The sequence below is a fragment of the Streptococcus sp. FDAARGOS_192 genome (assembly GCF_002073815.2).
Classification (GTDB): domain Bacteria; phylum Bacillota; class Bacilli; order Lactobacillales; family Streptococcaceae; genus Streptococcus; species Streptococcus salivarius_H.
Window position 1 is genome coordinate 1843319 of the sequence record NZ_CP020431.2, and the last position, 54182, is coordinate 1897500.

The window sequence follows — 54182 nt, forward strand, 5'->3', positions numbered from 1 at the left end:
TTACGTTTTAGGAACTGAAAAAGCTGACTCCAAACTCGCTAGTTTTAAACCCATTAAGGTTAGCCAAGCAGCTCAGACGCATGCAGGGACCTACTATTTGGTAGACGGTGAGGGGTGGATCAACGCTTCTGATTTATCAACGACTGACAATCGCATCGAGGCTGTTCAAAAAGTCCTTAATGAGAAGTATAACAATCAAGAGCGCATCTCAGTTTATGTTAAACAGCTTGATACGGACCGAGTAGCTGCTATCAATGACGAAAAAAGCATGTATGCAGCAAGCGTAGCCAAGCTTGGAGTACTCTATTATGCACAGGAACGTCTGTCTCAAAAAAAATTATCATTATCAGATGAGTATCAATATACCGCAGCTGTGAATGGTTTTCCAGGTGCCTATGATCCAGATGGTTCTGGAAAGATTAGTAAGATACCTGATGATAAGAATTATAGCTTGGAAAATCTGTTAAAGGCTGTAGCCCAAAACTCAGATAATGTAGCGACAAATATATTAGGTTATTATGTAACCAATCAGTATGACAAGGCCTTCCAAAAATCAGTAGATAAAGCCGCAGCGACTTCGTGGAATATGGATAAAAAGGAGTTGACTGCTAGAGCCGCAGGTACTTTGATGGAGGCTGTTTATAGACAAAATGGAGATATTATCAATTATCTTTCAAGTACGGACTATGATGGCGAACGTATTTCCAAAAACATTGATGTGCCTGTCGCTCATAAAATTGGTGATGCCTACGACTTTAAACATGACGTCGCTATTGTTTATGCAGATTCTCCCTTTATTCTATCGATTTTTACGGATAAAGAGGGCTATGACAAAATCACCTCAATTGCAGATGATGTTTATGGAATTTTAAAATAATGACACAAAAATTGTTGCAAATGATGCAAGCCAAGGGTTATTTTAACCAGCACAAGAAAATTTTAGTAGCAGTATCAGGTGGAGCAGACTCTATGAGTTTGTTGCACTTTTTGTATAACCATCAAAAAGATTTGGATATTCAGTTGGGGATTGCTCACGTTAACCATAAACAACGACAAGAGTCGGAGCATGAAGAAGCGTATTTACGTCATTGGGCAGAGGAACATAAGGTCCCTTTTCACTATAGTGCCTTCTCAGGAAAGTTTTCAGAAAATGCTGCCCGTACCTTTCGCTATGAGTTTTTTAAGCGGGTCATGAAAGATTATGATTACTCTGCTCTTGTAACAGCCCATCATGCAGATGATCAAGCAGAGACGATTTTTATGAGACTGTTGAGAGGAAGTCGTTTAAGACACCTGACAGGAATTTCAGCTATCAGACCATTTGGCACTGGTCAGATTATTCGTCCCTTTTTGCATCTTACGAAAGATCAGCTTCCCGTAACTTTCCATTTTGAAGATAGGAGTAATACGTCATTAGCCTATCTTCGGAATCGCATCAGACTATCCTATCTTCCTACCTTATCTCAGGAAAATCCTAAATTTAAGGAGCACCTTTGTCTTTTAGCCGAGGAGATTGGTCTTATGAAGCAAGCTTTAGGGGAGTTAACAAAGGATATTACTATCACTGATTTATCTGTTTTTCAGCAACAGTCAGATCCTGTCCAGCTCTTTCTTTTTCAGAACTATTTAGATACCTTTCCTGATTTACAGCTTTCTAAAGGCCAATTTAATCAATTGATAAGTTATCTAAGAAAAAATGGTTCAGGGAAGATACCCCTAAAAAATGGTTACGAACTAATAAAAACACAGACTTCTTTCCTAATAAGGAAAGAAGAGGCTATCTCTTTATCCCCTCCTTGTCTCTTAGAATTTGGAAAATCTGTTGAGTTTGAGGATTACACCTTGACTTTTTCAGAATTCAATGACGTTTCTAACTCAGATACTATTAGTATTTGGTCAGATTCCCCAATACTGATTCGTCATAGAAAAGAAGGCGATAAGATTGACCTTGGTAGTCACCATAAAAAATTAAGACGACTGTTTATAGACAATAAGATTTTAGAGAAGGATCGTCAAAAAGCCATTATAGGAGAACAAGATGGTCAGATTATTTTTCTTTATGTTGCTGGGCGTCTCTATTTGAAAAAAAGACCTGAAAATGCTATACTTTATGGCACTGTAGTCATTTATAAGAATTTCTAATCAAATACCATGTTCAAATAACGATGATTGAAGTAAAAGTGGTATAATAACAGAATATTGACTTCGAGAAAGGGAACCCAAATGTTAGAAAAAGACATTAAAAAAGTCCTCTTTTCCCAAGAGGATATCGTAGCTAAAACTAAAGAACTAGGACAACAATTGACAGAGGATTATGCGGGGAAAAATCCTTTACTAGTCTGTGTTTTGAAAGGTGCTGTTCCATTTATGGCAGAACTTATCAAACATATCGATACCCATATTGAGATGGACTTTATGGTCGTTTCAAGTTATGGTGGTGGAACTGTCAGCAGTGGTGAAGTAAAGATTCTTAAAGATGTTGACACTAATGTTGAAGGACGAGACATCATCTTTATTGAAGATATCATTGACACAGGTCGTACGCTCCTTTATCTTCGAGATATGTTCAAGTACCGTAAAGCCAATTCAGTCAAAATCGCAACTCTTTTTGATAAACCAGAAGGTCGTGTTGTTGATATTGAGGCAGATTACGTATGTTACGATGTTCCTAATGAATTTATCGTTGGTTTCGGACTAGACTATGATGAAAAATACCGTAACCTCCCTTATGTCGGTGTCCTAAAAGAAGAAATTTATACAAAATAAGTAAAGGTCTAATTAATTTATGAATAATAAAAATAATAATGGCTTCTTACGGAACGCTTTTCTCTACATCATAGTTATTATTGCGGTTGTAACCGGAGTACAATACTTTGCAGGAGGAAGCCAAAGCCCAAGTCAACAATTGTCTTACACACAGTTGGTTAAGAAAATTGAAGATGGTAAGGTAAAATCTATCACTTATCAGCCAGACGGTAGTATCATTGAAGTTAAAGGTAGCTACAAAAAGGCCGAAAAGGTTGATACTGATCTTAGTCTACCATTTTTAGGTAGTGCATCATCAGAGACACGTAGCTTTACATCGACTGTGCTGCAGAATGAAACAACCATGCAGAAATTGCAGTCAGCATCAGAAGCAGCTGATGTTAATGTTAAAATGATACGTGAAAGTTCAAGTGGTGCTTGGATTTCATATCTTTTTAGTTACCTACCTTTGATTGGGATTGCTATTTTCTTCCTTTTCATGATGAACCAAGGTGGTAACCGCGGTGCAATGAATTTTGGCCGCAACCGTGCTAAGACTCAATCAAAAGAGAATATTAAAGTTCGTTTCACAGATGTGGCTGGTGCAGAAGAAGAAAAAGAAGAACTTGTAGAAGTCGTAGATTTCCTCAAAAATCCACGTAAATATAAAGCACTTGGTGCACGTATCCCTAAGGGTGTTCTCCTTGAAGGCCCTCCAGGGACAGGTAAAACTCTGCTTGCTAAAGCTGTTGCTGGTGAAGCAGATGTTCCTTTCTTTAGTATCTCAGGTTCTGATTTCGTAGAGATGTTTGTCGGTGTCGGAGCAAGTCGTGTTCGTAGTCTTTTTGAAGACGCTAAGAAGGCCGAACGTGCTATTATCTTTATTGATGAAATCGATGCGGTTGGCCGTCGTCGTGGTACTGGAATGGGTGGCGGTAACGACGAACGTGAACAAACCCTTAACCAACTGTTGATAGAAATGGATGGTTTTGATGGAAATGAGAATATCATTGTCATTGCTGCAACCAACCGCAGTGATGTTCTTGATCCAGCCCTCCTACGTCCAGGACGTTTTGACCGTAAAGTTCTTGTTGGTCGCCCAGATGTAAAAGGCCGAGAAGCTATCTTGAAAGTCCATGCCAAGAATAAACCATTGGCTGAAGATGTTGACCTTAAAGTTGTTGCTCAACAAACTCCAGGTTTTGTTGGAGCTGACTTAGAAAATGTCTTGAATGAAGCAGCCCTAGTTGCTGCACGACGTAGTAAGACTAGAATTGATGCTAGTGATATCGACGAAGCAGAGGATCGTGTTATTGCTGGACCATCTAAGAAAGACCGCCAAGTTTCAGAACACGAACGTAAAGTTGTGGCTTACCATGAAGCAGGTCATACAATTGTTGGTTTAACACTTTCTAGCGCTCGTGATGTTCACAAGGTTACTATTGTTCCACGAGGCCGCGCAGGTGGTTATATGATTTCTCTACCAAAAGAGGATCAGATGTTGTCATCTAAAGATGAGCTAAAAGAACAATTGGCAGGACTTATGGGTGGACGTGTTGCAGAAGAAATTATTTTCAACGTTCAAACCTCAGGCGCTTCAAATGACTTTGAGCAAGCAACACAGTTAGCACGTGCAATGGTTACTGAATATGGTATGAGCGAAAAACTTGGACCAGTCCAATATGAAGGTAATCATGCGATGAATCCAGGACAATTTACGACAGATAAGTCTTACTCAGCTCATACAGCTCAACTTATTGACGAAGAAATTCGATCACTTTTAGTTGAAGCACATGACAAAGCAGCTGAAATTATCAATGCAAACCGAGAAACACATGCACTCATTGCAGAAGCTTTGCTTAAGTATGAAACACTTGATGCTGCACAAATCAAGTCAATTTATGAGACTGGTAAGATGCCGGAGGATTCTCTTGGAGATTCAGAAGAAGATAATCATGCCCTATCTTACGATGAAGTCAAAGAAAGAATTGAAAATAAAAATAAAGATGAAGAAGAGTAAGGAGTTTTACTCTTCTTTTTTTAGATAAATCGAGAGAAGAAGTACTATTAGAAAGTATTATAAAAAAAAGAAAATTAAAATCAATGCAAATTATTGACAAGACAGGTCAGAGATGATATTATAAATAAGCTGTTTCGCGAGAGATAGCAGACACGAGAAGTAAAAAAACTTCAAAAAAGTGTTGACAAGGTATTCTAGATTTGCTAGAATATAGAAGTTGTCTTAAGAGAGACAAAGACCTTTGAGAACTGAATAAGAAACCAAGTGCAGGGTTATGATAGAAGAATTATAACCTGTCAATTTACAAGAATAAATCGTCAGACGACGGTAATGAGTTAACGCTCGAACAATTATTAAATTTTTTAATGAGAGTTTGATCCTGGCTCAGGACGAACGCTGGCGGCGTGCCTAATACATGCAAGTAGAACGCTGAAGAGAGGAGCTTGCTCTTCTTGGATGAGTTGCGAACGGGTGAGTAACGCGTAGGTAACCTGCCTTGTAGCGGGGGATAACTATTGGAAACGATAGCTAATACCGCATAACAATGGATGACACATGTCATTTATTTGAAAGGGGCAATTGCTCCACTACAAGATGGACCTGCGTTGTATTAGCTAGTAGGTGAGGTAACGGCTCACCTAGGCGACGATACATAGCCGACCTGAGAGGGTGATCGGCCACACTGGGACTGAGACACGGCCCAGACTCCTACGGGAGGCAGCAGTAGGGAATCTTCGGCAATGGGGGCAACCCTGACCGAGCAACGCCGCGTGAGTGAAGAAGGTTTTCGGATCGTAAAGCTCTGTTGTAAGTCAAGAACGAGTGTGAGAGTGGAAAGTTCACACTGTGACGGTAGCTTACCAGAAAGGGACGGCTAACTACGTGCCAGCAGCCGCGGTAATACGTAGGTCCCGAGCGTTGTCCGGATTTATTGGGCGTAAAGCGAGCGCAGGCGGTTTGATAAGTCTGAAGTTAAAGGCTGTGGCTCAACCATAGTTCGCTTTGGAAACTGTCAAACTTGAGTGCAGAAGGGGAGAGTGGAATTCCATGTGTAGCGGTGAAATGCGTAGATATATGGAGGAACACCGGTGGCGAAAGCGGCTCTCTGGTCTGTAACTGACGCTGAGGCTCGAAAGCGTGGGGAGCGAACAGGATTAGATACCCTGGTAGTCCACGCCGTAAACGATGAGTGCTAGGTGTTGGATCCTTTCCGGGATTCAGTGCCGCAGCTAACGCATTAAGCACTCCGCCTGGGGAGTACGACCGCAAGGTTGAAACTCAAAGGAATTGACGGGGGCCCGCACAAGCGGTGGAGCATGTGGTTTAATTCGAAGCAACGCGAAGAACCTTACCAGGTCTTGACATCCCGATGCTATTTCTAGAGATAGAAAGTTACTTCGGTACATCGGTGACAGGTGGTGCATGGTTGTCGTCAGCTCGTGTCGTGAGATGTTGGGTTAAGTCCCGCAACGAGCGCAACCCCTATTGTTAGTTGCCATCATTCAGTTGGGCACTCTAGCGAGACTGCCGGTAATAAACCGGAGGAAGGTGGGGATGACGTCAAATCATCATGCCCCTTATGACCTGGGCTACACACGTGCTACAATGGTTGGTACAACGAGTTGCGAGTCGGTGACGGCAAGCTAATCTCTTAAAGCCAATCTCAGTTCGGATTGTAGGCTGCAACTCGCCTACATGAAGTCGGAATCGCTAGTAATCGCGGATCAGCACGCCGCGGTGAATACGTTCCCGGGCCTTGTACACACCGCCCGTCACACCACGAGAGTTTGTAACACCCGAAGTCGGTGAGGTAACCTTTTGGAGCCAGCCGCCTAAGGTGGGATAGATGATTGGGGTGAAGTCGTAACAAGGTAGCCGTATCGGAAGGTGCGGCTGGATCACCTCCTTTCTAAGGAAAAACGGAATGTACTTGAGTTTCTTATTTAGTTTTGAGAGGTCTTGTGGGGCCTTAGCTCAGCTGGGAGAGCGCCTGCTTTGCACGCAGGAGGTCAGCGGTTCGATCCCGCTAGGCTCCATTGAATCGAAAGATTCAAGTATTGTCCATTGAAAATTGAATATCTATATCAAATTCCATATGTAATTAAATACATATAGATAGTAACAAGAAAATAAACCGAAACGCTGTGAATATTTAATGAGTTAGGTCGAAAGACCAAAATAAGGTTAAGTTAATAAGGGCGCACGGTGGATGCCTTGGCACTAGAAGCCGATGAAGGACGTGACTAACGACGAAATGCTTTGGGGAGCTGTAAGTGAGCAATGATCCAGAGATGTCCGAATGGGGGAACCCGGCAGGTAATGCCTGTCACTCATTACTGTTAAGGTAATGTAGAGGAAGACGCAGTGAACTGAAACATCTAAGTAGCTGCAGGAAGAGAAAGCAAAAGCGATTGCCTTAGTAGCGGCGAGCGAAACGGCAAGAGGGCAAACCGAAGAGTTTACTCTTCGGGGTTGTAGGACTGCAACGTGGACTTAAAGATTATAGAAGAACTACCTGGGAAGGTAGGCCAAAGAGAGTAATAGCCTCGTATTCGAAATAGTCTTTATACCTAGCAGTATCCTGAGTACGGCGAGACACGAGAAATCTCGTCGGAATCTGGGAGGACCATCTCCCAACCCTAAATACTCTCTAGTGACCGATAGTGAACCAGTACCGTGAGGGAAAGGTGAAAAGCACCCCGGGAGGGGAGTGAAATAGAACCTGAAACCGTGTGCCTACAACAAGTTCGAGCCCGTTAATGGGTGAGAGCGTGCCTTTTGTAGAATGAACCGGCGAGTTACGATATGATGCGAGGTTAAGTTGAAGAGACGGAGCCGTAGGGAAACCGAGTCTTAATAGGGCGCATTAGTATCATGTCGTAGACCCGAAACCATGTGACCTACCCATGAGCAGGTTGAAGGTGAGGTAAAACTCACTGGAGGACCGAACCAGGGCACGTTGAAAAGTGCTTGGATGACTTGTGGGTAGCGGAGAAATTCCAAACGAACTTGGAGATAGCTGGTTCTCTCCGAAATAGCTTTAGGGCTAGCGTCGATGTTAAGTCTCTTGGAGGTAGAGCACTGTTTGGGTGAGGGGTCCATCCCGGATTACCAATCTCAGATAAACTCCGAATGCCAACGAGATATAATCGGCAGTCAGACTGCGAGTGCTAAGATCCGTAGTCGAAAGGGAAACAGCCCAGACCACCAGCTAAGGTCCCAAAATATATGTTAAGTGGAAAAGGATGTGGGGTTGCACAGACAACTAGGATGTTAGCTTAGAAGCAGCTATTCATTCAAAGAGTGCGTAATAGCTCACTAGTCGAGTGACCCTGCGCCGAAAATGTACCGGGGCTAAAACATATTACCGAAGCTGTGGATACCTTTATAGGTATGGTAGGAGAGCGTTCTATGTGCGAAGAAGGTGTACCGTGAGGAGTGCTGGAGCGCATAGAAGTGAGAATGCCGGTATGAGTAGCGAAAGACAGGTGAGAATCCTGTCCACCGTAAGACTAAGGTTTCCAGGGGAAGGCTCGTCCGCCCTGGGTTAGTCGGGACCTAAGGAGAGACCGAAAGGTGTATCCGATGGACAACAGGTTGATATTCCTGTACTAGAGTATATAGTGATGGAGGGACGCAGTAGGCTAACTAAACCAGACGATTGGAAGTGTCTGGCCAAGCAGTGAGGTGTGATATGAGTCAAATGCTTATATCTATAACATTGAGCTGTGATGGGGAGCGAAGTTTAGTAGCGAAGTTAGTGATGTCACACTGCCGAGAAAAGCTTCTAGCGTTAATTATACTCTACCCGTACCGCAAACCGACACAGGTAGTCGAGGCGAGTAGCCTCAGGTGAGCGAGAGAACTCTCGTTAAGGAACTCGGCAAAATGGCCCCGTAACTTCGGGAGAAGGGGCGCTGACTTATGGTCAGCCGCAGTGAATAGGCCCAAGCAACTGTTTATCAAAAACACAGCTCTCTGCTAAATCGTAAGATGATGTATAGGGGGTGACGCCTGCCCGGTGCTGGAAGGTTAAGAGGAGTGCTTAGCAATAGCGAAGGTATGAATTGAAGCCCCAGTAAACGGCGGCCGTAACTATAACGGTCCTAAGGTAGCGAAATTCCTTGTCGGGTAAGTTCCGACCCGCACGAAAGGCGTAATGATTTGGGCACTGTCTCAACGAGAGACTCGGTGAAATTTTAGTACCTGTGAAGATGCAGGTTACCCGCGACAGGACGGAAAGACCCCATGGAGCTTTACTGCAGTTTGATATTGAGTATCTGTACCACATGTACAGGATAGGTAGGAGCCTATGACCTCGGGACGCCAGTTTCGAGTGAGGCGTTGTTGGGATACTACCCTTGTGTTATGGCTACTCTAACCCAGATAGGTTATCCCTATCGGAGACAGTGTCTGACGGGCAGTTTGACTGGGGCGGTCGCCTCCTAAAAGGTAACGGAGGCGCCCAAAGGTTCCCTCAGAATGGTTGGAAATCATTCGCAGAGTGTAAAGGTATAAGGGAGCTTGACTGCGAGAGCTACAACTCGAGCAGGGACGAAAGTCGGGCTTAGTGATCCGGTGGTTCCGCATGGAAGGGCCATCGCTCAACGGATAAAAGCTACCCTGGGGATAACAGGCTTATCTCCCCCAAGAGTTCACATCGACGGGGAGGTTTGGCACCTCGATGTCGGCTCGTCGCATCCTGGGGCTGTAGTCGGTCCCAAGGGTTGGGCTGTTCGCCCATTAAAGCGGCACGCGAGCTGGGTTCAGAACGTCGTGAGACAGTTCGGTCCCTATCCGTCGCGGGCGTAGGAAATTTGAGAGGATCTGCTCCTAGTACGAGAGGACCAGAGTGGACTTACCGCTGGTGTACCAGTTGTTCTGCCAAGAGCATCGCTGGGTAGCTATGTAGGGAAGGGATAAACGCTGAAAGCATCTAAGTGTGAAGCCCACCTCAAGATGAGATTTCCCATGATTTTATATCAGTAAGAGCCCTGAGAGATGATCAGGTTGATAGGTTAGAAGTGGAAGTGTGGTGACACATGTAGCGGACTAATACTAATAGCTCGAGGACTTATCCAAAGAAAGTAACTGAGACATATTGACAACGATTTGGTTTCTTGATACAGTATAGATATTCAATTTTGAGTTGAGAATACTCAGAGTTAAGTGACGATAGCCTAGGAGATACACCTGTTCCCATGCCGAACACAGAAGTTAAGCCCTAGTACGCCTGATGTAGTTGGGGGTTGCCCCCTGTTAGATACGGTAGTCGCTTAGCGCATAGGGAGTTTAGCTCAGCTGGGAGAGCATCTGCCTTACAAGCAGAGGGTCAGCGGTTCGATCCCGTTAACTCCCATAGGTCCCGTGGTGTAGCGGTTATCACGTCGCCCTGTCACGGCGAAGATCGCGGGTTCGATTCCCGTCGGGACCGTCAAGTAGAAATATTTGAGACTCGTTAGCTCAGTTGGTAGAGCAATTGACTTTTAATCAATGGGTCACTGGTTCGAGCCCAGTACGGGTCATATATGCGGGTGTGGCGGAATTGGCAGACGCACCAGATTTAGGATCTGGCGCTTAACGGCGTGGGGGTTCAAGTCCCTTCACCCGCATTAGAAAAGTTAGCCGGCTTAGCTCAGTTGGTAGAGCATCTGATTTGTAATCAGAGGGTCGCGTGTTCAAGTCATGTAGCCGGCATAAAATGCGAACGTAGTTCAGTGGTAGAACACCACCTTGCCAAGGTGGGGGTCGCGGGTTCGAATCCCGTCGTTCGCTTGAGGAGCCGGGGTGGCGGAACTGGCAGACGCACAGGACTTAAAATCCTGCGAAAGGAAACTTTCGTACCGGTTCGATCCCGGTCCTCGGCATAATATAATAATGAGCACCCTTAGCTCAACTGGATAGAGTACCTGACTACGAATCAGGCGGTTAGAGGTTCGACTCCTCTAGGGTGCATTTTATCGGGAAGTAGCTCAGCTTGGTAGAGCACTTGGTTTGGGACCAAGGGGTCGCAGGTTCGAATCCTGTCTTCCCGATTTATGGCGGTGTAGCTCAGCTGGCTAGAGCGTCCGGTTCATACCCGGGAGGTCGGGGGTTCGATCCCCTTCGCCGCTATATATATGGATTTCTTGGACCTTTAGCTCAACTGGTTAGAGCACTCGGCTCATAACCGAGCGGTCGTAGGTTCGAGTCCTACAAGGTCCATATATTAATTATAATATTTGGAGGATTACCCAAGTCCGGCTGAAGGGAACGGTCTTGAAAACCGTCAGGCGTGTAAAAGCGTGCGTGGGTTCGAATCCCACATCCTCCTTATAATTAACGCGGGATGGAGCAGCTAGGTAGCTCGTCGGGCTCATAACCCGAAGGTCGTAGGTTCAAATCCTGCTCCCGCAATATGGCTCGGTAGCTCAGTTGGTAGAGCAATGGATTGAAGCTCCATGTGTCGGCGGTTCGATTCCGTCTCGCGCCATTTTTGTTAAGCGGGTGTAGTTTAGTGGTAAAACTACAGCCTTCCAAGCTGTTGTCGCGAGTTCGATTCTCGTCACCCGCTTTATTTGGATATTTTAGCCAAGCATTTGCTTGGGCGCGTAGCTCAGATGGTTAGAGCGCACGCCTGATAAGCGTGAGGTCGGTGGTTCGATTCCACTCGTGCCCATATTGGAGAATTACTCAAGAGGCTGAAGAGGACGGTTTGCTAAATCGTTAGGTCGGGTAACCGGCGCGGGGGTTCGAATCCCCCATTCTCCGTAGTATTATGACGAATTATCTTTAAGATAATTCGTTTTCTTTTTTTTGAGGTGACAAAATGAAAAATAGTTTTTATCGATTTCTTCTTTATGGGTTTATTATTTTTCTATTTTTTGTAATGCTTTTTTCTTTTGTCTTTACTAATAAAAAATTAACCAAGGATATCTCGTCTAATGTTTCGGGTTTCGTTACCAAAGTAGACTCAGTGGTTTCAGTTCCATTTACTGCTTTATCAAAATCTCATAATGTTATTTCTGATCTCTTATCAACCTATAATGAGAATCAAGATTTAAAAAAATCTTTATCGAATTTAGAAAATCAATCATCTATTATTTCTAACTTGCAAGAAGAGAATGATTCTTTAAGAGCTTCGCTTAATCTTTCGGACAAGCTAAGTCGTGATACTGTTCTCACTGCTGAAGTTTCTATGCGACCTTCTGTGACTTGGTTAAAAGAGTTAACGATTAATGTCGGTAAGTCTAAGAATGTTAGTAAATCTATGCTAGCAACTTCTAATGGTGGAGTAATTGGTTTTGTAACTAAGGTATATGATGATACTACTACTATTTCTTTACTTTCTAGTAGTTCTAGTGATAGTTACCTTGCTTCTAGCGTCAAATCAGAGGATGATAACCAGATTTTCGGGATTATATCTCGTTATGATAATAAAAAGAAGCTGTTAGAGATGACACAACTCAATTCATCTTCTAACGTTAAGGTTGGGACTGAAGTAGTTACAAGTGGTCTTGATGATGTATCAGTAAAGGATGTTCCAATTGGTACTGTAGACTCTGTGAGTGATTATGAAGGAAATCGTACGATTTTGGTAAAACCTTATGCTGATTTTGATAAAATTTCTTATGTTACTTTAGTTGGAGATGGTAAATAATATGAAATTGTCCAAGTATTCTATTATTCCTTTCTTGCTTAGTATTGTTCCTTTTCTATGGGATGGTCATATTTCGATGATACTTAATCATTATTTATCTCCTGAATTTTTTTTATCATCTCATCTTTTTATTATTTATATTTTCATCTTAACTCTTGATTTTTCAAATAAGTATTCGTTTCTATACCTTGTTTGTTTTGGATTTCTTTATGATACCTATTATTTCAAAACAGTTGGTATAGTAATTCTAACGTTGCCACTATTATGTTATCTGTTAACTCAGCTAGGTCGAATTGTTAAGAGAAATAACTATGTTGATTTTTTGTTAATGTTTTTATTCTTATTTCTCTTTGATACCATAAATTTTGGCTTTGCCTTATTTTATGGTTTCTCCAATGAGTCTGTGACGGATTTTATTATTTATCAACTAAGTCCTAGTATAGTGTTTAATCTTTTGATCTTTATCTTTATTAAACCTATTCTTGAAAAATTATTTTTGTATCTGTCAGTTGATAGATTTAAATAGAACTGTAATATTGGCGTAACAAAGTTTGCGCCATTTTTTGATACAATTAAAAGGTCTTATCGAAAAGGAGTAGTATTTTATATTATGAAAAAACGTATTCTTTCAGCAGTGTTGGTAAGTGGTGTAACCTTATCAGCAGCTGCATCAGTACATGCAGAGGATTATGATTCGCAAATCGCTGCTGCAGATAACGCAATTAGTAACCTTGCTTCTCAACAAGAGACTGCACAAGCGCAAGTTGCTACAATCCAATCTCAAGTATCTACACTTAGAACACAAAAATCAGAATTGGAAACTAAAAATGCTGAACTTGAAAAAGTATCAGCAGATTTGGAATCTGAAATTCAAGAATTATCAAGTAAAATTGTAGCTCGTCAAGATTCTTTGGCGAAACAAGCTCGTAGTGCTCAACAAAATAATACTGCGACTAGCTACATTAACTCTATCTTGAACTCTAAGTCAATCTCTGAAGCTATTACTCGTATCACAGCTATTTCAAAAGTTGTTACAGCTAATAATGACATGTTGACAAAACAAGAGTCTGATCAAAAAGAGCTTGCTGCAAAACAAGAACAAAACCAAGCTGCTATCAATGAGATTGCAACTAATAAAGCAGAACTTGAAACAACAGAAGCTGGTTTGACAACTCAACAAGCAGAACTAGAAGCAGCACAAGTTACTTTGGCTGCAGAATTGGCTACAGCTCAAGATGAAAAAACATCACTTGTTTCTGCTAAATCAACTGCAGAAGCAGTGGCAGCTTCAACTGCAGCATCAGTTGCTCAGTCTCAAGCAATTGCAGAATCAGAGGCAGCAGCACAAGCAGTAGCATCTTCAGAAGCGGCAGCATTTGTAGCTCAATCAGAGGCGGCAGCAACTTCAGAAGCAGTAGCTCAACCTTCAGAAGCTACTGTTTCAGAAACAGCAACAGCCTCAGAAGTAGCACAAGAACCTGTTTCATCAGAAACTTCAGAAACAACTCAAGAGCCAACTGTTGCAACTTCAGAAGCAACACAAGAGCCTGAAGCACAGCCAGAATCAGCTGCCTCAGAGGCACAACAAGAGCCTGCTGCTCTAGCAACATCTGAAGCACAACCAGAATCAGCTGCTCCTGCAGCTTCAGAAGCACCAGCTCCTGCTAGCGAAGCACCTGCAGCAACTTCAGAAGCACCAGCAAGTCAAGCACCTGCAGCTTCAGAAGCACCAGCTCCAGCAGCTGAAACACCTAAAGTATCAGCTGCCTCAACTCCTAATACATATCCTGTTGGTCAATGTACTTGGGGTGCTAAATCATTAGCTTCATGGGTTGGTAATTACTGGGGTAATGCTAAAAACTGGATTGCTAGCGCACAAGCAGCTGGCCACTCAGTTGGTACAACTCCTGTAGCCGGAGCAATTGCGGTTTGGCCAAATGATGGTGGTGGTTATGGTCACGTAGCTTACGTAACATCAGCATCAGGTGCAAATTCAATTCAAGTTATGGAATCAAACTATGCTGGTAACATGTCAATCGGTAACTACCGTGGTACATTTGATCCAACATCTTCAGCTCATGGTGGTTCTGTATACTATATTTACCCATAATGACTACAAAAAGGCGATTCGAATTTTCTCGAATCGTTTTTATTTTATAGCAAAATGTCTTTACTTTCTGGAACTGCTTTTAGATGGGAAAATGTCGAGGTTAAGGTTAAATCTTTTTAGTCTTGTTAAGTTACTGTGACACCATTTATTTTGCATTGAAAATCAATCTAAAAAAAGGTAGAATGGTTTAGTAGATATTTTGGAGGAAATCATGTCTTATACGAATTTGAAGTTGTTTGCTTTATCGTCTAACCAGGAATTAGCAGCAAAAGTTGCTGATAAAATGGGTATTGAACTCGGAAAATCAAGTGTTCGTGAATTTTCAGATGGTGAGATTCAAGTTAATATTGAAGAATCTATCCGTGGTCATCACGTTTTTATTCTTCAATCTACAAGCTCTCCTGTAAATGATAACTTGATGGAAATCTTGATTACGGTTGATGCGCTAAAACGTGCAAGTGCAGAAACGATCAGTGTTGTTATGCCTTATTATGGTTATGCACGTCAAGACCGTAAGGCACGTTCACGTGAGCCAATCACATCTAAATTGGTTGCTAATATGCTTGAGGTTGCAGGTGTTGATCGACTTTTGACAGTTGACCTCCATGCTTCTCAAATTCAAGGATTCTTTGATATTCCTGTAGACCATTTGATGGGTGCTCCACTTATCGCAGATTACTTTGATCGTGCTGGTCTTACTGGAGATGATGTTGTTGTTGTTTCTCCAGACCATGGTGGTGTGACTCGTGCACGAAAACTTGCTCAATGTTTGAAAACACCAATCGCAATCATTGATAAACGTCGTAGTGTTGATAAAATGAACACTTCTGAGGTTATGAATATCATTGGTAACGTTGAAGGTAAAACATGTATCTTGATTGATGATATGATTGATACTGCGGGTACCATCTGTCATGCGGCGGATGCGCTTGCTGAAGCTGGTGCAACTCATGTCTATGCCTCATGTACTCACCCTGTATTGTCAGGTCCAGCACTTGATAATATTCAAAAATCTGCTATTGAGAAGCTTGTTGTATTGGACACGATTTATCTTCCAGAAGAACGTTTGATTGATAAGATTGAACAAATTTCAATTGCTGATTTGATTTCAGAGGCAATTATTCGTATTCATGAAAAACGTCCATTGTCACCTTTGTTTGAAATGGGCCATAAATAGACTAAAGCTAGCTTGGGCTAGCTTTTTTTGGTGTTTAAATGCGTTTGAGTTTTTGATATAATGTAAGGCATAATTGCAAAGAGGTGACAGTGATGGATTTAACACAACGTTTTAATAAAAATTTAGATAAGATTGAAGTTTCGATGATTCGTCAGTTTGACCAATCAATTTCAGATGTACCAGGTATCAAAAAGTTGACACTTGGTGAACCTGATTTTACGACTCCAGATCATGTGAAAGAAGCAGCTAAAGCTGCTATCGATGCTAACCAGTCTCACTATACAGGTATGGCAGGACTTCCTGCTTTGCGTCAAGCTGCGGCAGATTTTGTTAAGGAAAAATATAATCTTACTTATAACCCAGATAATGAAATCTTGGTGACTATTGGAGCTACAGAAGCCCTTTCTGCAACATTGACTGCTATTTTGGAGCCAGGAGATACGATTCTTTTACCTGCACCAGCCTATCCTGGATATGAGCCGATTGCAAATCTAGTTGGTGCTGAAATTGTTGAAATTGATACAACAGCTAATGATTTTGTTTTGACTCCGGAGATGTTAGAAAAGGCAATTTTGGAGCAGGGAGATAAGCTTAAAGCTGTTTTGCTTAACTACCCAACTAATCCAACAGGTGTGACTTACTCACGTCAACAGATTAAAGATTTGGCTGAAGTTCTGAAAAAATACGATATTTTTGTTGTTAGCGATGAAGTTTACTCTGAGCTAACTTATGTGGACCAACATGTATCTATTGCTGAGTATTTGCCAGAACAAACGATTTTGATTAATGGTTTGTCTAAGTCTCATGCGATGACGGGCTGGCGTATTGGTTTGATTTTTGCACCTGCAGTCTTGACGGCTCAGTTGATTAAGAGTCACCAGTATTTGGTAACAGCTGCAGCTACTATGGCACAATTTGCAGCTATTGAAGCCTTATCTGCTGGTAAAGATGATGCCCAACCAATGAAAGTTGAGTATTTGAAGCGTCGTGATTATATTCTTGAAAAAATGACTGAACTTGGTTTCAAAATTATTAAACCTGATGGTGCTTTCTACATCTTTGCTAAGATTCCAGAAGGCTATACTCAAGATTCCTTTAAGTTCTGTCAAGACTTTGCTCGTGAAAAAGCTATTGCGATTATCCCAGGGGTTGCTTTTGGGAAGTATGGCGAAGGCTATGTTCGCTTGTCGTATGCAGCTAGCATGGATACTATTGAAACAGCTATGGCTCGTTTGAAAGAGTTTATGGAAGAACATGCAGAAGCTTGAGAGTAGAGGGCTTGTCCTCTTCAATCGTAATTATCGTGAGAACGATAAGCTAGTTAAGATTTTTACCGAGCAAGCTGGGAAACGGATGTTTTTTGTTAGAGGTGGTGGGTCAGGTAAATTAAGTGCGGTGATTCAACCTTTAACCATCGCTGAATTCATGATGACTGTAAATGATGAGGGCTTATCTTTCATAGAGGATTATAGCCAGGCAGAGTCCTTCAAGGAAATTACAAGCGATATTTTCAAGCTGTCTTATGCGACTTATTTAGCTGCTCTGACGGATGCTGCTATTGCTGACGGTGTGATAGATGCGCAATTATTTGCATTCTTGGAGAAGACGCTTGAATTAATGGAAGAAGGCTTGGATTATGAAATCTTGACTAATATCTTTGAGATTCAGGTTTTAGACCGTTTCGGTGTACGCTTGAATTTTCACGAGTGTGTCTTTTGCCATCGTGTGAGGCTTCCTTTTGATTTTTCGTATAAGTTCTCGGGGCTACTTTGTCCAAATCACTATGCAGAGGATGAAAGGCGTAGTCACTTGGATCCTAATGTACCTTATCTTTTAGATCGTTTTCAGGGGCTTTCTTTTGAGGAATTGAGAAGCATATCTGTTAAGGATGACATGAAACGAAAGCTACGACATTTTATTGATGACCTCTATGATAATTATGTTGGAATACATCTTAAAAGTAAGAAGTTTATTGATAATCTAAATTCTTGGGGTCATATTATGAATAAAGAAGATAGTGCTGACTAGACATTATCTTCTTTTTGTTTCACGTGAAACAGGAAAGTAATGGTTTTCAGTCTCAGGGGTTAAAATGCAAGTCAGTTCGTGCTATAATAAGAAGATAATAAGCTGAAAGACTCTGCTAGAAACAGTGAACTAGTCTATTTTAGTTACATAATATTTTATTGATAGAAATCTGAGTTTATGTTTTATGGCAGAGGACAAGAGGGAGAATGCTATGCATGTAATTGCAGTAGATGCTATGGGTGGCGATAATGCGCCACAAGCAATTGTAGAGGGAGTCAACCAAGCTATAGCAGATTTCAAAGATATTGAAATCCAGCTTTATGGTGATGAAGATAAAATTAAGACCTATTTGACAGCGAATGAACGTGTGAGCATTGTCCATACTGATGAAAAGATAAATTCGGATGATGAGCCAGCTAAAGCCATTCGTAAGAAGAAAAAAGCTTCAATGGTCTTAGGTGCACAGGCTGTTAAGGAGAAAAAAGCAGGTGCCGTGATTTCTGCGGGAAATACAGGTGCCCTTCTGGCTGCAGGTCTCTTCGTGGTAGGACGTATTAAGGGAGTTGAGCGTCCAGGTCTTATGTCAACAATGCCAAGTTTTACTGGTCAACCCTTTGATATGCTTGATTTAGGCGCTAATGCGGAAAATACAGCTAGTCATTTGCATCAATATGCTATTTTAGGATCTTTCTATGCTAAAAATGTGCGTGGAATTGCTAATCCTCGTGTAGGTCTCCTTAATAATGGGACTGAGGAAACAAAGGGGGATAGTCTTCGTAAGGAGGCTTTTGAGCTCTTATCTAAGGAGCCAAGTATTAACTTTGTTGGTAATGTTGAGGCGCGCGAAATCATGTCTGGAGCTGCTGATGTGGTAGTTGCTGATGGTTTCACAGGAAATGCAGTTCTCAAGGCAATCGAAGGAACGGGACTTGGTGCCATGAAGACCCTTAAGTCAGCTATCATGAATGGTGGTCTTAAAGCTAAGTTAGGTGCCTTACTATTGAAAGACAGCCTAAAAGGTATGAAAGAGACTATGGATTACTCTAGCGCTGGAGGTGCAGTTCTCTTTGGTCTTAAAGCTCCCGTAGTAAAATGTCATGGATCTAGTGATGCTAAGGCGGTTTACTACACTATTAAGCAGGTTCGTACGATGCTTGATACTAAGGTTGTTGAGCAGCTAGTTGAAGCCTTTAGTCCGAAAGAGGAGGCTAACTGATGAGTAGAGTAGAAATTCTTCAGAAAATGCAGCTCGTAATTCAAGAGCAGATGGGTAAAGAGGACATTGTTTTAACCGAAGCTACCAAATTAGATGACTTGGGTGTGGATTCAATAGAGCTTATGGAATTCATTATTAATTTGGAGGATGAGTTCGATCTTGAGATTTCCGATGATACTATTGACCATATGGTTAAGGTAGCTGATTTGTTGGACTATTTGTCTGAGGAATTGAATAAAAAATAAGAAAGCTAGACGTAATAATATAATAGTTGTGTACTATACGATTGTTATTTTGTTGGAGTGAGGCAAGAAACTAAATGTTATATGGATTTAGTTCTGTCACACTCCTTTTTTCTATACATTATTTATTAAGAAACTCTAAAAAAGGACTAAAACACGAACATTACTTTTTTACTCAAGCAATAAAGTTTGCTATATGTTGGTTTTTGGATTCTGGTGTGGTATAATTAAGACGAATAAACTTGAAAGGCGAACAATTCCATGTCAAACCAACTGATTTATACTGGGAAAGCTAAAGATATTTATAGTACAGAAGACGAAAATGTGATTAAGTCGGTCTATAAGGACCAGGCAACCATGCTTAATGGTGCTCGTAAGGAGACTATTAAAGGAAAAGGTGTGCTAAATAATCAGATTTCGTCTCTTATTTTTGAAAAATTGAATGCTGCGGGTGTAGCTACTCACTTTATCGAACGTATTTCTGATACCGAACAACTTAACAAGAAAGTTACTATCATTCCTTTGGAGGTTGTTCTTCGTAATGTGACTGCGGGTTCTTTCTCTAAACGTTTTGGCGTTGAAGAAGGTTTGGACTTGAAAACTCCAATCGTTGAATTTTACTACAAGAACGATGATTTGGATGACCCATTCATCAATGATGAGCATGTGAAGTTCTTGGATATTGCCAATGATGAACAAATTGCTTATATCAAGGAAGAAACGCGTCGTATCAATGAATTACTAAAAGATTGGTTTGCACAAATTGGTCTTCGCTTGATTGACTTCAAATTGGAATTTGGTTTTGATAAGGATGGCAAGATTATCTTGGCAGATGAATTCTCACCAGATAACTGCCGCCTTTGGGATGCTGAAGGGCACCATATGGACAAGGATGTCTTCCGTCGTGATCTTGGTAGCTTGACAGATGTTTATGAAGTTGTATTGGAAAAATTGCAAGGATTGAAGTAGCCTTTTACAAATAGAATACTTGGTCTTCACTACAATCTTTAAGTAGAAATAGATAAAGGAAATAAAATGGATAAACGTATTTTCGTTGAGAAAAAAGCTGATTTTCGTGTGAAATCTCAGTCTTTAGTAAAAGAATTAAAGCATAATCTTCAGTTGAAAACTTTGAATGATCTTCGTATTGTTCAGGTTTACGATGTCTTTAATTTGGCAGAGGACTTGTTTGCGCGTGCGGAAAAACACATCTTCTCTGAGCAAGTGACTGATACTGTTTTGGACGAGGCTGCGGTTAAGGCTGATCTTGAGAAGTATGCTTTCTTTGCTATCGAAAGTTTGCCTGGTCAATTTGACCAACGTGCAGCATCTTCACAAGAAGCTTTGCTTTTGCTTGGTAGTTCAAATGACGTAACAGTGAACACAGCGCAATTGTACTTGGTTAACAAGGATATCGATGCGAATGAGTTGGAAGCTGTCAAAAACTACCTTTTGAACCCAGTGGATTCTCGTTTCAAAGATATCACTGTTGGTATTGCTAAACAGGATTTCTCTGAGTCTGACAAGACCATTCCAAGCTTGGATTTCTTTGAAACTTATACGGCAGAAGATTTTGCTAAGTATAAGGCAGAGCAAGGATTGGCCATGGAAGTGGATGACCTTCTCTTCATTCAAGATTACTTCAAGTCTATTGGACGTGTGCCAACTGAGACTGAGCTTAAGGTTTTGGATACTTACTGGTCTGACCACTGCCGTCACACAACTTTTGAGACTGAGTTGAAGAATATCGACTTCTCAGCATCTAAATTTGAAAAACAATTGCAAGCGACTTATGACAAATATATTGCCATGCGTGATGAGTTGGGACGTACAGAAAAACCTCAAACCTTGATGGATATGGCGACTATTTTTGGTCGCTATGAGCGTGCTAATGGTCGTTTGGATGACATGGAAGTGTCTGATGAAATCAATGCTTGCTCAGTTGAAATTGAAGTGGATGTCAATGGTGTGAAAGAACCATGGCTTCTCATGTTCAAGAACGAAACTCACAACCACCCAACTGAGATTGAACCATTTGGTGGAGCGGCTACTTGTATCGGTGGTGCCATTCGTGACCCATTGTCAGGGCGTTCATACGTTTACCAAGCCATGCGTATCTCAGGTGCTGGTGATATTACAACACCAATTGCTGAAACTCGTGCTGGTAAATTGCCACAACAAGTGATTTCTAAAACAGCGGCTCACGGTTATTCTTCATACGGTAACCAAATTGGTCTTGCAACAACTTACGTTCGTGAATACTTCCACCCAGGTTTCGTTGCTAAGCGTATGGAGCTAGGTGCAGTTGTCGGTGCGGCTCCTAAGGAAAATGTTGTCCGTGAGAAACCTGAAGCAGGTGATGTGATTATCTTGCTCGGTGGTAAGACTGGACGTGATGGTGTCGGTGGTGCGACAGGCTCTTCTAAAGTTCAAACGGTTGAATCTGTTGAAACAGCTGGTGCTGAGGTTCAAAAAGGGAATGCCATCGAAGAACGTAAGATTCAACGTCTTTTCCGTAATGGGGATGTGACACGTCTGATCAAGAAATCAAATGACTTTGGTGCTGGTGGTGTCTGTGTGGCTATCGGTGAATTGGCAGATGGTCTTGAGATTGATCTAGACAAAGTGCCATTGAAATACCAAGGTTTGAACGGTACAGAAATTGCCATCTCTGAATCTCAAGAACGTATGGCTGTAGTGGTTCGTCCAGAAGATGTAGATGCTTTCGTTGCTGAATGTAACAAAGAAAATATTGATGCTGTTGTCGTTGCGACAGTAACTGAAAAACCAAATCTTGTCATGCACTGGAATGGTGAAACCATCGTTGATTTGGAACGTCGTTTCCTTGATACAAACGGTGTACGTGTGGTTGTAGATGCTAAGGTGGTTGACAAGGATGTCAAGCTTCCAGAAGAACGTCAAACATCTGCTGAAACCCTTGAAGCTGATACTCTTGAAGTCTTGGCTGACCTTAACCATGCCAGTCAAAAAGGTTTACAAACCATCTTTGATAGTTCAGTTGGTCGTTCAACAGTCAATCACCCACTCGGTGGTCGCTACCAAATCACACCAACGGAAGCTTCTGTACAGAAATTGCCAGTCCAACATGGCGTGACAACAACTGCTTCTGTTATGGCGCAAGGATTCAACCCTTATGTAGCAGAATGGTCTCCATATCATGGCGCTGCCTATGCAGTAATCGAAGCAACAGCTCGTTTGGTTGCTGCTGGTGCAAACTGGTCTAAGGCTCGCTTCTCTTATCAGGAATACTTCGAGCGTATGGATAAACAAGCGGAGCGCTTTGGTCAACCAGTATCAGCTCTCCTTGGATCAATCGAAGCTCAGATTCAACTTGGTTTGCCATCTATCGGTGGTAAAGACTCTATGTCTGGTACCTTTGAAGAATTGACAGTACCACCAACCTTGGTTGCTTTTGGGGTAACAACTGCGGATAGCTGTAAGGTTCTTTCTCCAGAATTCAAAGCTGCGGGTGAAAATATTTACTACATTTCTGGTCAAGCTTTGGCACAAGAAATTGACTTTGATCTCATCAAGTCTAACTTTGCTAAGTTTGAAGCCATCCAAGCTGATTATAAAGTCACATCTGCATCAGCTGTCAAATATGGTGGTGTGGTTGAAGCGCTTGCCCTTGCAACATTTGGTAACCATATTGGTGCCACTGTAACCCTTGAAAATCTTGAGACTGCCTTGACAGCTCAATTGGGTGGATTCATCTTCACATCTCCGGAAGAGATTTCAGGTGTTGCCAAGATTGGACAAACAGCAGCTGACTTTACACTTACTGTCAATGGTGTAACGCTTGATGGACACAAGCTTGACAGTGCCTTCCAAGGTAAATTGGAAGAGGTTTACCCAACGGAATTTGCACAGGCAACTGAGTTGGAAGAAGTACCTGCTGTAGCATCAGATGCTGTGATCAAAGCAAAAGAAACAGTTGAAACACCAGTGGTTTACATCCCAGTATTCCCAGGTACTAACTCAGAATATGACTCCGCTAAGGCCTTTGAAAAAGAAGGTGCAAAAGTCAACTTGGTACCATTTGTCACACTAAATGAAGAAGCTATTGTCAAGTCTGTTGACACCATGGTTGACAATATCGAAAAAGCTAACATTATCTTCTTTGCAGGTGGTTTCTCAGCAGCGGATGAACCAGATGGATCAGCTAAATTTATCGTTAACATCTTGCTTAATGAAAAAGTACGTGCAGCCATTGATAGCTTCATCGAACGTGGTGGTTTGATTATTGGTATCTGTAACGGATTCCAAGCCCTTGTTAAATCAGGTCTTCTTCCATACGGTAACTTTGAAGATGCAAGCAGCACGAGTCCAACCCTCTTCTACAATGATGCCAACCAACACGTGGCTAAGATGGTGGAAACACGTATTGCCAACACTAACTCACCATGGCTTGCCGGAGTAGAAGTTGGTGACATCCATGCCATCCCAGTATCACACGGTGAAGGTAAATTTGTCGTGACAGCTGAGGAATTTGCAGAGCTTCGTGACAATGGTCAAATCTTTACCCAATATGTTGACTTCAAAGGTAAACCAAGCATGGATTCAAAATACAATCCTAACGGATCTGTAAATGCTATCGAAGGTATCACAAGTAAGAACGGTCAAATTATTGGTAAGATGGGTCACTCAGAACGTTTCGAAGATGGTCTCTTCCAAAATATTCCAGGAAATAAAGACCAACATCTCTTTGCATCAGCGGTTAAATACTTTACTGGAAAATAATAGAGTGCCAAGTGCACTCAGTAATGATATTTTTCAATGTAGCAGTAGTTCTAAAGAGCTTGAAAACTTGAGTTCACATTAGTGAAATGAGAGGCTAGGAACAGTTTTTCGTTTGCATAACATTAGGAAAATATCAAAAATAAAAGGTATAAAAAATGACATACGAAGTTAAATCTCTTAATGAAGAATGTGGTGTTTTTGGTATCTGGGGTCACCCGGATGCTGCCAAATTAACTTATTTCGGACTTCACAGTCTCCAACACCGTGGTCAAGAGGGAGCAGGAATTCTCTCAAATGATGCGGGTCAATTGAAGCGTCATCGTGATATGGGGCTTCTCTCAGAAGTTTTCCGTGATCCAGCCAACTTGGACAAGCTAACTGGAACGGCTGCTATCGGTCATGTTCGTTATGCGACTGCTGGTGAAGCTTCTGTAGATAATATTCAACCTTTCTTGTTTAAGTTTTATGACAATCAGTTTGGACTTGCCCACAACGGGAACTTGACCAATGCAGAGTCACTTAGACGTGAGTTGGAAAAAAATGGGGCAATCTTTAACTCAACATCTGACTCAGAAATTTTGGCTCACTTGATTCGTCGTAGCCACAACCCATCCTTTATGGGCAAGGTGAAAGAAGCCTTGAACACTGTTAAAGGTGGATTTGCTTACCTCCTCATGCTTGAGGACAAGCTAATTGCGGCCTTGGATCCAAATGGTTTCCGTCCCCTTTCTATTGGTAAGATGGCCAATGGAGCTATTGTGGTTTCATCTGAAACCTGTGCCTTTGAAGTGGTTGGAGCAGAGTGGATTCGCGATGTAAATCCAGGTGAGGTTGTTATCATCGATGATAATGGCATCACTTACGATACCTATACAACGGATACGCAATTGGCTGTTTGTTCGATGGAGTATATCTACTTTGCCCGTCCTGATTCAAATATCCAAGGGGTCAATGTCCATACAGCTCGTAAACGTATGGGTGCTCAATTGGCACGTGAGTTCAAACATGAAGCAGATATTGTCGTTGGTGTGCCTAATTCATCACTTAGCGCAGCCATGGGATTTGCGGAAGAATCAGGCTTGCCAAATGAAATGGGCTTGATTAAAAACCAATACACCCAACGTACCTTTATCCAACCAACACAAGAATTGCGTGAGCAAGGGGTTCGTATGAAGCTCTCTGCCGTATCAGGTGTTGTTAAAGGAAAACGTGTGGTTATGATTGACGACTCTATTGTACGTGGGACAACATCACGTCGTATCGTTAATTTGCTAAAAGAAGCAGGAGCAACAGAGGTCCACGTAGCAATCGGTAGCCCAGCCCTTGCCTACCCATGTTTCTACGGTATCGATATTCAAACACGTAAGGAATTGATTGCGGCCAATCATACAGTTGAGGAAACACGCGAAATCATTGGAGCGGATAGCTTGACTTACTTGTCTATTGATGGATTGATTGATTCTATTGGAATTGACACAGATGCACCAAACGGTGGCCTTTGTGTGGCTTACTTTGATGGTAAATATCCAACACCATTGTATGACTACGAAGAACGCTATTTGGAAAGTTTGAAAGAACACACTTCTTTCTATTAAGAGCAGTGCAGAAGAAAAAAGAGGAAAAAATTATGTCTAAAAATGCTTACGCTCCACGTCTCACTACTGACTAAAAGCTAAAGCATTTGTCAGTAGACACTTTGCCCTATGGGGTCAAAGCTAGAGACCTGACTAGTATTTTTAGATAAAAAGATGGTTCATCTAAAAATACGTCGCACTCTTTCTCGAAAAAAGAAAAGGAATAAATAAAATGACAAATAAAAATGCTTACGCTCAATCGGGTGTGGATGTTGAAGCAGGTTATGAAGTTGTTGAACGTATCAAAAAACACGTTGCTCGTACAGAGCGTGCAGGTGTCATGGGAGCTCTCGGTGGCTTCGGTGGTATGTTCGACCTTTCAAAAACAGGTGTCAAAGAGCCCGTTTTGATTTCAGGTACAGATGGTGTCGGTACTAAACTCATGCTTGCTATTAAGTACGACAAACACGATACTATCGGTCAAGACTGTGTCGCTATGTGTGTTAACGATATCATCGCCGCAGGTGCTGAGCCCCTTTACTTCCTTGACTACGTAGCAACTGGTAAAAATGAACCAGCTAAATTGGAGCAGGTCGTTGCTGGTGTTGCTGAAGGTTGTGTGCAAGCAGGTGCAGCCCTTATTGGTGGTGAAACTGCTGAAATGCCTGGTATGTATGGTGAAGACGACTATGATTTGGCAGGTTTCGCGGTAGGTATCGCAGAAAAATCTCAAATCATCGACGGCTCAAAAGTAGCTGAAGGTGATGTGCTTCTTGGACTTGCTTCAAGTGGTATCCACTCCAACGGTTACTCACTCGTGCGTCGTGTCTTTGCTGATTACACAGGTGAAGAAGTTCTTCCAGAACTTGAAGGCAAAAAACTTAAAGACGTTCTTCTTGAACCAACTCGTATCTACGTCAAAGCAGCTTTGCCACTCATAAAAGAAGAATTGGTTAACGGTATTGCCCACATCACAGGTGGTGGTTTCATCGAAAATGTACCACGTATGTTCTCAGATGACTTGGCTGCTGAAATTGACGAAAGTAAAGTCCCAGTTCTTCCAATTTTTAAAGCCCTTGAAAAATATGGTGAAATCAAACATGAAGAAATGTTTGAAATCTTCAACATGGGTATTGGTCTCATGCTTGCGGTTAAACCAGAAAATGTTGAACGTGTCAAAGAACTTCTTGACGAACCTGTTTATGAAATTGGTCGTATTGTGAAGAAAGATGGCGCAAGTGTGGTGATAAAATAATGGCTAAAAGGATTGCTGTTTTTGCCTCTGGCAACGGCTCAAACTTCCAAGTGATTGCGGAACAATTTCCAGTAGAATTTGTTTTTTCAGATCACCGTGATGCCTATGTCTTAGAACGTGCCAAGACCCTTGGTGTGGCTAGCCATGCTTTTGAACTCAAGGAATTTGACAATAAAGCAGCTTATGAAGAAGCTATCGTCAAACTCTTGAATGAACACCAGATAGATTTGGTTTGCTTGGCCGGTTATATGAAAATCGTCGGTCCAACCTTGCTGGCAGCTTATGAGGGCCGTATCATCAATATTCACCCGGCTTATCTTCCTGAATTCCCAGGTGCTCATGGTATTGAGGATGCTTGGAATGCAGGTGTTGACCAGTCTGGTGTGACTATTCACTGGGTGGATTCTGGCGTTGATACCGGTAAGGTCATCAAACAAGTCCGTGTGCCACGCCTTGAAGGTGATACCCTTGATACTTTCGAAACTCGCATCCACGAAACAGAGTACAAGCTCTATCCAGAAGTGTTGGATAGTTTGGGAGTTGCACGAAAATAAGAAAGCCCTAGAGCTGAAAGATAATTTTCGACTGTAGCAGATAAAGAACTTTTTTAAAAAAAGGAAAAGAAAGAAAATGACTAAACGAGCACTTATTTCAGTCTCAGACAAAGCGGGCATTGTTGAATTTGCCCAAGAACTCAAAAAACTCGGTTGGGACATCATCTCAACAGGTGGTACTAAAGTTGTCCTTGACAATGCTGGGGTAGACACTATCGCCATCGACGATGTGACTGGTTTCCCAGAAATGATGGACGGTCGTGTGAAGACTCTCCACCCAAATATCCACGGTGGTCTCCTCGCTCGTCGTGACCTCGATAGCCACCTTCAAGCGGCCAAGGACAATAATATCGAACTTATCGACCTTGTTGTGGTAAACCTTTACCCATTCAAGGAAACTATCCTCAAACCAGACGTGACTTACGCTGATGCGGTTGAAAACATCGATATCGGTGGGCCATCAATGCTTCGTTCAGCAGCTAAAAACCACGCTAGCGTAACAGTTGTGGTAGACCCTGCTGACTATGCTGTTGTTCTTGACGAATTGTCAGCGAACGGCGAAACAAGCTACGAAACTCGCCAACGTTTGGCAGCGAAAGTATACCGTCACACAGCTTCATACGACGCTTTGATTGCGGAATACTTCACAGCTCAAGTGGGTGAAACAAAACCTGAAAAACTCACTTTGACCTATGACCTCAAGCAACCAATGCGTTATGGTGAAAACCCTCAACAAGACGCAGACTTCTACCAAAAAGGTTTGCCAACGGCTTACTCAATTGCTTCAGCTAAACAGCTTAACGGTAAAGAATTGTCATTCAACAATATCCGTGACGCTGATGCCGCTATCCGTATCATCCGTGATTTCAAAGACCGTCCAACAGTTGTGGCTCTCAAACACATGAACCCATGTGGTATCGGTCAAGCTGACGACATCGAAACAGCTTGGGACTACGCTTATGAAGCTGACCCAGTATCAATCTTCGGTGGTATTGTAGTCCTCAACCGAGAAGTTGACGCTGCGACAGCTAAGAAAATGCACGGTGTCTTCCTTGAAATCATCATTGCACCAAGCTACACAGATGAAGCGCTTGAAATCTTGACAACTAAGAAGAAAAACTTGCGTATCCTTGAGTTGCCATTTGACGCTCAAGACGATAGTGAAGTGGAAGCAGAATACACTGGTGTTGTAGGTGGTCTCCTCGTTCAAAACCAAGACGTTGTTAAAGAAAGTCCAGCTGACTGGCAAGTGGTTACTAAACGCCAACCAACTGAGACAGAAGCGACAGCTCTTGAGTTTGCTTGGAAAGCAATCAAGTACGTCAAATCAAATGGCATCATCGTGACTAACGACCACATGACACTTGGTGTTGGCCCAGGTCAAACTAACCGTGTGGCTTCAGTCCGTATCGCCATTGACCAAGCTAAAGACCGTCTTGATGGTGCTGTTCTTGCTTCAGATGCCTTCTTCCCATTTGCAGATAACGTGGAAGAAATCGCTAAAGCAGGTATTAAAGCAATCATCCAACCGGGTGGATCAGTCCGTGACCAAGAGTCAATCGAAGCTGCTGATAAACATGGTTTGACAATGATCTTTACAGGCGTTCGTCACTTCCGTCACTAAGAATTTACAAAGCATCCAAGAATTTGGATGTTTTTTAGATTCCTTAAGTTTCCTTTAAGCTCTCCAAGTTATACTAATACTATCCTAAAAAACTTTTCTTTTTCATAAATCTCCTAAGAGCTCAGCACCCACTGGGCTTTTTTATTTCAGTGCATCAAAAAAACAACCGTTCTCACGATTGTTCAATAGATTTAAACCTTTTCAAGGACAGACTGGGTTACCCAAGTCTTGCGATTTCCGATTTGGACGAGGATGCCATCGCTAGGTGGGTCAATGGCTAGCACTTTGAAGTTACCTGGAATAGTAAAGGTCTCACCAGGATTGAGGTACTGGTCTGAAGTTGGATTGCCTTGTCCATCAACTTCAAGAACGGGTCCAGGGTCAACGATATTGTGTTTGGTTGGTGTGCCTCCAGCTAAATCTTGGCTGGTGATGGTATTTCCTGACACAGACGTGACACGGAATGTTCCTGTGAAGCGCACTGTATCACCAACTTTGATAGAAGAGTTAGTAGAATTTCCATTTTGAGCTCCTGGTTCGAGGTCCTTAAAATGGATATAGCCAGACACTTGACTCTTATGGAAGCTACGTTTGTGGTATTTCTCAGGACCTTGACCCGCATCGTAGTTGTACTCCTCAATAGTGACCTGATCACCATGAACTTCCGCAACCCAAGCGACATGTCCCATGTGACCAGCTCCCTTGACCCCAGCTGAGAACCAGGCGATGCTCCCTACGGCAGGATTCATGTCTACACGGTGACCATTGGCACGTGCGATGCTGCCCCAAGTGATGGCATTTCCATACCCTACAGGCAGAGTGAAACCATTGGTGTTACTGAGACGATAGGCTGCGAAGGACGTACATTGACGCCAGTACATGGTCCATGGATCAACACCGAAGCCCCCATATTTCCAAGAGGAAGGGTAGTCATCACCGAGGACAGCCGCCTGAGCAGAGCTGCCACACGAAACCGAAACAGTCGCTAGACAAGCTAGCGGTAAGAGACAATATAGTAATTTTTTCTTCATTTTAACCTCCACCTACCTATTCGCAGTTTTTCAGGAAAATGAAGATATTTTTGCGTTTAAGCCTCACTTAAGCTGCTCAGGATATACTATCATCAATCCTAAATAACTTTTTTCATTTTCATAATCTCCCAAGAGGTGGTCCAAGTGGCCGCCTTTTTTATGTCCAAATTTGGATACATACCCATATCTCCGAACAAATATGTTATAATGGTTATGTATAATTCGTGAAAATTGCTAATTTTTCCGAATGATTGTCGTTAACGGGCATTTGCCCCTAGTCTTATTTGATATTGAGGTATCTTTCAAATGAAACTTTTGGTTGTTGGTTCTGGTGGTCGTGAACATGCGATTGCCAAGAAATTATTGGAGTCTAAGGATGTTGAGCAAGTTTTCGTGGCTCCTGGTAATGACGGGATGACATTGGACGGTCTTGATTTGATCAATATCGGAATTTCCGAACATTCTAATCTAATTGACTTTGCAAAGGCGAACGATATTGCTTGGACCTTTATCGGTCCAGATGATGCCCTTGCGGCTGGTATCGTGGATGATTTCAATGCAGCTGGTCTTAAGGCTTTTGGTCCGACCAAGGCTGCGGCTGAGCTAGAGTGGTCTAAGGATTTCGCTAAGGAAATCATGGTCAAATACGACGTTCCGACAGCAGCCTATGGCACATTTTCAGATTTCGAGGAAGCCAAGGCCTACATCGAGGAAAAAGGTGCTCCAATCGTCGTCAAGGCAGACGGCTTGGCCCTAGGTAAAGGTGTCGTCGTTGCTGAAACGGTTGAGCAAGCCGTCGAAGCTGCTCACGAGATGCTTTTGGACAATAAATTCGGTGATTCAGGTGCGCGTGTGGTCATCGAGGAATTTCTTGACGGGGAAGAGTTTTCTCTCTTTGCCTTTGTTAATGGTGACAAGTTCTACATCATGCCAACGGCTCAGGACCACAAACGTGCTTATGATGGGGACAAGGGCCCTAACACTGGTGGGATGGGTGCCTATGCGCCGGTTCCTCACTTGCCACAGAGCGTAGTTGACACAGCGGTTGACACTATTGTCAAGCCAGTCCTTGAAGGTATGATTAAAGAAGGTCGTCCTTACACTGGTGTTCTTTACGCTGGTCTTATCTTGACAGCTGACGGCCCTAAAGTCATCGAGTTCAACTCACGTTTTGGCGATCCTGAAACGCAAATAATCTTGCCTCGTTTGACTTCTGATTTTGCGCAAAATATCACTGACATTTTGGATGGTAAAGAGCCAACTATCACTTGGACGGATAAGGGTGTGACACTGGGTGTGGTTGTAGCCTCAAACGGCTACCCACTCGCTTATGAGAAGGGTGTCAAACTTCCAGCCAAGACAGATGGTGACATCATCACTTACTATGCTGGTGCTAAATTCGCTGAAAATGGCCAAGACCTCCTCTCAAACGGAGGACGTGTCTACATGCTTGTCACAACAGCAGACACCGTCAAAGACGGCCAAAACATCATCTACAACGAACTCGACAAACAAAACACAGAAGGCCTCTTCTATCGTACGGATATTGGTAGCAAGGCTAACAAATAAAACTCTTTGAAAATCTTCGATTGACTGTGTTAAAGCTCCTTGATGAACTTTAGTTCTATCTTCGTCGCTTTGCCTTGTCACTCTATGATTTTCTTTGAGTTTTCGAATATCAATGCTATATTAGGCGACGAAGTCGCCAATCCGATAATGGTCGTTTGATTTGCGAGCGTTAGCGAGCTAGTATAGGATAATCGTCGCAGTAGTGGAACTCCTAGTAGCAGAGCTACTAGGAGCGGAAAACTGGAGACTCAGGCTCCAGTTTTAGTAATGGAACGCTACAGGCGGTCGCTTACGTCCGCACTACATTAGACGATTATCAAAAAAGGAGAAAAAATGAAACCAGTAATTTCCATTATCATGGGCTCAAAATCCGACTGGGCAACCATGCAAAAAGCCGCTGAAGTCCTCGACAACTTCGGCGTTGCTTACGAAAAGAAAGTTGTTTCCGCACACCGTACACCAGACCTCATGTTCAAACATGCCGAAGAAGCACGTAGCCGTGGCATTAAGGTCATCATCGCTGGTGCGGGTGGCGCAGCTCACTTGCCAGGGATGGTTGCTGCCAAAACAACCCTTCCAGTCATCGGTGTACCAGTCAAATCGCGTGCCCTTAGCGGTGTGGATTCACTCTATTCTATCGTTCAGATGCCAGGTGGTGTACCTGTTGCAACTATGGCTATCGGTGAAGCTGGTGCGACTAACGCTGCCCTCTTTGCCCTCCGTCTCCTCTCAGTAGAAGACAAGGCCATTGCGGACGCACTTGCTAACTTTGCTGAAGAACAAGGAAAAATCGCAGAGGAGTCTACAAATGAGCTCAACTAAAACCATTGGTATCATCGGTGGTGGCCAGCTCGGTCAGATGATGGCTATCTCAGCTATCTACATGGGCCACAAGGTTATCACCCTTGATCCAGCAGCAGATTGTCCATCTTCTCGTGTGTCTGAGGTTATCGTGGCACCCTATGATGATGTAGATGCCCTTCGTCAGTTGGCAGACCGCTGTGATGTTCTCACTTATGAGTTTGAAAATGTTGACGCTGACGGCCTTGACGCTGTTATCAAAGATGGTCAACTTCCACAAGGAACAGACCTGCTTCGCATTTCACAAAACCGTATTTTTGAGAAGGACTTTCTCTCAAACAAGGCTAAAGTAACCGTTGCTCCTTACAAAGTCGTGACATCTAGCCTTGATTTGGAAGATATTGACCTTTCTAAAAAATACGTCCTCAAGACTGCGACAGGTGGTTACGATGGCCACGGTCAAAAAGTCATCACGTCAGCTGACGATTTGGAAGAGGCAAATGCCCTTGCTAATTCAGCTGAGTGTGTCTTGGAAGAGTTCGTCAACTTCGACCTTGAAATTTCAGTCATCGTGTCTGGTAATGGCAAGGATGTGACGGTTTTCCCAGTTCAGGAAAATATCCACCGCAATAACATCCTTTCTAAAACCATCGTGCCTGCTCGCATTTCTGATAGTCTAGCTGAGAAAGCTAAAGCTATGGCTATGAAGATTGCTGAGCAGCTTAATCTCTCTGGTACTCTCTGTGTGGAAATGTTTGCGACAGCTGATGACATCATCGTCAACGAAATCGCACCACGCCCACACAATTCAGGTCACTACTCAATCGAAGCTTGCGATTTTTCACAGTTTGATACGCATATCCTGGGCGTTCTCGGAGCGCCACTTCCAGCAATCCACCTCCATGCGCCAGCTGTCATGCTCAATGTCCTCGGGCAACACGTCGAAGCAGCTGAGCGTTATGTCACAGAAAATCCAAGCGCCCACCTCCACATGTATGGTAAACTAGAAGCGAAGCACAACCGCAAAATGGGACATGTGACTTTGTTTAGTGATGAACTAGATAGTGTGGTTGAGTTTGGGGAGTAAGTTAGAACTCTATAGAATCCGTTGTCCTATTCTTATAGTGATAAAGATAATAGGTTGATTGTAAATGATGGAATTGATAAGAAAAGTCAGCCAACAATAACTAAGGGGGATTTATCGTCAAGATGTACCAAAAATATATCATAAAAGTTAAAAACAAGTCGGTCATTGCAAATCAAGATGTTGTTATTAATAATTTGTCACAAAATCCTGATTTATTAAAAATTGAAAGAAGTGATTCAAAACTATTTGCGGAATTAGGTATGTGTAAGTTACCCATCGAGATTATTTATATGGGGAATGACGAGAAATTTCCTACTATTACAATAAAAGTTTCATCGAATTCTGTAGATGAATTAGAATCTTTTGAGAAAGTATTTAACAATATTGTAAGAACAGATAATAGATTTAGCCGAGTCAATTGTACGTTTGATGGGATAAGTGAATATTATTCATCGTCTATATATGCGAAATTACATAGAATTGAACGGAAAGGTCGAGAACTATTAAAAGAGATGTTTTATGTTTCGGATGATAGTGAAGATTTAAAAAAATATGGAAATTCTGTTGATGAGATAGATAAAGATTTCACTTTTGGAAATTTAATTGATGCTATTTTCAAAAAGGAAGATAAAAAAAATATTGAACTAATTGAATATATACACGAGTGTGTTCTGAAAAAGAAAGTACCAGAAGATAAAATTCTTCCTAAAACAATTTGGGAACAGTTAATTTTTAAGCTTACAAAAGATAGAGATCTTACTTCAAAAGATACAGAAATTGAATTGCTATTATCCAAAATAAAAAAAGCAAGAAATTCAGTAGCTCACTGTAACAAATTTTCAAAAACTCAATATGATTCAACTATAGAAGATATTGAGCAATTAGAATCTCAATTTGATAATATCATTGAAGCTATTAAGTTAGGTAGTATTTCAGTAAAAGATTTTTCTGCTGAGTTACGTGGTGCAAATAATGAGATTTTATCGACTCAAAGTGATGTAGTAAAACAATATCTTGATGCGTACGGAGTTTTTGAACAAGATTTATTAGGTCAAGTTCAAGGTTCAGAAATTAAATGGGACAAGGTCCCAGAGGAATATAGATTGCATCATAATTTTTATGAAACCATTAGAGAGAAAACAGATTCTGAAATAATAGCAGAAACAGAAGAACTAGAAAAAATCAATATAGATCTTGAAAGTCCTAATACTCAAGATGATTTGACTATTATTGTGCCAGCTCAAGAAGAAGGTTTTCAACGGGTGTTCCTTCGTGATCACGAATGGTATGATATACGAATTGGTAAAGCTCGAAGGAATAAAATTAAATATATCGCAGGGTACGAAGTTGCGCCACGAAGTGGAATACAATATACGGCTAAAGTGAAAAAGATTGTTCCATCTGATAATTATTTAGGATATTGGAAAGTAGTTTTTGAGGGAGAGCCAGAAAAATATGATCATTTGATTCCATTAGGAAACACCTATCCACCGCAGAATATCAGATATACAACAAAACGTGAATTAGATGAAGTAGCTAATAATAATGAAACGTTGGAAAAAATTTTTAATAATCCATATTAAATCGAAACTCAAATAAATTTATACATATACTAAAAATATTTAAGCGTAAAATATAGATGTTTGAATTTCTTAAAAAGGTAACAAGGGTACTCGTATTCACAAAAACTGAATACGGGTTACAGATTTCCTTTGACTGAGACTAGAAACAAAAGAAAGGAGAAGAGGGCAAGTTCAAGTATTTGAACCCGAGATAAAAATGTCTCTCTCCTGTAAAAAAATAAACAAAAAAGAAAGGAACAAGGGTACCCGTATTCACAAAAACTGAATACGGGCTACGGACTTGGTCAAAAAGATAGTTTTTCCTAGAAGCTGACGCTTCTTCGTCTAAACTCCTATTTTGACTGTGTCCGCTTAACGCCCTTAATATCTTAATCATGATCGAACGTTATTCTCGCCCAGAAATGGCGAACATTTGGAGTGAAGAAAATAAATACCGTGCTTGGCTTGAGGTGGAAATCTTGGCTGATGAAGCATGGGCTGAGTTGGGAGAAATCCCTAAGGAAGATGTGGCTTTGATTCGTGAAAAAGCGGACTTTGACATCGACCGTATTTTGGAAATCGAGCAGCAAACTCGTCACGATGTGGTTGCCTTCACACGTGCGGTTTCTGAAACGCTTGGTGAAGAGCGTAAGTGGGTTCACTATGGTTTGACTTCTACTGACGTGGTAGATACTGCCTATGGTTACCTCTACAAACAGGCCAACGACATCATCCGTCGTGACCTTGAAAACTTCCTTAACATCATTGCTGACAAAGCGAAAGAACACAAGTTTACTATCATGATGGGGCGTACCCACGGTGTACACGCTGAGCCTACAACTTTTGGTCTTAAATTGGCCACTTGGTACAGCGAAATGAAACGTAACATCGAGCGTTTCGAGCATGCGGCTGCTGGTGTGGAAGCTGGTAAGATTTCTGGTGCGGTTGGTAACTTTGCCAATATCCCACCATTCGTTGAAAAATACGTCTGCGATAAACTTGGTATTCGTGCTCAAGAAATCTCTACACAGGTACTTCCTCGTGACCTTCATGCTGAGTACTTTGCAGTTCTTGCTAGTATCGCAACTTCTATCGAGCGTATGGCAACTGAAATCCGTGGTCTTCAAAAATCTGAACAACGTGAAGTGGAAGAGTTCTTTGCTAAAGGCCAAAAAGGGTCTTCAGCAATGCCTCACAAACGTAACCCTATCGGTTCTGAAAACATGACAGGTCTTGCACGTGTCATCCGTGGTCACATGGTAACAGCTTATGAAAACGTAGCCCTTTGGCATGAACGTGATATCTCTCACTCATCAGCTGAGCGTATCATCGCACCAGACACAACCATCTTGATTGACTACATGCTTAACCGTTTTGGAAATATCGTTAAGAACTTGACAGTCTTCCCAGAAAACATGATCCGCAACATGAACTCTACATTTGGTCTTATCTTCAGCCAACGTGCCATGCTTACTTTGATTGAAAAAGGTATGACACGTGAGCAAGCTTACGACCTTGTTCAACCTAAGACTGCCCAATCATGGGATAACCAAGTAGACTTTAAACCACTTCTTGAATCAGATCCAGAGGTAACATCTCGTCTCACTCAAGAAGAGATCGACGAAATCTTCAACCCAGTTTACTACACTAAACGTGTTGATGAAATCTTCGAACGCATTGGTTTGGGTGACTAATCTAAACAAAATAACAGAAAGCAGGTTTGCCCTGCTTTTTTTGATGGTGACATTTATGTCACTAGTTTTGTTTCTTTTTCAGCCTTATAATAGGGTCATCGTAAGAAAACTATCAGAAAGGAGAAGTTAGCAATCTTAAAAGGACGACTTAACTATTTACCGGAACTTAGCCTCTTAATAGTAAGCATTGCCTATAATATCATCCGCATCATGAATGATCTTGGAAGTATCAAAGCCCCTCTTGGTTTTTAGATATGGATATCCCTAGTGGGTCCTTACTATTACTTATTTTGCTTATTATTTTAAAAAGTGAAGCAAGAGAATAAAACTTTAAGCAAGTTTTAAGTTTATTAGTTTATATTATAACCATCCTAATAAAACAACTAGCTTTGGTGAGCTAGTAGTAAAAAAAACTTTTTCATAACTAATCTCCCCGAAGAAAGTCTAGAAATCTAGGCTTTTTTCTTGTTTTTTGAGCTTTTATTAGGGAATTTTAAGAAAATACTTGAAAACCCTTCCAAAACAAGGTAATATAGTTATATAAAGATTCTATTGGACAAGCGGTCACCTTGGAGGATTAGGAAGAAGAGGTTGGGAAGCCTGTACAATCGTATCTTTTCAGTGGTCTTTGAACTGCTGTGAAAATCCCTTAGGGGATTTTTTTCTGCGATTTAAGGTTTCTTTAAGGAAGGCAAGTTATACTCTAAGTCTCCTAAATAACTTTTACTGAACGTAGTTCAGTGAATCTCGTTGGCTTACACTTTTTGTAGAACAACGAACTTTTCTTTTTCATAATCTCCAAAAGAGCTCAACACCATGTGTTGGGTTCTTTTTTTGGCAATTAAAAAAACGCCCTTAGGCGTTTTAAGTATAGATTACATCTCGTCTGGAGCTTCAACACCGAGAAGGCGAAGAGCTTCTTTGAGGACTGTTGCTGTTGCGTAGCAAAGAGCCAAACGGCTGTCACGTTCTGGGCTTTCGTCCAAGATACGTGTGTGTGCATAGTATTTGTTAAAGGCTTGAGCTAAGCTGATAGCAAATTTAGCAACGATAGATGGCTCAAAGTTGTCTGATGCACGGTTGATGATACGTGGGAAGTCTTGGATGAGTTTGATGATTTCCCAGCTTTCAACGTCGTTTAGGCTGTATGTAGCATCTGCAGATGGCGTGAAGTTAGCCTTGCGCAAGATAGATTGGATACGAGCGTGTGCATATTGAACGTAAGGTCCAGTTTCTCCCTCGAAGGATACCATGGCATCAAGGTCGAAGTCGTAACCATTCATACGGTCTGTTTTAAGATCGTAGAATTTGATAGCTCCGACACCTACAGCATGAGCAACAGCTTCCTTGTTAGGCAAGTTTGGATTCTTAGCTTCGATTTGAGCCTGGGCACGGTTAACAGCTTCGGCAATAGTTGGCTCAAGCAAGATAACGTTCCCCTTACGAGTTGACAATTTCTTACCGTTCTTAGTTACAAGACCAAAGGCAACGTGAGTCATGTCGTCAGACCAGTCGTAGCCCATTTCTTTAAGAACAGCTTTCAACTGTTTGAAGTGAGCAGATTGTTCATTACCAACCACATAGATGGCTTTGGCAAAGTCGTAAGTACGTTTACGGTAGAGGGCAGCAGCCAAGTCACGTGTGATGTAAAGTGTCGCACCATCTGATTTTTTGATGAGGGCTGGGTGTTCGATACCGTATTTTTCAAGGTTAACCACTTGGGCACCTTGAGATTCTTGGAGAAGTCCTTTTTCTGTCAAGATGTCAACGACTTCATCCATCTTATCATTGTAGAAGGCTTCACCGTTGTAGCTATCAAAAGAAACACCGAGTTCATCGTAAAGACGGTTGAATTCCACCAAGCTTTCGTCACGGAACCATTGCCAAAGGGCAGTTGCTTCCTCGTCACCAGCTTCCAATTTGCGGAACCATTCACGAGCTTCTTTGTCTACAGATGGGTCTTCTTCAGCTTCGGCATTGATACGCACATAAAGTTGAAGGAGTTCGTTGATAGGGTTAGCTTTGACAGCTTCCTCGCTACCCCATTTCTTATAGGCAACAATCAGCATACCAAACTGTTTACCCCAGTCACCCAAGTGGTTGATGCGGACTGGTTTGTAGCCTTGTTTAGCTACGATGTTGGCAAGAGCATCAGCGATAACTGTTGAACGCAAGTGACCGATAGAGAAAGGTTTAGCGATGTTAGGACTAGACATATCAAAGGCGATGTTACGTCCGTGACCGATGTTTTGGTCAGCGTAGTGGCTGCCTTGAGCGATAACTTGTCCAAGAACGTCCGCTGAGATTTTTGATTTATCAAGGAAGAAGTTGATATAAGGACCAACAGCTTCAACTTTTTCAAAGTTTGAGGCATCGATTTTTTCAGCGATGTCTGCTGCAATCATCTGAGGAGCCTTGCGCAAGACTTTAGCCAATGAGAAGGCAGGAAAGGCGAGGTCCCCCATGTCAGCATTTTTAGGGGTTTCAAGCAGATTTTGAATGTTTTCTTGTTCCAATTCGGGAACAACTTTGGCAATTTCTGCTGCAATGAGTTCTTTAGTATTCATAGGTACTCCATTTCAAATCTTGTCATTCATACCTATTTTACCATTATTTTAGTTAATAGGGTAGGGACAAGAAAGCATCTATTAGGAAGTATTTCATGAAAAAATACAAAAATTCTGTTATAATATGCAAGGAATATACATAAAAAGAGGAAAGATAATGAAGAGAGATCGTCAAGCTGTTATTAAACAGATGATTTCAAGAGATAAGATTGGGACACAAGAGGAAATTAAGCAACGCCTAGAGGCGGAAGGTATCACAGTTACACAAGCGACCTTGTCACGTGATTTGCGTGAGATTGGACTTTTGAAGCTTCGTGATGAAGAAGGCAGACTTTACTACAGTTTGTCTGAACATGTGCTTCCAAGTTTGGATCCTACGGTTAAGGACTATGTCAAATCAGTTTCCCGTGCCCAGTTTATGCTGGTCCTTCACACGGAGTTGGGTGAAGCTGATGTTTTGGCCAATCTAATTGACAGTGATGGCAACCCTGAAATTTTAGGAACCGTTGCTGGCGCAGATACCCTCTTGGTAATCTGTAAGGATGCTGTGGTTGCTGAAAAACTGGAAAGCGAGTTTCACTGATGAATACTCCTCATCAGGATCTCCAAAAAGCCAAAGAAGAGTTAATTGACCTCCTCAAACACCATGAGGCGGTTCTTGCTTTTCAAGAGGCTGAGAAAGCTATTGGACAGGTCCCTCAAATCAGTCATCTAGCTGGACATATGAAGGCTTATCAACAAGAAGCAGTGCTTTTTCAAAAAATTGAGAAACAACGTGCCTATGAGGAGGCAGGTGAACAAGCAGATTTGATTCAGCATGAGTTGGAAAATTTGCCTATTGTTCAGGACTACCGTCAAAAAATGCAAGATGCCAGTGACTTGATCCAATATGTGACCAAGTCTATCGAAGAAAGGATTAACGAGGAGTTAAGACATGGCTAAGGAAAAAATATCTCCAGGAATGCAGCAGTATTTGGATATCAAGGAAAATTATCCAGATGCTTTTTTGCTCTTCCGTATGGGGGATTTTTATGAACTTTTTTACGAGGATGCCGTTAAGGCTGCCCAGATTTTGGAAATTAGCCTAACCAGTCGTAATAAAAACGCCGATAATCCCATTCCTATGGCGGGTGTACCTTATCACTCAGCTCAAGCCTATATTGATGTCTTGGTTGAGATGGGCTACAAGGTAGCCATTGCTGAGCAGATGGAGGATCCTAAACAGGCTGTTGGTGTGGTTAAGCGTGAGGTGGTTCAGGTTATCACGCCAGGGACAGTGGTTGACAGTTCTAAACCTGATAATGCCAACAATTTCTTGGTAGCTATTGACAAGGCTGGAAGTCGATTCGGTCTGGCCTATATGGATGTGTCAACGGGTGAATTTTTTGCGACAGAGTTGGACGATTTCAGTTCAGTTTGTAGTGAAATTCAGAACCTTAAGGCACGTGAAGTAGTGGTTGGTTATGATTTACCCGAAGCTGATGAACAAATTTTGGTGAAGCAACTCAACCTTCTACTTTCCAAGGAAACAGAGGTTTACGATGATGTCCACTTGATTGACACTAGCTTGACAGATTTGGAAAGCAGTGTAGCGGGTAAACTTCTCCAGTATGTGCACCGTACTCAGATGCGTGAGCTCAGCCATTTACAAAAAGCTCAGCACTATGAGATTAAGGATTACTTGCAGATGTCCTATGCGACCAAGTCGAGTTTGGATTTACTGGAAAATGCTAGAACAGGTAAGAAACATGGTTCTCTTTTCTGGCTCTTGGATGAAACCAAGACAGCTATGGGAATGCGTCTCTTACGTACTTGGATTGATAGACCTTTAGTGAATCAGGCTGCAATCGTGGAGCGTCAGAATATTATCCAAGTTTTCTTGGACAATTTCTTCGAGCGTAGTGATCTGACTGAGAGTCTTAAAGGGGTTTACGATATTGAGCGCCTGGCCAGCCGTGTTTCCTTTGGAAAGGCTAATCCTAAAGATTTGATTCAGCTAGGTCATACCCTAGCTCAGGTTCCAGTTATTAAGGCGATTTTGGAGTCTTTTGATGACGAGGCCTTGTCACGTCTTTTACAAGAGTTAGATGCTCTGCCAGAATTAGAGAGTCTGATTCGGTCGGCTATTGATCCCGATGCTCCTGCAACCATTACAGAAGGTGGCATTATCCGTGCTGGTTTTGATGAGACCTTGGACAAGTATCGCAAGGTGATGAGTGAGGGGACATCATGGATTGCGGATATCGAAGCCAAGGAACGTGAAGCGTCTGGTATTACAACACTAAAAATTGATTATAACCGTAAAGATGGTTATTACTTCCATGTGACCAACTCTAACCTTAGCTTGGTTCCTGACCATTTCTTCCGCAAGGCAACCCTGAAAAATTCAGAGCGTTTTGGAACTGCTGAGTTGGCTAAGATTGAAGGTGAAATGCTAGAGGCACGTGAAAAGTCATCAACGCTAGAGTATGATATTTTCATGCGTGTCCGTGAGCAGGTGGAACGCTATATTGATCGTTTGCAATCTTTGGCTAAGGCTATTGCGACAGTCGATGTGCTTCAGAGTTTGGCAGTTACAGCAGAGACTAATCATTATGTTCGTCCTGTGTTCAATGATGAGCATCGTATCGTTATTGATCAAGGCCGTCATGCGGTGGTTGAGAAGGTTATGGGCGTTCAGGAATACATTCCAAACACGATTACCTTTGACAGTCAGACCAATGTTCAGCTCATCACAGGACCAAATATGAGTGGTAAATCTACTTATATGCGTCAGTTGGCCTTGTCAGTCGTTATGGCTCAGATGGGCTCTTACGTGCCAGCAGATAGTATTGATTTGCCAGTTTTTGACGCCATCTATACACGTATTGGTGCTGCAGATGACCTGATTTCAGGTCAGTCGACCTTCATGGTTGAGATGATGGAGGCTAATCAGGCCATTAAGCGGGCAACACCTAATTCCTTGATTATTTTTGATGAGTTGGGACGTGGGACAGCCACCTATGATGGTATGGCTTTGGCCCAGTCTATTATTGAGTTTATTCATGACAAGGTGGGGGCTAAAACCATGTTTGCTACCCATTATCATGAGTTGACAGCCCTGTCAAATACTTTGACACACCTTGTCAACGTTCATGTGGCGACACTTGAAAAGGACGGAGAGGTGACTTTCCTTCACAAGATTGTCGATGGCCCAGCTGACAAATCTTATGGTATTCATGTAGCTAAGATTGCAGGTTTACCAGTAGATTTACTGGAACGTGCTGACACTATCTTGACACAATTAGAGGGCGAGACAGTTACCATCCAACCTCAGGAAAAGGTATCGCCTCAAGAGAAGCCAGCCACTGAAACACATGTCAACGAGCAAATCTCTCTCTTTGATGATTTTACTGAAAATCCAGTTCTTCAAGAGTTACGTGATTTGGACATTTACAATATGACACCGATGCAAGTCATGATGGCTGTAGCAGATTTGAAACAGAAATTATAAAAGAAGCTTGTCGATTGACAGGCTTCTTGTCTTTTATAGGTGTTTCAATTCTTGGTTGAGTTGTTCAATATCCTTTTTCATTTTCCAATAAGAGAAGACCCAAACGAGCAGATAGATAAGGCTGAATTCAATGACTAGCTCCAAGTAGAAAGTCAAACGTAGAGGGAACCATCCGCTGAGGGTAGCTAGTGGAATGAAACCTAGACAGGTCAAAGCGTAGTGAGTGAGGGTTGCACGAAGCAAACTCCACTCAGCCTTACGGAAAATATAACTAGCGATTTCAAAAAGGATACCGATAGCAAACCAAGTGATGAGGCAGTAGGCTAATACCATAGATCCGTGAACCTGATGTGACGTCATCCATTGTCCAATGGCTGAGTGAGGATTTAGAGGCATGTAGCTTGGTGCCCAGATAAGAGACATAATCATGGATACGGCAAGTCCGATAAGGATGCCCTTTGTGCCTGATTTAAAAAGTTGCTTTTTCATTGTAATTTCTCCTTTATTGCTTTGAGGTAACGGCGTGATGAGTAGGTGGTTTCCTTGTTTTTAAGGTGAATTTCAACGAGGCCGTTAGGGGTAATGTTGAAGCGTTCAATTTCTTTGAGGTTGACAATCTCTGATTGTGAGATTTTGATAAAGTAAGATGGCAGTTTTTCTAAAACTTGATAGAGACGTAAGCCTAAGTGGTACTCTCCTAGAATAGTTTCAGCTAAAACTTGGCGATTTTCGATGTAAATTCTGGAAATAGCATTAGGCTCGATGAGATAAGTTTCGCCATCTTTTTTTCCTTTGAGTCGTTGGTTATCATCCAAAGATTCGACAAACTCGACCACTTGCTGAATCTTGGGCGTCCGACTAGGTGCCTGAATCTGCAACATTTCTTCTTGGAATACCGAGTCAATCTGAACTTTTATTTTCATAACTATCCTTTCTTATTGGTAATTGAGGAGGCCTCCTCCCTTTCACACCTTTATTAAACACTATTTACTAGTCCACAGCAATAGCGTTTGTCTATGTGGTCCTGTATGGTGTCTAAGTGGTTGAAAATATTTTCGAAAACCCCTATACTTAATGAAAACGTACTGACGAGGTAATCACATGAAATCTATAATGAAATGGCTAGCAGGAATTTTTCTTGTCTGCAGTCTGATTTTGAGCTTTTATACACCTTTTGAAAAGGCACTAACACTGAACTTGCTTTTGCTTTATTTCTTTGTGAAGCAGTTTATGGATTCGACAAGCTCCCCCAAAACCTACCAATGGATTTTCCAAGTCATCTACCTCTTGATTTTTTCTGGGCTCATTTGGTTCAATCTTCGTCATGGGGATATGATTGTTATAGCCACAGCCTTATCTTGGCTAACAGTTGTGTGTGAGTTATGGCTTTATAGGAAGCATCAGTAACATTTAGAAACATTGTTCTCTCAACCTTTTAGAAGGGAAAATAATAATTATGCCAAAAATCATCGAATTACCTGAGGTGTTAGCCAACCAGATTGCTGCTGGTGAGGTCGTAGAGCGCCCAGCCAGTGTTGTCAAAGAGTTGGTGGAAAATGCTATTGATGCAGGCAGCACCCAGATTACCATTGAAGTTGAAGAATCAGGCCTCTCAAAAATTCAAATCACAGACAATGGTGAAGGAATGGCTCAAGCTGATGTGGCCATGAGTTTGCGCCGTCATGCAACAAGTAAAATCAAAAATCAAGGAGATCTCTTTCGTATTCGAACCCTTGGTTTTCGAGGTGAGGCCCTACCATCAATAGCTTCTATCAGCCACCTAACTATTGTGACAGCAGCGGATGGAGAAGCCTATGGGACTAAACTGGTTGCTAAAGGTGGAGAAATTGAGAGTCAGGACCCTATTTCAACACCAGTTGGAACAAAGATTACCGTTGAAAACCTATTTTATAATACCCCAGCTCGTCTCAAGTATATGAAGAGTTTACAGGCTGAGTTGGCTCATATTGTCGATGTTGTCAATCGTCTAAGTCTAGCTCATCCCGAGGTTGCCTTTACCTTGCTTAATGATGGTCGTCAGTTGACACAGACATCAGGTACTGGAGACCTCCGTCAAGCTATTGCTGGTATTTATGGTTTGACAACGGCTAAAAAAATGGTGGAGATTTCAAATTCTGACCTTGATTTTGAAGTTTCTGGATATGTTAGTCTCCCTGAGTTGACCCGTGCAAATCGTAACTACATCACGATTCTCATTAACGGACGTTATATTAAAAACTTCCTGCTTAACCGTGCTATTTTTGATGGATATGGCTCTAAACTCATGGTAGGACGCTTCCCTATTGCAGTTATTGATATTCAGATTGATCCTTACTTGGCCGATGTCAATGTTCACCCAACAAAGCAGGAAGTACGTATCTCTAAAGAAAAAGAGCTCATGGCCCTTATCAGCTCAGCCATTGCTCAAAGCCTTAGAGAGCAGGATTTGATTCCTGATGCCCTTGAAAATCTAGCCAAGTCTAGTACTAGAGGTGCAGCTAAGCCAGTTCAAACCAGTCTTCCACTCAAACAAACCAATCTTTACTATGATAGCAGTCGTAATGATTTCTTTGTCAAACCAGAGACAGTCCAAGAAGATATCAAACCTCTTATATCGGAGTCAGAGTCTCCAGTTTCATTGGTAGAAAACAAACCGCAACCTTCTGTTAAACAGGCACAGCGTTCAGCAGATGAAGGTGATAGCGAACACGAAAAACTTGATTATAAAAACAAGTCGAAAATGAAGCGCATGCTTGAAACTCTGGACAATGAGGAAACATCAACCTTCCCTGAGTTGGAGTTTTTTGGTCAAATGCATGGAACCTATCTCTTTGCTCAAGGACAAGGTGGACTTTACATCATTGACCAGCATGCTGCCCAAGAACGTGTCAAGTATGAGTACTATCGCGAAAAGATCGGTGAGGTTGACAGCAGTCTACAACAGCTTTTGGTTCCTTATCTCTTTGAATTTTCAGGTTCAGATTACATTAGTTTACAAGAAAAAATGTCCCTTCTGAACCAGGTTGGTATCTATTTAGAGCCTTATGGGAATAATACCTTCATTCTTCGTGAACATCCTATCTGGATGAAGGAAGAAGAGATTGAATCAGCGGTCTATGAAATGTGTGACATGCTTCTTTTGACGAATGAAGTGTCTGTCAAGACCTACCGTGCTGAGCTAGCCATCATGATGAGTTGTAAACGTTCAATCAAGGCCAATCATGCACTTGATGATTACTCTGCGCGTGACCTCCTAGTACAGCTTGCACAGTGTAAAAATCCCTACAATTGCCCTCACGGACGTCCAGTACTTGTCAACTTTACCAAGTCTGATATGGAAAAAATGTTCCGTCGAATTCAAGAAAATCATACCAGTCTACGTGACCTAGGGAAGTATTAAAACTTTTTTTGATCTTGCTTTACGAATAGGAATGTTAGATTTATAATAGTGGTGAAGATGAGAAATCTTCTAATGTTTTAGCATGTCATTGTAGGATGATTGCCTGATTTTTAAGTTAGGAGGTAGAGTGATGAGACACCTAACAAAAACTAATAAACACTTTGTATTTGTTGGTTTAACATTTTTAGCGACTAGCTTGATTTTCTATATTTTGGCCTGGTTAGGTCAACCAAGTTTGGAGAATACTCTAGTAAATGTTTCTAGCATTGCCTTTACTTTAGGCGTTGTAACATATATTCTATTAGGCCTGAAGATGATTACAGATACTTTAAAGACGAGTAGTCATCCTTAAAATAGAGCAAACAGAATCCACTTTCGAGTGGATTTTTTGTTACAATAGTACAGCAGTGCTTGAGATGACAAAATAAACACTCAAGACAATTATCTTACGAGTATAAAATGATAAAGCAAACCATTGAAGAAACGAACGAGAAAGGAAATCACACGCTATGTATGATTACATCAAGGGAACTCTAGTGAAAATTACCGCCAAGTATATTGTTATAGAAGCAAACGGCTTAGGTTATATTGTCACTGTAGCGAATCCATATAGTTTTTCTGACCAAATGAATCAGACTATCCAAGTCTATCTTCATCAGGTTATTAGAGATGATGCCCACCTTCTGTTTGGTTTTCATACTGAAGATGAAAAAGAGGTCTTCCTTAAGCTTATTTCAGTTTCTGGAATAGGTCCGACGACTGCTCTAGCCATTGTTGCTGTAGATGATAATCAAGGCTTGGTTGCTGCCGTTGATAATAGTGACATCAAGTACTTGATGAAGTTTCCAAAGATTGGTAAAAAGACAGCTCAGCAAATGGTTCTGGACTTGGCAGGGAAATTTGCAGAGTTACCAACAGAAACGACCAAGACAACACCAAGTCAACCTGAAGGGAATCATCAGTTGGACGAGGCTATGGAAGCCTTGCTTGCTCTTGGTTATAAAGCTGCAGAACTTAAGAAAATCAAAGCCTTCTTCGAAGGTACTAATGAAACGGCAGAGCAATACATTAAATCAGCTCTTAAGATGTTGATGAAATGAGGTAAGCAATGGTCAATCGTTGTCGTTGGGTTCCAACAAACAATAAATTATATTGTGATTATCATGACAAGGAGTGGGGAAAACCTATTGGTGATGACCAAAAACTTTTTGAGCTGCTATGCTTAGAAAGTTATCAGTCAGGGCTTTCTTGGTTAACCGTTTTAAATAAAAGACAGGCCTTTAATCGTGTTTTTCATGACTATGATATTGAGCGTGTTGCCCAGTTTAGCCTAAGTGAACTTGAAGATGCGCTTCAAAATCCAGACATCATTAGGCACAAACTTAAGCTAGAAGCAACCGTAAATAATGCCAAACAAGTACTAAAACTCCAAGATGAATTTGGCTCACTGTCCCATTATTTTTGGCATTTCTTTGACGGAAAGCCCTTGATAAATAATGTACCCACATATAAGGATGTCCCATCATCAACTGACTTATCCCAACAGATTGCCAAAAATTTAAAAAAGAGAGGGTTCAAATTTTTAGGACCGACTACTATATATTCATTTTTACAAGCCGCAGGATTTGTGAATGATCATGAAAACAACTGTGACTTCAAATAAATGAGTAGATTTGATTGACAAGACGAGAAAAACATGTTAGTTTATAAACGAACATGTTTTTGAGATTATTTTACGAATAGTAATATAGGTGAACCAATGAAAGCTGAATTGATTGCAGTAGGAACTGAAATCCTAACCGGGCAAATCACCAATACCAATGCCCAATTTTTATCTGAGAAACTAGCTGAACTAGGAATTGACGTGTATTTTCACACAGCAGTAGGAGACAATGAAAATCGCCTACTTTCAGTTCTTGATCAGGCTAGTCAACGTAGTGATTTAGTCATACTTTGTGGTGGACTTGGCCCTACTGAGGACGACCTAACCAAGCAAACACTGGCTAAATTTTTAGGAAAAGAACTCGTTTTTGATGAGGAGGCTAGTAAAAAACTGGATAGTTTCTTTGCTACTCGTCCTAAACACACACGAACGCCTAATAATGAACGTCAAGCACAAATTGTTGAGGGAGCTATTCCCTTGCAAAACCCGACAGGTCTTGCAGTTGGAGGGATTATTACTGCTCAAGGGGTGACCTATGTAGTCTTACCTGGTCCACCAAGTGAACTCAAACCTATGGTGAATCAAGAACTTATTCCAGCTCTTACTGAGAATCACTCAAGTCTTTATTCGAGAGTCCTAAGATTCTTCGGCGTTGGAGAAAGTCAATTAGTGACTATTCTGAAGGATTTTATTGTTAACCAAACAGATCCAACCATAGCTCCATATGCTAAAGTGGGGGAAGTAACACTTCGCTTGTCAACGAAGGCTTCTTCGCAAGAAGAAGCAGATCAAAAACTAGATGTTTTAGAAAAACAAATTCGTTCGACTAAAACTCTAGATGGCAAATCCTTATCTGATTTCATTTATGGATATGGAGAGTCTAATAGTTTAGCCTTTGAAGCTTTTCGTTTGCTTAAGCACTATGGCAAGACCATCACTGCAGCTGAAAGCCTAACAGCAGGTTTATTTCAGGCTAGTATTGCTGATTTTTCAGGGGCCTCACAAGTATTTAAAGGTGGATTTGTTACTTATAGCATTGAAGAAAAAGCTAAAATGTTGGATATTCCCTTGTCGCAACTAGAAGAACATGGTGTTGTCAGTCATTTTACTGCAGAAAAAATGGCTGAAGGTGCTCGAGATAAAACAGATAGCGATTATGGAATTGCACTTACCGGTGTAGCTGGACCAGATTCATTAGAAGGACACCCAGCAGGTACGGTATTTATTGGTATTGCTGATAGGAATCAAGTAAGGTCAATCAAGGTTGTTATAGGTGGAAGAAGTCGTTCTGATGTTAGATATATTAGTACCCTCTATGCCTTTAACCTAGTTCGCCAAGCTTTATTACAAGAAGACATGATTTAAGTTTGTCTTTAACTATAGAAAGAAGAGGAAAATAAGTGGCTAAGAAAACAAAGAAAACAGAAGAAATTACAAAGAAATTTGGAGATGAGCGTCGTAAAGCACTTGACGATGCTTTGAAGAATATTGAAAAAGATTTTGGTAAGGGTGCGGTTATGCGTCTTGGTGAGCGTGCAGAGCAGAAAGTTCAAGTTATGAGTTCAGGCTCGCTGGCTTTGGATATTGCTCTTGGTGCAGGTGGTTATCCTAAAGGTCGTATTATCGAAATTTACGGACCAGAATCATCAGGTAAAACAACTGTAGCCCTCCATGCTGTTGCTCAGACACAAAAAGAAGGCGGAATTGCTGCCTTTATCGATGCAGAGCATGCCCTTGACCCTGCTTATGCGGCAGCCCTAGGTGTAAATATCGATGAACTTCTTTTGTCACAACCTGATTCAGGTGAACAAGGTCTAGAAATTGCTGGTAAGCTGATTGACTCAGGTGCAGTTGATTTGGTTGTTGTTGACTCAGTTGCAGCCTTGGTACCTCGTGCAGAAATTGATGGAGATATTGGTGATAGCCATGTCGGACTTCAAGCGCGTATGATGAGTCAAGCCATGCGTAAGCTTTCTGCTTCTATCAATAAAACAAAAACAATTGCTATCTTCATTAACCAATTGCGTGAAAAAGTTGGTATTATGTTTGGTAATCCAGAAACAACCCCTGGTGGACGTGCTCTAAAATTCTATGCATCAGTACGTCTTGATGTACGTGGAAATACGCAAATCAAAGGGACTGGTGATAAAAAAGACCAAAATGTTGGTAAGGAAACTAAAATTAAGGTTGTCAAAAACAAGGTTGCTCCACCATTTAAAGAAGCCTTTGTTGAAATTATGTATGGTGAAGGGATTTCACAAACAGGTGAGCTTGTAAAAATCGCTAGTGACTTAGGTATTATTCAAAAAGCTGGAGCCTGGTTCTCATACAATGGAGAGAAGATTGGTCAAGGATCTGAAAATGCGAAAAAATATTTGGCAGATCATCCAGATATTTTTGAAGAAATTGATCATAAAGTACGTGTACACTATGGTTTGATTGAACCAGATGAAGAGGATATTGTTGAAGAAGCACAAGTTGAAGAAACATCTGATGAACTTGTTTTAGACCTAGATTCAACCATTGAAATTGAAGAATAAGTGTAAAAGAGCCGACGAGCTCTTTTTTCTTTGTTTTAATCTAAATAAAAAGGGTCTATGATCATTGAAAAAGTCCCCAAGATTCAAAATAGGTCGCTAGACCGATTTCTAAAATCAAGGACAGTGATAAGATAATAGTATCATGTGACAGAAAGAGAGAATTAACATGATTAAGATTTATACAATCTCAAGTTGTACAAGTTGTAAAAAAGCAAAGACATGGTTGAACAACCATCAACTTCCTTATAAAGAACAAAACCTTGGTAAAGAACCACTTACAAAAGAAGAAATCTTAAACATCCTATCAAAAACAGAGAATGGTGTTGAGAGTATTGTTTCATCAAAAAATCGCTATGCTAAAGCTCTAAATTGTGATATCGACGAGCTCAGTGTCAGTGAGGTGATTGATTTGATTCAAGAAAACCCAAGAATCTTGAAGAGCCCAATCTTAATTGATGATAAGAGATTGCAAGTGGGTTATAAGGAAGATGACATCCGTGCTTTCTTACCACGTTCAATAAGAAATGTCGAAAATTCGCAAGCACGCATGCGCGCAGCTCTATAAAAAAGTAAAAAAGGAGATACTTGCGATCTTCTTTTTACGTTTACTCTGGCATAGAAAATAAGTATTGACATTAGTTCTCAAACTTGATAGACTAATAAAGTCTTAAGGAAATTGTCCAGTAACAAAAAGTTTGAAAAAACTTTAAAAAAGTTATTGACAAGACAAGCTAGAGATGATATTATAAATAAGCTGTTTCGCGAGAGACAGCAGACACGAGAAGTAAAAAAACTTCAAAAAAGTGTTGACAAGGTATTCTAGATTTGCTAGAATATAGAAGTTGTCTTAAGAGAGACAAAGACCTTTGAGAACTGAATAAGAAACCAAGTGCAGGGTTATGATAGAAGAATTATAACCTGTCAATTTACAAGAATAAATCGTCAGACGACGGTAATGAGTTAACGCTCGAACAATTATTAAATTTTTTAATGAGAGTTTGATCCTGGCTCAGGACGAACGCTGGCGGCGTGCCTAATACATGCAAGTAGAACGCTGAAGAGAGGAGCTTGCTCTTCTTGGATGAGTTGCGAACGGGTGAGTAACGCGTAGGTAACCTGCCTTGTAGCGGGGGATAACTATTGGAAACGATAGCTAATACCGCATAACAATGGATGACACATGTCATTTATTTGAAAGGGGCAATTGCTCCACTACAAGATGGACCTGCGTTGTATTAGCTAGTAGGTGAGGTAACGGCTCACCTAGGCGACGATACATAGCCGACCTGAGAGGGTGATCGGCCACACTGGGACTGAGACACGGCCCAGACTCCTACGGGAGGCAGCAGTAGGGAATCTTCGGCAATGGGGGCAACCCTGACCGAGCAACGCCGCGTGAGTGAAGAAGGTTTTCGGATCGTAAAGCTCTGTTGTAAGTCAAGAACGAGTGTGAGAGTGGAAAGTTCACACTGTGACGGTAGCTTACCAGAAAGGGACGGCTAACTACGTGCCAGCAGCCGCGGTAATACGTAGGTCCCGAGCGTTGTCCGGATTTATTGGGCGTAAAGCGAGCGCAGGCGGTTTGATAAGTCTGAAGTTAAAGGCTGTGGCTCAACCATAGTTCGCTTTGGAAACTGTCAAACTTGAGTGCAGAAGGGGAGAGTGGAATTCCATGTGTAGCGGTGAAATGCGTAGATATATGGAGGAACACCGGTGGCGAAAGCGGCTCTCTGGTCTGTAACTGACGCTGAGGCTCGAAAGCGTGGGGAGCGAACAGGATTAGATACCCTGGTAGTCCACGCCGTAAACGATGAGTGCTAGGTGTTGGATCCTTTCCGGGATTCAGTGCCGCAGCTAACGCATTAAGCACTCCGCCTGGGGAGTACGACCGCAAGGTTGAAACTCAAAGGAATTGACGGGGGCCCGCACAAGCGGTGGAGCATGTGGTTTAATTCGAAGCAACGCGAAGAACCTTACCAGGTCTTGACATCCCGATGCTATTTCTAGAGATAGAAAGTTACTTCGGTACATCGGTGACAGGTGGTGCATGGTTGTCGTCAGCTCGTGTCGTGAGATGTTGGGTTAAGTCCCGCAACGAGCGCAACCCCTATTGTTAGTTGCCATCATTCAGTTGGGCACTCTAGCGAGACTGCCGGTAATAAACCGGAGGAAGGTGGGGATGACGTCAAATCATCATGCCCCTTATGACCTGGGCTACACACGTGCTACAATGGTTGGTACAACGAGTTGCGAGTCGGTGACGGCAAGCTAATCTCTTAAAGCCAATCTCAGTTCGGATTGTAGGCTGCAACTCGCCTACATGAAGTCGGAATCGCTAGTAATCGCGGATCAGCACGCCGCGGTGAATACGTTCCCGGGCCTTGTACACACCGCCCGTCACACCACGAGAGTTTGTAACACCCGAAGTCGGTGAGGTAACCTTTTGGAGCCAGCCGCCTAAGGTGGGATAGATGATTGGGGTGAAGTCGTAACAAGGTAGCCGTATCGGAAGGTGCGGCTGGATCACCTCCTTTCTAAGGAAAAACGGAATGTACTTGAGTTTCTTATTTAGTTTTGAGAGGTCTTGTGGGGCCTTAGCTCAGCTGGGAGAGCGCCTGCTTTGCACGCAGGAGGTCAGCGGTTCGATCCCGCTAGGCTCCATTGAATCGAAAGATTCAAGTATTGTCCATTGAAAATTGAATATCTATATCAAATTCCATATGTAATTAAATACATATAGATAGTAACAAGAAAATAAACCGAAACGCTGTGAATATTTAATGAGTTAGGTCGAAAGACCAAAATAAGGTTAAGTTAATAAGGGCGCACGGTGGATGCCTTGGCACTAGAAGCCGATGAAGGACGTGACTAACGACGAAATGCTTTGGGGAGCTGTAAGTGAGCAATGATCCAGAGATGTCCGAATGGGGGAACCCGGCAGGTAATGCCTGTCACTCATTACTGTTAAGGTAATGTAGAGGAAGACGCAGTGAACTGAAACATCTAAGTAGCTGCAGGAAGAGAAAGCAAAAGCGATTGCCTTAGTAGCGGCGAGCGAAACGGCAAGAGGGCAAACCGAAGAGTTTACTCTTCGGGGTTGTAGGACTGCAACGTGGACTTAAAGATTATAGAAGAACTACCTGGGAAGGTAGGCCAAAGAGAGTAATAGCCTCGTATTCGAAATAGTCTTTATACCTAGCAGTATCCTGAGTACGGCGAGACACGAGAAATCTCGTCGGAATCTGGGAGGACCATCTCCCAACCCTAAATACTCTCTAGTGACCGATAGTGAACCAGTACCGTGAGGGAAAGGTGAAAAGCACCCCGGGAGGGGAGTGAAATAGAACCTGAAACCGTGTGCCTACAACAAGTTCGAGCCCGTTAATGGGTGAGAGCGTGCCTTTTGTAGAATGAACCGGCGAGTTACGATATGATGCGAGGTTAAGTTGAAGAGACGGAGCCGTAGGGAAACCGAGTCTTAATAGGGCGCATTAGTATCATGTCGTAGACCCGAAACCATGTGACCTACCCATGAGCAGGTTGAAGGTGAGGTAAAACTCACTGGAGGACCGAACCAGGGCACGTTGAAAAGTGCTTGGATGACTTGTGGGTAGCGGAGAAATTCCAAACGAACTTGGAGATAGCTGGTTCTCTCCGAAATAGCTTTAGGGCTAGCGTCGATGTTAAGTCTCTTGGAGGTAGAGCACTGTTTGGGTGAGGGGTCCATCCCGGATTACCAATCTCAGATAAACTCCGAATGCCAACGAGATATAATCGGCAGTCAGACTGCGAGTGCTAAGATCCGTAGTCGAAAGGGAAACAGCCCAGAC

General features: G+C 42.0%; 38 protein-coding genes, 19 tRNA genes and 5 rRNA genes (2 of these 62 running past the window's edge). 58 read left to right on the top strand and 4 right to left on the bottom strand.

Annotated features, from left to right (window positions below; translation table 11 throughout):
- The 39 genes from A6J31_RS09490 to purH all read left to right on the top strand — a co-directional run.
- Positions 1-877 carry the 3' portion of a serine hydrolase gene (locus tag A6J31_RS09490; protein WP_021144773.1) on the top strand. Its footprint begins 416 nt before the window's first position, so the window shows 877 of its 1293 coding nt (coding positions 417-1293); the start codon falls outside the window, past its left edge; its stop codon occupies positions 875-877.
- Positions 877-2142, top strand: coding sequence for a tRNA lysidine(34) synthetase TilS (tilS, locus tag A6J31_RS09495; protein ID WP_021144774.1), 1266 nt, complete (start codon positions 877-879; stop codon positions 2140-2142). Before A6J31_RS09490 ends, tilS begins: the two co-directional genes overlap by 1 nt.
- 81 nt (positions 2143-2223) lie before the next feature.
- Positions 2224-2766, top strand: a complete 543-nt coding sequence (gene hpt / locus A6J31_RS09500) for a hypoxanthine phosphoribosyltransferase (protein ID WP_002883962.1) — start codon at positions 2224-2226, stop codon at positions 2764-2766.
- 19 nt (positions 2767-2785) lie between these two features.
- Positions 2786-4765: an ATP-dependent zinc metalloprotease FtsH gene (gene ftsH / locus A6J31_RS09505; RefSeq protein WP_002883966.1), complete on the top strand. Its 1980-nt coding sequence runs from the start codon at positions 2786-2788 to the stop codon at positions 4763-4765.
- Positions 4766-5126: 361 nt separating this feature from the next.
- A 16S ribosomal RNA gene (locus A6J31_RS09510) occupies positions 5127-6674 on the top strand.
- Between the two features lie 54 nt (positions 6675-6728).
- A tRNA-Ala gene (locus A6J31_RS09515) sits at positions 6729-6801 on the top strand.
- 146 nt (positions 6802-6947) lie between these two features.
- A 23S ribosomal RNA gene (locus tag A6J31_RS09520) occupies positions 6948-9847 on the top strand.
- A gap of 83 nt (positions 9848-9930) precedes the next feature.
- A 5S ribosomal RNA gene (rrf, locus tag A6J31_RS09525) occupies positions 9931-10046 on the top strand.
- Together the 16S, 23S and 5S rRNA genes with 18 tRNA genes alongside form the textbook arrangement of a ribosomal RNA operon.
- 5 nt (positions 10047-10051) lie before the next feature.
- Positions 10052-10124 (top strand) — tRNA-Val (locus tag A6J31_RS09530).
- Between the two features lie 2 nt (positions 10125-10126).
- Positions 10127-10199, top strand: a tRNA-Asp gene (locus A6J31_RS09535).
- Positions 10200-10217: 18 nt separating this feature from the next.
- Positions 10218-10290, top strand: a tRNA-Lys gene (locus tag A6J31_RS09540).
- A 5-nt stretch (positions 10291-10295) separates the two neighbouring features.
- Positions 10296-10377: transfer RNA gene (locus tag A6J31_RS09545), tRNA-Leu, on the top strand.
- 12 nt (positions 10378-10389) lie between these two features.
- Positions 10390-10462 (top strand) — tRNA-Thr (locus A6J31_RS09550).
- A 6-nt stretch (positions 10463-10468) separates the two neighbouring features.
- A tRNA-Gly gene (locus A6J31_RS09555) sits at positions 10469-10540 on the top strand.
- Positions 10541-10546: 6 nt separating this feature from the next.
- A tRNA-Leu gene (locus A6J31_RS09560) sits at positions 10547-10632 on the top strand.
- Between the two features lie 14 nt (positions 10633-10646).
- A tRNA-Arg gene (locus A6J31_RS09565) sits at positions 10647-10720 on the top strand.
- Positions 10721-10726: 6 nt separating this feature from the next.
- Positions 10727-10800, top strand: a tRNA-Pro gene (locus tag A6J31_RS09570).
- 5 nt (positions 10801-10805) lie between these two features.
- Positions 10806-10879, top strand: a tRNA-Met gene (locus A6J31_RS09575).
- Between the two features lie 16 nt (positions 10880-10895).
- Positions 10896-10969, top strand: a tRNA-Ile gene (locus A6J31_RS09580).
- A gap of 19 nt (positions 10970-10988) precedes the next feature.
- A tRNA-Ser gene (locus A6J31_RS09585) sits at positions 10989-11078 on the top strand.
- A gap of 9 nt (positions 11079-11087) precedes the next feature.
- A tRNA-Met gene (locus A6J31_RS09590) sits at positions 11088-11161 on the top strand.
- A 3-nt stretch (positions 11162-11164) separates the two neighbouring features.
- Positions 11165-11237: transfer RNA gene (locus A6J31_RS09595), tRNA-Phe, on the top strand.
- A gap of 10 nt (positions 11238-11247) precedes the next feature.
- A tRNA-Gly gene (locus tag A6J31_RS09600) sits at positions 11248-11318 on the top strand.
- A gap of 31 nt (positions 11319-11349) precedes the next feature.
- A tRNA-Ile gene (locus A6J31_RS09605) sits at positions 11350-11423 on the top strand.
- A gap of 4 nt (positions 11424-11427) precedes the next feature.
- Positions 11428-11515 (top strand) — tRNA-Ser (locus A6J31_RS09610).
- A 58-nt stretch (positions 11516-11573) separates the two neighbouring features.
- Entirely contained in the window at positions 11574-12404 is an 831-nt protein-coding gene (gene mreC, locus A6J31_RS09615) for a rod shape-determining protein MreC (protein ID WP_021143411.1), read from the top strand.
- Position 12405: 1 nt separating this feature from the next.
- Positions 12406-12930, top strand: coding sequence for a rod shape-determining protein MreD (mreD, locus tag A6J31_RS09620; protein WP_070475767.1), 525 nt, complete (start codon positions 12406-12408; stop codon positions 12928-12930).
- Positions 12931-13014: 84 nt separating this feature from the next.
- Complete coding sequence (locus A6J31_RS09625) at positions 13015-14514, top strand: CHAP domain-containing protein (protein WP_080611046.1); 1500 nt, start codon at positions 13015-13017, stop codon at positions 14512-14514.
- Positions 14515-14725: 211 nt separating this feature from the next.
- Entirely contained in the window at positions 14726-15691 is a 966-nt protein-coding gene (locus A6J31_RS09630; protein ID WP_080611048.1) for a ribose-phosphate diphosphokinase, read from the top strand.
- 92 nt (positions 15692-15783) lie between these two features.
- Positions 15784-16959 carry a pyridoxal phosphate-dependent aminotransferase gene (locus tag A6J31_RS09635; RefSeq protein WP_014633755.1) on the top strand — a complete coding sequence of 392 codons (1176 nt, stop codon included), beginning with the start codon at positions 15784-15786 and terminating at the stop codon, positions 16957-16959.
- On the top strand, positions 16946-17719 hold the full coding sequence (recO, locus tag A6J31_RS09640) for a DNA repair protein RecO (RefSeq protein ID WP_080611050.1): 774 nt from the start codon (positions 16946-16948) through the stop codon (positions 17717-17719). Before A6J31_RS09635 ends, recO begins: the two co-directional genes overlap by 14 nt.
- A gap of 211 nt (positions 17720-17930) precedes the next feature.
- Positions 17931-18935: a phosphate acyltransferase PlsX gene (plsX, locus tag A6J31_RS09645; RefSeq protein WP_080611051.1), complete on the top strand. Its 1005-nt coding sequence runs from the start codon at positions 17931-17933 to the stop codon at positions 18933-18935.
- The gene (locus A6J31_RS09650) at positions 18935-19180 is read left to right on the top strand and encodes a phosphopantetheine-binding protein (RefSeq protein ID WP_080611053.1); all 246 of its coding nucleotides are present in this window, start codon (positions 18935-18937) and stop codon (positions 19178-19180) included. Before plsX ends, A6J31_RS09650 begins: the two co-directional genes overlap by 1 nt.
- Before the next feature lie 258 nt (positions 19181-19438).
- Entirely contained in the window at positions 19439-20146 is a 708-nt protein-coding gene (gene purC, locus A6J31_RS09655; protein WP_002886293.1) for a phosphoribosylaminoimidazolesuccinocarboxamide synthase, read from the top strand.
- Between the two features lie 66 nt (positions 20147-20212).
- Entirely contained in the window at positions 20213-23938 is a 3726-nt protein-coding gene (locus A6J31_RS09660; protein WP_080611055.1) for a phosphoribosylformylglycinamidine synthase, read from the top strand.
- 155 nt (positions 23939-24093) lie between these two features.
- Entirely contained in the window at positions 24094-25533 is a 1440-nt protein-coding gene (gene purF / locus A6J31_RS09665; protein ID WP_037604049.1) for an amidophosphoribosyltransferase, read from the top strand.
- 211 nt (positions 25534-25744) lie between these two features.
- Entirely contained in the window at positions 25745-26767 is a 1023-nt protein-coding gene (gene purM, locus A6J31_RS09670; protein WP_013989890.1) for a phosphoribosylformylglycinamidine cyclo-ligase, read from the top strand.
- Positions 26767-27321, top strand: coding sequence for a phosphoribosylglycinamide formyltransferase (purN, locus tag A6J31_RS09675; protein ID WP_048790886.1), 555 nt, complete (start codon positions 26767-26769; stop codon positions 27319-27321). The genes purM and purN overlap by 1 nt, the downstream gene beginning before the upstream one ends.
- Before the next feature lie 76 nt (positions 27322-27397).
- Positions 27398-28945 carry a bifunctional phosphoribosylaminoimidazolecarboxamide formyltransferase/IMP cyclohydrolase gene (purH, locus tag A6J31_RS09680; protein WP_048790887.1) on the top strand — a complete coding sequence of 516 codons (1548 nt, stop codon included), beginning with the start codon at positions 27398-27400 and terminating at the stop codon, positions 28943-28945.
- Positions 28946-29136: 191 nt separating this feature from the next.
- Here purH and A6J31_RS09685 read toward each other — a convergent pair whose 3' ends face one another.
- Complete coding sequence (locus A6J31_RS09685; RefSeq protein ID WP_080611056.1) at positions 29137-29976, bottom strand: CHAP domain-containing protein; 840 nt, start codon at positions 29974-29976, stop codon at positions 29137-29139.
- 306 nt (positions 29977-30282) lie between these two features.
- Here A6J31_RS09685 and purD point away from each other — a divergent pair, with 306 nt between their 5' ends.
- The 5 genes from purD (at position 30283) to purB (ending at position 36689) form a co-directional block, all read left to right on the top strand.
- Positions 30283-31545 (top strand): phosphoribosylamine--glycine ligase, encoded by a 1263-nt coding sequence (purD, locus tag A6J31_RS09690; protein WP_048790889.1) that lies wholly within the window; start codon positions 30283-30285, stop codon positions 31543-31545.
- Positions 31546-31878: 333 nt separating this feature from the next.
- Positions 31879-32367, top strand: coding sequence for a 5-(carboxyamino)imidazole ribonucleotide mutase (purE, locus tag A6J31_RS09695; protein ID WP_014633767.1), 489 nt, complete (start codon positions 31879-31881; stop codon positions 32365-32367).
- The gene (gene purK / locus A6J31_RS09700; RefSeq protein WP_080611058.1) at positions 32354-33433 is read left to right on the top strand and encodes a 5-(carboxyamino)imidazole ribonucleotide synthase; all 1080 of its coding nucleotides are present in this window, start codon (positions 32354-32356) and stop codon (positions 33431-33433) included. The genes purE and purK overlap by 14 nt, the downstream gene beginning before the upstream one ends.
- Positions 33434-33555: 122 nt before the next feature.
- Complete coding sequence (locus tag A6J31_RS09705; protein ID WP_080611060.1) at positions 33556-35016, top strand: hypothetical protein; 1461 nt, start codon at positions 33556-33558, stop codon at positions 35014-35016.
- Between the two features lie 374 nt (positions 35017-35390).
- Positions 35391-36689 carry an adenylosuccinate lyase gene (purB, locus tag A6J31_RS09710; protein WP_080611061.1) on the top strand — a complete coding sequence of 433 codons (1299 nt, stop codon included), beginning with the start codon at positions 35391-35393 and terminating at the stop codon, positions 36687-36689.
- A gap of 875 nt (positions 36690-37564) precedes the next feature.
- On the opposite strand, the gene argS is transcribed toward purB, so the two are convergent.
- Positions 37565-39256, bottom strand: coding sequence for an arginine--tRNA ligase (gene argS / locus A6J31_RS09715; RefSeq protein ID WP_048790892.1), 1692 nt, complete (start codon positions 39254-39256; stop codon positions 37565-37567).
- A 154-nt stretch (positions 39257-39410) separates the two neighbouring features.
- Here argS and argR point away from each other — a divergent pair, with 154 nt between their 5' ends.
- From argR to mutS, 3 genes are read left to right on the top strand one after another with little or no spacing between them, the layout of a single operon-like run.
- On the top strand, positions 39411-39839 hold the full coding sequence (gene argR, locus A6J31_RS09720; protein ID WP_170314548.1) for an arginine repressor: 429 nt from the start codon (positions 39411-39413) through the stop codon (positions 39837-39839).
- Positions 39839-40198 (top strand): YlbF family regulator, encoded by a 360-nt coding sequence (locus A6J31_RS09725; protein ID WP_048790893.1) that lies wholly within the window; start codon positions 39839-39841, stop codon positions 40196-40198. Before argR ends, A6J31_RS09725 begins: the two co-directional genes overlap by 1 nt.
- Before the next feature lie 19 nt (positions 40199-40217).
- Positions 40218-42749, top strand: coding sequence for a DNA mismatch repair protein MutS (gene mutS, locus A6J31_RS09730; protein WP_413081396.1), 2532 nt, complete (start codon positions 40218-40220; stop codon positions 42747-42749).
- A gap of 33 nt (positions 42750-42782) precedes the next feature.
- Here mutS and A6J31_RS09735 read toward each other — a convergent pair whose 3' ends face one another.
- Together A6J31_RS09735 and A6J31_RS09740 are read right to left on the bottom strand one after the other, a co-directional pair.
- The gene (locus A6J31_RS09735; RefSeq protein ID WP_080611065.1) at positions 42783-43238 is read right to left on the bottom strand and encodes a DUF3021 domain-containing protein; all 456 of its coding nucleotides are present in this window, start codon (positions 43236-43238) and stop codon (positions 42783-42785) included.
- A complete protein-coding gene (locus A6J31_RS09740) occupies positions 43235-43672 on the bottom strand; it encodes a LytTR family DNA-binding domain-containing protein (RefSeq protein ID WP_002886318.1) in 438 nt (145 codons plus the stop codon). The genes A6J31_RS09735 and A6J31_RS09740 overlap by 4 nt, the downstream gene beginning before the upstream one ends.
- A 178-nt stretch (positions 43673-43850) precedes the next feature.
- Here A6J31_RS09740 and A6J31_RS09745 point away from each other — a divergent pair, with 178 nt between their 5' ends.
- The 11 genes from A6J31_RS09745 to A6J31_RS09795 form a co-directional block, all read left to right on the top strand.
- A complete protein-coding gene (locus tag A6J31_RS09745) occupies positions 43851-44156 on the top strand; it encodes a hypothetical protein (RefSeq protein ID WP_064524956.1) in 306 nt (101 codons plus the stop codon).
- 49 nt (positions 44157-44205) lie between these two features.
- A complete protein-coding gene (gene mutL, locus A6J31_RS09750; RefSeq protein WP_022495805.1) occupies positions 44206-46149 on the top strand; it encodes a DNA mismatch repair endonuclease MutL in 1944 nt (647 codons plus the stop codon).
- Between the two features lie 130 nt (positions 46150-46279).
- On the top strand, positions 46280-46501 hold the full coding sequence (locus A6J31_RS09755; protein ID WP_080611067.1) for a hypothetical protein: 222 nt from the start codon (positions 46280-46282) through the stop codon (positions 46499-46501).
- A 157-nt stretch (positions 46502-46658) separates the two neighbouring features.
- Entirely contained in the window at positions 46659-47249 is a 591-nt protein-coding gene (gene ruvA, locus A6J31_RS09760; RefSeq protein WP_004181981.1) for a Holliday junction branch migration protein RuvA, read from the top strand.
- Positions 47250-47257: 8 nt separating this feature from the next.
- On the top strand, positions 47258-47812 hold the full coding sequence (locus tag A6J31_RS09765) for a DNA-3-methyladenine glycosylase I (RefSeq protein ID WP_080611069.1): 555 nt from the start codon (positions 47258-47260) through the stop codon (positions 47810-47812).
- A gap of 96 nt (positions 47813-47908) precedes the next feature.
- The gene (locus A6J31_RS09770) at positions 47909-49177 is read left to right on the top strand and encodes a competence/damage-inducible protein A (RefSeq protein ID WP_080611071.1); all 1269 of its coding nucleotides are present in this window, start codon (positions 47909-47911) and stop codon (positions 49175-49177) included.
- A 35-nt stretch (positions 49178-49212) separates the two neighbouring features.
- Positions 49213-50352, top strand: a complete 1140-nt coding sequence (gene recA, locus A6J31_RS09775) for a recombinase RecA (RefSeq protein ID WP_002886327.1) — start codon at positions 49213-49215, stop codon at positions 50350-50352.
- Between the two features lie 166 nt (positions 50353-50518).
- The gene (gene spx, locus A6J31_RS09780; protein ID WP_002886328.1) at positions 50519-50917 is read left to right on the top strand and encodes a transcriptional regulator Spx; all 399 of its coding nucleotides are present in this window, start codon (positions 50519-50521) and stop codon (positions 50915-50917) included.
- Between the two features lie 421 nt (positions 50918-51338).
- Positions 51339-52886: ribosomal RNA gene (locus tag A6J31_RS09785) — 16S ribosomal RNA — on the top strand.
- Between the two features lie 54 nt (positions 52887-52940).
- Positions 52941-53013, top strand: a tRNA-Ala gene (locus tag A6J31_RS09790).
- A gap of 146 nt (positions 53014-53159) precedes the next feature.
- Positions 53160-54182 (top strand): 23S ribosomal RNA (locus A6J31_RS09795); it runs 1877 nt beyond the window's last position.

Coding starts and splice junctions, on each gene's coding strand:
- A6J31_RS09660 (WP_080611055.1), top strand. CDS start 20,213: ATGGATAAACGTATTTTCGTTGAGAAAAAAGCTGATTTTCGTGTGAAA.
- ftsH (WP_002883966.1), top strand. CDS start 2,786: ATGAATAATAAAAATAATAATGGCTTCTTACGGAACGCTTTTCTCTAC.
- purN (WP_048790886.1), top strand. CDS start 26,767: ATGGCTAAAAGGATTGCTGTTTTTGCCTCTGGCAACGGCTCAAACTTC.
- A6J31_RS09770 (WP_080611071.1), top strand. CDS start 47,909: ATGAAAGCTGAATTGATTGCAGTAGGAACTGAAATCCTAACCGGGCAA.
- A6J31_RS09735 (WP_080611065.1), bottom strand. CDS start 43,238: ATGAAAAAGCAACTTTTTAAATCAGGCACAAAGGGCATCCTTATCGGA.
- A6J31_RS09705 (WP_080611060.1), top strand. CDS start 33,556: ATGTACCAAAAATATATCATAAAAGTTAAAAACAAGTCGGTCATTGCA.
- A6J31_RS09765 (WP_080611069.1), top strand. CDS start 47,258: ATGGTCAATCGTTGTCGTTGGGTTCCAACAAACAATAAATTATATTGT.
- purD (WP_048790889.1), top strand. CDS start 30,283: ATGAAACTTTTGGTTGTTGGTTCTGGTGGTCGTGAACATGCGATTGCC.
- purC (WP_002886293.1), top strand. CDS start 19,439: ATGTCAAACCAACTGATTTATACTGGGAAAGCTAAAGATATTTATAGT.
- hpt (WP_002883962.1), top strand. CDS start 2,224: ATGTTAGAAAAAGACATTAAAAAAGTCCTCTTTTCCCAAGAGGATATC.
- A6J31_RS09685 (WP_080611056.1), bottom strand. CDS start 29,976: ATGAAGAAAAAATTACTATATTGTCTCTTACCGCTAGCTTGTCTAGCG.
- mutS (WP_413081396.1), top strand. CDS start 40,218: ATGCAGCAGTATTTGGATATCAAGGAAAATTATCCAGATGCTTTTTTG.
- ruvA (WP_004181981.1), top strand. CDS start 46,659: ATGTATGATTACATCAAGGGAACTCTAGTGAAAATTACCGCCAAGTAT.
- A6J31_RS09740 (WP_002886318.1), bottom strand. CDS start 43,672: ATGAAAATAAAAGTTCAGATTGACTCGGTATTCCAAGAAGAAATGTTG.
- plsX (WP_080611051.1), top strand. CDS start 17,931: ATGCATGTAATTGCAGTAGATGCTATGGGTGGCGATAATGCGCCACAA.
- purE (WP_014633767.1), top strand. CDS start 31,879: ATGAAACCAGTAATTTCCATTATCATGGGCTCAAAATCCGACTGGGCA.
- tilS (WP_021144774.1), top strand. CDS start 877: ATGACACAAAAATTGTTGCAAATGATGCAAGCCAAGGGTTATTTTAAC.
- recO (WP_080611050.1), top strand. CDS start 16,946: ATGCAGAAGCTTGAGAGTAGAGGGCTTGTCCTCTTCAATCGTAATTAT.
- purB (WP_080611061.1), top strand. CDS start 35,391: ATGATCGAACGTTATTCTCGCCCAGAAATGGCGAACATTTGGAGTGAA.
- purM (WP_013989890.1), top strand. CDS start 25,745: ATGACAAATAAAAATGCTTACGCTCAATCGGGTGTGGATGTTGAAGCA.
- A6J31_RS09650 (WP_080611053.1), top strand. CDS start 18,935: ATGAGTAGAGTAGAAATTCTTCAGAAAATGCAGCTCGTAATTCAAGAG.
- mreD (WP_070475767.1), top strand. CDS start 12,406: ATGAAATTGTCCAAGTATTCTATTATTCCTTTCTTGCTTAGTATTGTT.
- A6J31_RS09635 (WP_014633755.1), top strand. CDS start 15,784: ATGGATTTAACACAACGTTTTAATAAAAATTTAGATAAGATTGAAGTT.
- argS (WP_048790892.1), bottom strand. CDS start 39,256: ATGAATACTAAAGAACTCATTGCAGCAGAAATTGCCAAAGTTGTTCCC.
- mreC (WP_021143411.1), top strand. CDS start 11,574: ATGAAAAATAGTTTTTATCGATTTCTTCTTTATGGGTTTATTATTTTT.
- purH (WP_048790887.1), top strand. CDS start 27,398: ATGACTAAACGAGCACTTATTTCAGTCTCAGACAAAGCGGGCATTGTT.
- A6J31_RS09745 (WP_064524956.1), top strand. CDS start 43,851: ATGAAATCTATAATGAAATGGCTAGCAGGAATTTTTCTTGTCTGCAGT.
- A6J31_RS09725 (WP_048790893.1), top strand. CDS start 39,839: ATGAATACTCCTCATCAGGATCTCCAAAAAGCCAAAGAAGAGTTAATT.
- A6J31_RS09630 (WP_080611048.1), top strand. CDS start 14,726: ATGTCTTATACGAATTTGAAGTTGTTTGCTTTATCGTCTAACCAGGAA.
- purK (WP_080611058.1), top strand. CDS start 32,354: ATGAGCTCAACTAAAACCATTGGTATCATCGGTGGTGGCCAGCTCGGT.
- mutL (WP_022495805.1), top strand. CDS start 44,206: ATGCCAAAAATCATCGAATTACCTGAGGTGTTAGCCAACCAGATTGCT.
- A6J31_RS09625 (WP_080611046.1), top strand. CDS start 13,015: ATGAAAAAACGTATTCTTTCAGCAGTGTTGGTAAGTGGTGTAACCTTA.
- purF (WP_037604049.1), top strand. CDS start 24,094: ATGACATACGAAGTTAAATCTCTTAATGAAGAATGTGGTGTTTTTGGT.
- A6J31_RS09755 (WP_080611067.1), top strand. CDS start 46,280: ATGAGACACCTAACAAAAACTAATAAACACTTTGTATTTGTTGGTTTA.
- spx (WP_002886328.1), top strand. CDS start 50,519: ATGATTAAGATTTATACAATCTCAAGTTGTACAAGTTGTAAAAAAGCA.